This is a genomic window from Acetobacter oryzifermentans (assembly GCF_001628715.1).
Lineage (GTDB): Bacteria > Pseudomonadota > Alphaproteobacteria > Acetobacterales > Acetobacteraceae > Acetobacter > Acetobacter oryzifermentans.
Genome location: NZ_CP011120.1, coordinates 1,084,592 through 1,142,262 on the forward strand (window position 1 = coordinate 1,084,592; position 57,671 = coordinate 1,142,262).

42 protein-coding genes (2 of these 42 running past the window's edge) are annotated in these 57,671 nt (G+C 55.1%); 18 read left to right on the top strand and 24 right to left on the bottom strand.

Annotated features, from left to right (window positions below; all coding sequences use genetic code 11):
• From WG31_RS05330 to WG31_RS05345, 4 genes are all read right to left on the bottom strand, one after another.
• On the bottom strand, positions 1-2,639 hold the 5' portion of the coding sequence (locus WG31_RS05330) for an efflux RND transporter permease subunit (RefSeq protein WP_063353864.1). It extends 670 nt beyond the left edge of the window; the window shows 2,639 of its 3,309 coding nt (coding positions 1-2,639); the start codon lies at positions 2,637-2,639; its stop codon lies beyond the left edge, outside the window.
• Positions 2,636-5,827 (bottom strand): efflux RND transporter permease subunit, encoded by a 3,192-nt coding sequence (locus tag WG31_RS05335; protein ID WP_063353865.1) that lies wholly within the window; start codon positions 5,825-5,827, stop codon positions 2,636-2,638. Before WG31_RS05335 ends, WG31_RS05330 begins: the two co-directional genes overlap by 4 nt.
• Positions 5,824-7,059 carry an efflux RND transporter periplasmic adaptor subunit gene (locus tag WG31_RS05340; RefSeq protein ID WP_063353866.1) on the bottom strand — a complete coding sequence of 412 codons (1,236 nt, stop codon included), beginning with the start codon at positions 7,057-7,059 and terminating at the stop codon, positions 5,824-5,826. Before WG31_RS05340 ends, WG31_RS05335 begins: the two co-directional genes overlap by 4 nt.
• Positions 7,060-7,232: 173 nt before the next feature.
• Positions 7,233-8,627 (bottom strand): MFS transporter, encoded by a 1,395-nt coding sequence (locus WG31_RS05345; protein WP_063353867.1) that lies wholly within the window; start codon positions 8,625-8,627, stop codon positions 7,233-7,235.
• Positions 8,628-8,739: 112 nt separating this feature from the next.
• On the opposite strand from WG31_RS05345, the gene WG31_RS05350 reads away from it, so the two are divergent.
• The 3 genes from WG31_RS05350 (at position 8,740) to WG31_RS05360 (ending at position 10,903) form a co-directional block, all read left to right on the top strand.
• The gene (locus tag WG31_RS05350; protein WP_035351587.1) at positions 8,740-9,045 is read left to right on the top strand and encodes a CsbD family protein; all 306 of its coding nucleotides are present in this window, start codon (positions 8,740-8,742) and stop codon (positions 9,043-9,045) included.
• A 110-nt stretch (positions 9,046-9,155) separates the two neighbouring features.
• Positions 9,156-9,803 carry a ribonuclease HII gene (locus WG31_RS05355; protein WP_006116024.1) on the top strand — a complete coding sequence of 216 codons (648 nt, stop codon included), beginning with the start codon at positions 9,156-9,158 and terminating at the stop codon, positions 9,801-9,803.
• Positions 9,800-10,903 (top strand): site-specific DNA-methyltransferase, encoded by a 1,104-nt coding sequence (locus WG31_RS05360; protein ID WP_063353868.1) that lies wholly within the window; start codon positions 9,800-9,802, stop codon positions 10,901-10,903. The genes WG31_RS05355 and WG31_RS05360 overlap by 4 nt, the downstream gene beginning before the upstream one ends.
• Before the next feature lie 61 nt (positions 10,904-10,964).
• Here WG31_RS05360 and WG31_RS05365 read toward each other — a convergent pair whose 3' ends face one another.
• The 5 genes from WG31_RS05365 to WG31_RS05385 are packed head-to-tail and all read right to left on the bottom strand — an operon-like array spanning position 10,965 to position 18,613.
• The gene (locus WG31_RS05365) at positions 10,965-11,630 is read right to left on the bottom strand and encodes an ankyrin repeat domain-containing protein (RefSeq protein ID WP_063354883.1); all 666 of its coding nucleotides are present in this window, start codon (positions 11,628-11,630) and stop codon (positions 10,965-10,967) included.
• A 23-nt stretch (positions 11,631-11,653) separates the two neighbouring features.
• Entirely contained in the window at positions 11,654-13,798 is a 2,145-nt protein-coding gene (locus tag WG31_RS05370) for a hypothetical protein (RefSeq protein ID WP_063353869.1), read from the bottom strand.
• Entirely contained in the window at positions 13,795-16,590 is a 2,796-nt protein-coding gene (locus WG31_RS05375) for a DUF4159 domain-containing protein (protein WP_063353870.1), read from the bottom strand. Before WG31_RS05375 ends, WG31_RS05370 begins: the two co-directional genes overlap by 4 nt.
• Positions 16,587-17,570 (bottom strand): DUF58 domain-containing protein, encoded by a 984-nt coding sequence (locus WG31_RS05380; protein WP_063353871.1) that lies wholly within the window; start codon positions 17,568-17,570, stop codon positions 16,587-16,589. Before WG31_RS05380 ends, WG31_RS05375 begins: the two co-directional genes overlap by 4 nt.
• A 5-nt stretch (positions 17,571-17,575) precedes the next feature.
• Positions 17,576-18,613: an AAA family ATPase gene (locus WG31_RS05385; protein ID WP_157884500.1), complete on the bottom strand. Its 1,038-nt coding sequence runs from the start codon at positions 18,611-18,613 to the stop codon at positions 17,576-17,578.
• Between the two features lie 82 nt (positions 18,614-18,695).
• Here WG31_RS05385 and WG31_RS05390 point away from each other — a divergent pair, with 82 nt between their 5' ends.
• The 5 genes from WG31_RS05390 (at position 18,696) to WG31_RS05410 (ending at position 25,287) form a co-directional block, all read left to right on the top strand.
• Entirely contained in the window at positions 18,696-19,301 is a 606-nt protein-coding gene (locus WG31_RS05390; RefSeq protein WP_063353873.1) for a DUF1285 domain-containing protein, read from the top strand.
• Positions 19,298-20,491: a CCA tRNA nucleotidyltransferase gene (locus WG31_RS05395; RefSeq protein WP_063353874.1), complete on the top strand. Its 1,194-nt coding sequence runs from the start codon at positions 19,298-19,300 to the stop codon at positions 20,489-20,491. The genes WG31_RS05390 and WG31_RS05395 overlap by 4 nt, the downstream gene beginning before the upstream one ends.
• 56 nt (positions 20,492-20,547) lie before the next feature.
• A complete protein-coding gene (locus tag WG31_RS05400; protein ID WP_063353875.1) occupies positions 20,548-22,341 on the top strand; it encodes an ABC transporter ATP-binding protein in 1,794 nt (597 codons plus the stop codon).
• 172 nt (positions 22,342-22,513) lie between these two features.
• The gene (locus tag WG31_RS05405; RefSeq protein ID WP_063353876.1) at positions 22,514-23,713 is read left to right on the top strand and encodes an HlyD family secretion protein; all 1,200 of its coding nucleotides are present in this window, start codon (positions 22,514-22,516) and stop codon (positions 23,711-23,713) included.
• A complete protein-coding gene (locus WG31_RS05410; RefSeq protein WP_063353877.1) occupies positions 23,710-25,287 on the top strand; it encodes a DHA2 family efflux MFS transporter permease subunit in 1,578 nt (525 codons plus the stop codon). The genes WG31_RS05405 and WG31_RS05410 overlap by 4 nt, the downstream gene beginning before the upstream one ends.
• Positions 25,288-25,365: 78 nt before the next feature.
• Here the strand turns inward: WG31_RS05410 and WG31_RS05415 are convergent, their stop codons facing one another.
• The 9 genes from WG31_RS05415 to carA all read right to left on the bottom strand — a co-directional run bounded on the left by WG31_RS05415 (position 25,366) and on the right by carA (position 38,270).
• Positions 25,366-25,878, bottom strand: coding sequence for an RNA pyrophosphohydrolase (locus WG31_RS05415; RefSeq protein WP_063353878.1), 513 nt, complete (start codon positions 25,876-25,878; stop codon positions 25,366-25,368).
• Positions 25,875-26,966 carry a divergent polysaccharide deacetylase family protein gene (locus WG31_RS05420; protein WP_063353879.1) on the bottom strand — a complete coding sequence of 364 codons (1,092 nt, stop codon included), beginning with the start codon at positions 26,964-26,966 and terminating at the stop codon, positions 25,875-25,877. Before WG31_RS05420 ends, WG31_RS05415 begins: the two co-directional genes overlap by 4 nt.
• 20 nt (positions 26,967-26,986) lie before the next feature.
• On the bottom strand, positions 26,987-28,432 hold the full coding sequence (locus WG31_RS05425) for a S41 family peptidase (protein WP_035351569.1): 1,446 nt from the start codon (positions 28,430-28,432) through the stop codon (positions 26,987-26,989).
• A gap of 178 nt (positions 28,433-28,610) precedes the next feature.
• Positions 28,611-30,077, bottom strand: coding sequence for a murein hydrolase activator EnvC family protein (locus tag WG31_RS05435; RefSeq protein WP_063353880.1), 1,467 nt, complete (start codon positions 30,075-30,077; stop codon positions 28,611-28,613).
• A complete protein-coding gene (gene gpmI, locus WG31_RS05440) occupies positions 30,078-31,616 on the bottom strand; it encodes a 2,3-bisphosphoglycerate-independent phosphoglycerate mutase (RefSeq protein ID WP_063353881.1) in 1,539 nt (512 codons plus the stop codon). It lies immediately after the preceding gene.
• A 159-nt stretch (positions 31,617-31,775) separates the two neighbouring features.
• A complete protein-coding gene (locus WG31_RS05445) occupies positions 31,776-32,972 on the bottom strand; it encodes a threonine ammonia-lyase (RefSeq protein ID WP_035351562.1) in 1,197 nt (398 codons plus the stop codon).
• A gap of 1 nt (position 32,973) precedes the next feature.
• Positions 32,974-33,447 (bottom strand): transcription elongation factor GreA, encoded by a 474-nt coding sequence (gene greA, locus WG31_RS05450; RefSeq protein ID WP_006116008.1) that lies wholly within the window; start codon positions 33,445-33,447, stop codon positions 32,974-32,976.
• A gap of 151 nt (positions 33,448-33,598) precedes the next feature.
• Positions 33,599-36,853: a carbamoyl-phosphate synthase large subunit gene (carB, locus tag WG31_RS05455; RefSeq protein WP_006116007.1), complete on the bottom strand. Its 3,255-nt coding sequence runs from the start codon at positions 36,851-36,853 to the stop codon at positions 33,599-33,601.
• Positions 36,854-36,869: 16 nt separating this feature from the next.
• Positions 36,870-38,270 (bottom strand): glutamine-hydrolyzing carbamoyl-phosphate synthase small subunit, encoded by a 1,401-nt coding sequence (gene carA / locus WG31_RS05460; RefSeq protein WP_063353882.1) that lies wholly within the window; start codon positions 38,268-38,270, stop codon positions 36,870-36,872.
• A gap of 233 nt (positions 38,271-38,503) precedes the next feature.
• Between carA and WG31_RS05465 the strand changes: the two genes are divergently transcribed.
• The 8 genes from WG31_RS05465 (at position 38,504) to WG31_RS05500 (ending at position 46,441) form a co-directional block, all read left to right on the top strand.
• Entirely contained in the window at positions 38,504-38,959 is a 456-nt protein-coding gene (locus tag WG31_RS05465) for a GatB/YqeY domain-containing protein (RefSeq protein WP_063354884.1), read from the top strand.
• A 97-nt stretch (positions 38,960-39,056) separates the two neighbouring features.
• Entirely contained in the window at positions 39,057-40,895 is a 1,839-nt protein-coding gene (gene dnaG / locus WG31_RS05470; protein WP_063353883.1) for a DNA primase, read from the top strand.
• A gap of 145 nt (positions 40,896-41,040) precedes the next feature.
• Positions 41,041-43,032, top strand: coding sequence for an RNA polymerase sigma factor RpoD (rpoD, locus tag WG31_RS05475; protein ID WP_035351559.1), 1,992 nt, complete (start codon positions 41,041-41,043; stop codon positions 43,030-43,032).
• The gene (locus tag WG31_RS05480) at positions 43,022-43,603 is read left to right on the top strand and encodes a GNAT family N-acetyltransferase (RefSeq protein ID WP_063353884.1); all 582 of its coding nucleotides are present in this window, start codon (positions 43,022-43,024) and stop codon (positions 43,601-43,603) included. Before rpoD ends, WG31_RS05480 begins: the two co-directional genes overlap by 11 nt.
• Positions 43,604-43,769: 166 nt before the next feature.
• Entirely contained in the window at positions 43,770-44,231 is a 462-nt protein-coding gene (gene rpsF, locus WG31_RS05485) for a 30S ribosomal protein S6 (protein ID WP_035351555.1), read from the top strand.
• A gap of 6 nt (positions 44,232-44,237) precedes the next feature.
• On the top strand, positions 44,238-44,513 hold the full coding sequence (gene rpsR / locus WG31_RS05490) for a 30S ribosomal protein S18 (RefSeq protein WP_003622836.1): 276 nt from the start codon (positions 44,238-44,240) through the stop codon (positions 44,511-44,513).
• Between the two features lie 11 nt (positions 44,514-44,524).
• The gene (gene rplI, locus WG31_RS05495; protein ID WP_006116000.1) at positions 44,525-45,130 is read left to right on the top strand and encodes a 50S ribosomal protein L9; all 606 of its coding nucleotides are present in this window, start codon (positions 44,525-44,527) and stop codon (positions 45,128-45,130) included.
• A gap of 99 nt (positions 45,131-45,229) precedes the next feature.
• Positions 45,230-46,441 (top strand): SAM-dependent methyltransferase, encoded by a 1,212-nt coding sequence (locus tag WG31_RS05500; RefSeq protein WP_063353885.1) that lies wholly within the window; start codon positions 45,230-45,232, stop codon positions 46,439-46,441.
• Between the two features lie 6 nt (positions 46,442-46,447).
• Here WG31_RS05500 and rsmA read toward each other — a convergent pair whose 3' ends face one another.
• The 6 genes from rsmA to WG31_RS05530 form a co-directional block, all read right to left on the bottom strand.
• Positions 46,448-47,278 (bottom strand): 16S rRNA (adenine(1518)-N(6)/adenine(1519)-N(6))-dimethyltransferase RsmA, encoded by an 831-nt coding sequence (gene rsmA / locus WG31_RS05505; RefSeq protein WP_063353886.1) that lies wholly within the window; start codon positions 47,276-47,278, stop codon positions 46,448-46,450.
• 4 nt (positions 47,279-47,282) lie between these two features.
• The gene (locus WG31_RS05510; RefSeq protein WP_003622844.1) at positions 47,283-48,647 is read right to left on the bottom strand and encodes a peptidylprolyl isomerase; all 1,365 of its coding nucleotides are present in this window, start codon (positions 48,645-48,647) and stop codon (positions 47,283-47,285) included.
• Positions 48,648-48,728: 81 nt separating this feature from the next.
• Entirely contained in the window at positions 48,729-51,056 is a 2,328-nt protein-coding gene (locus WG31_RS05515) for an LPS-assembly protein LptD (protein WP_081461441.1), read from the bottom strand.
• A gap of 6 nt (positions 51,057-51,062) precedes the next feature.
• The gene (gene lptG, locus WG31_RS05520; protein WP_006115995.1) at positions 51,063-52,175 is read right to left on the bottom strand and encodes an LPS export ABC transporter permease LptG; all 1,113 of its coding nucleotides are present in this window, start codon (positions 52,173-52,175) and stop codon (positions 51,063-51,065) included.
• A 16-nt stretch (positions 52,176-52,191) separates the two neighbouring features.
• On the bottom strand, positions 52,192-53,397 hold the full coding sequence (gene lptF, locus WG31_RS05525) for an LPS export ABC transporter permease LptF (protein ID WP_006115994.1): 1,206 nt from the start codon (positions 53,395-53,397) through the stop codon (positions 52,192-52,194).
• Between the two features lie 111 nt (positions 53,398-53,508).
• Entirely contained in the window at positions 53,509-55,167 is a 1,659-nt protein-coding gene (locus WG31_RS05530) for a hypothetical protein (RefSeq protein ID WP_063353887.1), read from the bottom strand.
• A 587-nt stretch (positions 55,168-55,754) separates the two neighbouring features.
• On the opposite strand from WG31_RS05530, the gene WG31_RS05535 reads away from it, so the two are divergent.
• Together WG31_RS05535 and WG31_RS05540 are read left to right on the top strand one after the other, a co-directional pair.
• The gene (locus WG31_RS05535) at positions 55,755-57,605 is read left to right on the top strand and encodes an ABC transporter ATP-binding protein (protein ID WP_063353888.1); all 1,851 of its coding nucleotides are present in this window, start codon (positions 55,755-55,757) and stop codon (positions 57,603-57,605) included.
• Positions 57,605-57,671, top strand: the 5' portion of a protein-coding gene (locus WG31_RS05540) for a GntR family transcriptional regulator (RefSeq protein WP_063353889.1). Its footprint extends 653 nt past the window's final position; the window shows 67 of its 720 coding nt (coding positions 1-67); its start codon is at positions 57,605-57,607; its stop codon lies off the right edge, out of view. The genes WG31_RS05535 and WG31_RS05540 overlap by 1 nt, the downstream gene beginning before the upstream one ends.

Sequence of the window (57,671 nt, forward strand, 5' to 3'; positions counted from 1 at the left end):
TTGGCCAGATTGAAGGAGATAGTGGAAGCCACAGCCATACCCTGATGGTTGACCGAAAGGGGTGTACGTGTCTGCACAATCTGAGAAACCAGCGTAAGCGGCACCATGCTTTCTGACGATGTGCTGACAGCAGACCCGTTGGAAGCCCCGGCGCCTCCCGCCAGTGCGTTGGCAATCTGGTTTTTGAAGGATTCCGAACTTAGGGAAGATGCTGAACTGCTTCCGGCCTCATCCAGCCCGCTGGTGTTGCGCACACGTATGGTGTTGGATTGTGTGCCACCACCCGCTGTGCCACCAGCCACACTGACCCACACCTGCATCAGGCTGTGGGGGTTGGACCACAGCACCGGGTCAGCTTCCATCACCACGCGATACTGATTGAGCCTGTTGTAGATGACAGAGGCCGCGCGTTGCCCGAAGGCATCGTACAGCGTGTTGGAAAGCAACTGCGGCGTGATGCTGACACGTGCAGAGGTATCACGGTCTATATCCACGCTCATGGCGGAACCACCCTGCTGCACGTCGGATGAAAGATCGGTCAACTGTGGGTGGCGGCGTAATTCACTTTGGAGCTTGTCTGTCCATGTATAAAGCTCAGATGCGTTTTCACCTTCCAATGTGTACTGGTAGGAGGCGTTGCTCTGCCGGGCGCCCGCACGTACGGCGCCGGGTTCCATCAGAAAGAAATCAGCCCCCACCAGTTTGCTCAGCCGTGTGCTGATACGGTTGATAAGGTCTGTGGGGGTATCCGAACGCTCGCTTTTGTCCTGCAACTGCAAGAACAGATTGGCTTGGTTGGAAGAGCCGCGACCACCAATAAAGGAGGAAACACTTTTAACTTCTGATTCCGCCAGAATAGCCTTTTGCACATCAGCCAGTTTTTTGCTGAGTGCGCCAAACGAGATAGACTGATCCCCCTGCAAATGTCCCATCAACAGGCCCGTATCTTCTACCGGGAAGAAGCCCTTGGGCATGAGAATAAACAGCGCGACAATCAGCGCCAGCGTAAAGGGCAGGCTCAGCAACACCAGCTTGCTATGCCGCAGCGCAACATCGAGTGAATACGCATATCCAGCCTGAAGTTTATCTAGCGCACGGGTAATACGTGCCGCTACACGGGCAGAAAACGGTGCGTGTTCCTGCGTTTCAAGCGCGGGCGCACGTGGGGCCAACAGGTAAGCAGCCATCATGGGGGTAAGCGTGAGAGATAGCACCATGGAAATAATGATGGTGATGCTGACCGTCATTGCGAATTCATGGAACAACCGGCCCGCAAGGCCACCCATGAGCAAAATGGGCAGAAAAACCGCAATCAGCGAAATGGAAATGGAGAAAACGGTAAAAGCTACCTCGCCGCTACCTTTTATGGCGGCTTCTCGCGGGGGAAAGCCCTGTTCTATGTAGCGGGCAATATTTTCCACCACCACAATGGCATCATCCACCACAAAGCCGGTGGAAACCGTAAGCGCCATAAGGGACATATTGTCCAGCGAATAGCCAAACAGCGCCATCACCCCAAATGTGGCCACAATAGAAGCTGGCACCACAATGGCGGGAATAAGCGTCATTCTAACAGAGTGCAGAAACAGCAGCACCATTAGCACAACCAGCACCACGGAAATAACCAGTGTAAGCTGTGTATCGGCCAGAGAGGCGCGGATGGTAAGGGAACGATCCAGCCCAATATGCAAATCCACCCCGCCGGGCAGAGCGGCCTTGAGCATGGGTAGCTTAGCGTTGATCTGATCCACCGTATGGATCACGTTGGCCCCAGCCTGCGGGAACACGATGGCAATAACCGAGGGCTGGCCATTGTAATATCCGGCGTTGCGCAGGTCTTCCACGCTATCACGCACTTGGGCAATATCCGCCAGCCGCACGGGCCGATTATTGCGCCATGCGATAATCAGATCCCGATAATCCTGCGCTTTGCTTACCTGATCATTCGTATCCAGGGTAAAGCGCATGCCGCCTTGGTCAATAATACCTTTGGGGGTATGGGCATTGGCCGAGGCCAAGGCTGCGCGCACGTCTTCAAAGCTGATGCCGTAGCGGTAAAGCGGCAGAGGGTTTATTTCTGCACGGATAGCTGGCAGCGCACTCCCGCTGATTTCTACCTGACCAACACCTTCTACAGATGAAAGATGCTGCACCAGTACATTGGTGGCGTAATCATAAAGTTGTGGGCGCGTATGGGTGTCTGATGTCAGGGTTAAAATCAGAATAGGCGCGCCGTTAGGGTTGGCTTTGCGGTACGTCGGGTTTTGCCGCAGGGAGGACGGCATATCCGCATGGGCTGCCTGAAGAGCGGCTTCCACATCTCGCGCAGCGCCGTTGATATCGCGTGAGAGCGAGAATTGCAGCATGATGCGCGTGGTGTTCTGCGAGGATTGTGACGTCATTTCCGTCACATCCGCAATCTGCCCCAAATGCCGCTCCAGCGGGGCCGCTACAGAACTGGCAATTTCTTCCGGGCTGCCGCCGGCCTGCGTGGCTTGCACCATAATCACCGGAAAATCCACATTCGGCAGGTCAGATACCGGTAGGGTGCGGTAGCCTAAAATGCCCCCCAGCAACATGGCCACCGTAAGCAGAATGGTGGCCACGGGCCGGTCAATAAACAGCCGGCTTATGCTCATGGTGTGGAATGTCCATCAGCCGGAGGTGGGGCAGAAGGCTGGCTGTGCCGGTGCCGCATGGCGTTGAACTTGTGGGCCAGCGTATCCAGCGCCAGATAAATAACCGGCGTTGTAAACAGCGTAAGCAATTGGGAAAGTGCCAGCCCGCCAATAATGCTCAGCCCCAGAGGGTAACGCAGCTCGGACCCCGTGCCATGAGAGATGACCATGGGCACAGCACCCAACATGGCGGCAAGGGTTGTCATTAAAATAGGGCGAAAACGCAGTGTGGCGGCAGTGCGGATGGATTGAAGGGAGTCCATGCCATGCACGCGTTCGGCTTCCAGTGCGAAGTCGATCATCATGATGGCGTTTTTCTTAACAATGCCAATTAGCAGCACAATGCCGATAATGCCCATAATATCCAGATCCACGCCCGCAATCATCAGCGTTAACAGCGCTCCAATGGCGGCGGAGGGCAGGGTGGAGAGAATGGTAACCGGATGCACAAAGCTTTCGTAAAGAATGCCCAGCACGATGTACACGGCAATCAACGCCGCAGCTACAAGGAACAACTCATTGCTGAGTGAGCCTTCAAACGCGGCTGCCGTGCCTTGGAATGATGTCTGGAAGGTGGAAGGCAGCCCAATTTCTTTTTCCACCTTGCGGATGGCGGCCGTGGCATCCCCCAGCGCATAGCCATCGCTTAGATTAAAGGAAATGGTGGTGGCGGGGAACTGCCCAAAATGTGTGAGAAGCAGGGGCGCTGTTTCCTGCGTAACGGTGGTAACGGCATCTAGCGGCACCATGCCGGAAGTGGGTGAACGCGTAGGGCCAGAAACACTTTCCCCCGAATTGCCGCTGATACCCGGCAGATAAAGTTGGGAAAGTGAGGAAAGGTTGGTCTGGAACTTGGGGTCTGCTTCCAGAATAACGCGATACTGGTTGGACTGCGTATAGATGGTAGAAATCTGCCGCTGACCAAAGCTGTCATACAACACGTTATCAACGGTTTGCGGCGTGATGGAATAACGTGCTCCGGTGGCTCTATCCAGCGTAACCTTTGCCACCAGCCCAGATGCCTGCAAATCCGATGTGACATCAGAAAGCGCAGGTTCCTGCTTCAGGCGGTCCAGCAGCTTTGGCACCCATGTCTCAAAGGCACTGTATTCTGGGTTTTCAAGCAGGAACTGGTATTGCGTAGCCGTAACTGTTGTATCCAGAGAAAGATCCTGAATAGGCTGCATATACAGCTTGATACCGGCTACCTGTGAGGTTTCATCGGCCAGCCGCCGGGCAATTTGCGCCGCTGTGCTTGTGCGGTCATCATGCGGTTTCAGGTTGATAAGAAACCGGCCCTGATTAAGCGTGGCGTTCTGCCCATCCACCCCAATAAAGGAAGAAAGCGAGACCACATCCGGGTCTTTCAGCAGCACTTTGGCAAGTTCTTGCTGATGCTCTTTCATGCTCTCAAACGAGATGGTTTGTGAGGCAACAGAAATACCCTGAATTACCCCCGTATCCTGCGCGGGAAAGAACCCTTTGGGTATAACCCACGCCAGCACACCTGTAAGCAGCAGTGTACCTACGGCCACGCACAAGGTTAGCACGCGGTGGGCCAGCACCACATCCAGTATGCGGTCATATCCGGCAATCAGCTTTTCCGTGTAGTCTTCCATCCGGGCAGACCAGCGCTGGAATGCTGTTGTGGCAGAACCGGCATCATGCACACGTTCAGAAAGAATACGCGCACACATCATCGGCACCAGTGTAAGCGAAACCACAGCAGACAGAATGATGGTAACGGCCAGTGTAAGCGCAAATTCATGGAACAGGCGGCCCACAACATCGCCCATAAACAGCAGTGGAATGAGCACCGCAATCAGCGAGATGGTGAGCGAGATAATGGTAAAGCCAATTTCCCCGGCCCCTTTCAGGGCGGCTGTCATACGGTCTTCTCCCGCTTCCACGTAGCGGGAGATGTTCTCGATCATGACAATGGCATCATCCACCACAAAGCCGGTGGCGATGGTAAGCGCCATAAGCGAAAGGTTATCCAGCGAGAAATCCAGCAGATACATCACTGCCAGCGTGCCGATAATGGAAAGCGGCACAGACAGGCTGGGAATAATGGTGGCAGGGATATTGCGCAGGAATACAAAAATAACCGCCACAACCAGCGCGAGGGATAAAAACAGTTCGCCCTGTACATCGGACACAGAGGCGCGAATGGTGGTGGTGCGGTCTGTTAGCGGGGTAATATCAATACCCGGGGGCAGCGTTTCCCGCAGGGCAGGCAGGGTGGCTTTTACGTTGTCCACCACAGAAATTACGTTGGCGCCGGGCTGGCGCTGCACGTTCATGATCAGTGCGGGCGTAAGGTTGGACCACGCCGCAAGCTGCGTGTTTTCCGCACCGACAACCACCGTTGCGACATCACGCAGGCGGATAGGGCCGTTGTTCTGATAGGCGATAACCTGATTAAGCAGCACATCCGCACTGGTAATCTGCCCATCCACCTGCAACGTGGCGGCCTTTTGCGGGCCATCAAACGTACCGGTAGGGGAGTTTACGTTCACGTTGCCAATGGTGGTGCGCAACGTGTCCAGATCCATACCGTAGGATGTAAGCTTGGGAATGTTAACCCGCACCCGAATGGCTTTGCGGTTGCCACCAGAAAGCGTTACCAGCCCCACGCCGGAAATCTGGCTGATTTTTTGCGCCAGGCGCGTATCCACGTAGTCTTCCACTTCTGGCAGCGGAATGGTGGAAGATGTAATGCCCAGTGTTAGCACAGGTGTATCCGCCGGGTTTACCTTGGCGTAAACCGGAGGGGCTGGCAGATCTGTTGGCAGCAGGGAATTGGCCTGGTTAATGGCAGCCTGAACTTCCTGCTCCGCCACATCTATGGAAGTATCCAGCGCAAAACGCAGGGTAATAACCGATGCCCCACCAGATGAGCGTGATGTCATCTGGTCCAGCCCCGGCATCTGGCCAAACTGGGTTTCCAGCGGGGCAGTTACAGAGGTGGACATGACATCTGGCCCAGCGCCGGGGTAGAATGTTTCAACCGTAATGGTTGGATAATCTACCTGCGGCAGGGCGGAAACGGGCAGAAAATGGTAGCCCAGCAGGCCAGCCATAAAAATGGCCAGCATAAGCAGAGTAGTGGCAACCGGCCTGCGAATAAAAAGGGCTGAGGGGTTCACTTTGCCGCGGAATCCGATGCTGGAGTGGTTTGTGCAGGAATGGTGACTTTAATGCCGGCACGCAGATGGTCTGTGCCATCTGTTACCACTCTGTCACCATCCTTCAGGCCAGAGGGAACAACAATGTTGGTGCCATCTGATGTGCCCGTGGTAACGGGCCGCACTTCAACGGTGTTATCGGCCTTTACAACGTAAACAAATAGGCCATTGGGGCCAGTTTGCACTGCTGTTGTGGGCAGTAGCAGCACATTGTTAAGTGTTTTAACCAACAGGCGGGCATTTACAAACTGGTTGGGAAACAGATGCTCATCCGTGTTGGGGAAGATGGCACGCAGGCGCACGGTGCCAGTGGAGGTATCTATTTCACTATCCAGCGTGCTAACGGTGCCATCCGCAATTTTTTGCGTATTGGAACTGTTCCATGCCTCTACGGAAAGGGATTTTTGGGTGCGTAGCTCTTCCGCCACTTCAGGAAGCTGATCCTGCGGGAGTGTGAAGATAACAGAGATAGGCTGCATCTGCGTTAGAATAGCCAACCCGCCAGATTGACCCGCCGTAACGTAATTGCCCTTATCCACAGCACGTATGCCAATACGGCCATCTACAGGTGCAATAATATGGCAGTAAGTGATCTGGAGCTTCTGGTTATCCACCAAAGCCTGATCGGATTTTACCGTGCCTTCCAGTTGCTGCACGATAAACTGCTGATCCTTGGCCGTTTTAGCATCAATACTGTCCTGTCGGATCAGGCGCTGGTAACGCGCGCTATCTACGCGTGCCTGTGCAAGCTGGGCTTTATCTGCGGCAAGCTGGCCTTCATATTGGGCTAGCAACACCTCATAAGGGCGGGTGTCTATCAGCGCCAGCAGATCACCTTTGTGTACGTGCTGCCCTTCCGTAAACAGCACGTTCATCAGGTAGCCTTCCACGCGGGTTTGCACGGTTACGTTGGTAATGGGGATAACCGTTCCCAGCTCGGTAAACACCACGGGCATGGAGCCACTATGTACCGTTTGTACGGCAACGGGCTGCGCCTGAGATGTATCAGCCGTGTGGTGTTTGCCCTTTTTATGCGTTCCGCTGCTGGTGTCTCCATGCGGGCGCAGGAAGGCAAAGGCCAGCACGCATGCACCTGCCAGAGCTATGCCTGCAAGTAACATCCGTTTTTTACGGGGAGGGCGCGGAGATGGTGAAGACGGAGAAACGGGAGTGGCTGGCTGATGTTCATCCATGTGGCGCGCTGCGTATTACCTAAAAATAAGGAATATTGGTTCAGATAGGAAAATAAAGGCCAGAATAAGGTTTTATAATCCATCTGAGAGAAGTGATGGGAGCTGGAAAGCAGGAAGTTCTGCTTTCACCGTAAAACGTACCACATGGATATGGGAAGGGCTTGTTACGTTTTTTAACGTTTGTTTCCGCTCATGGAGGCCCCGGCAGAAGGTGCAAGGCTTGCCGCAAATGGCACAGCCAGAAGAGATACAGCCCCAGTTGCCAGAAAACCTGCGGAAAAATCGCCCAAAGTGGGTGTTGTGTGGCCATATATTTGCCCCAGCACGGTAAGCGTGCCCGCAGCAATACATATGCCAGCAGAAAGCATGATCTGCTGCATGGTGGAATACAGGCTGGTTGCAGCGCTCATGTTACTTGCTGGCACATCAGCATAGGCAATGGTGTTGTAAGCGGAAAACTGGATAGCTTGCGCAGCTCCGGCACATGCTAAAATAAGCGAAAAAAGCCACAAGGCATGCGGTAGCCGAAAGCTCGCTACCAGTGTAAAAACGACAGCAGCGGAAATGCCATTGAACATCAGCACCTTCCGAAAGCCCCAGCGCCGCAAAATGGCGGGTACAAAGGGCCGCGTTATTAACGCCCCAATGGGGGCTGTAAATGTGACCAGCCCGCTTTGGGCAGCGTTGAGCCCCATGCCGATTTGCAGAAAGGATGGCATGAGAAAGGGCAGCGAGCCCACTGCCACGCGTGAGGCCGCGCCCGCTAAAACAGAAATCCGAAATGTGGGAATGCGCATAAGCCGGAAATCTAGCAATGGCGCGGGAATGCGGAAGGCATGAATGCAGTAAAGGGCCATCAGAAGGCTGCCTGCGCCCAGCATAAGCACGCGCAAAGTTATTGAACCTTCTGCGTGGCTGAACAGTTCTGCAAAAACAGAAAGCAGCGCCAGCCCACCCCCGGCCAGCACCATGCCCTTTAAATCAAACGGCGCAGGTGAGGGCTCGCGAATTTGTGGAATAAAGCGCCATGTAAGCCCTAGCCCGACCAGCCCGATAGGAATGTTGAGGTAAAAATTCCACCGCCATGAAAACCATGTGGTGATAAATCCACCAACCACCGGGCCAAGCAAAGGGCCAAGCGTTGCGGGCAACATCATCCACGTCATGGTGCGCACAAGCTGATCACGCGGTGTGCTGCGGATAATCACAAGCCGCCCTATGGGCACCATAAGGGCGCCGCCAATACCTTGCAGCGTACGCATGCAGGCCAGAAAGGGAAGGGAGTTTGCTTGAGCGCAAAACAGAGAGCTGGTGACAAAAATGCAAATGGCCACCATCAGCACAGACCGGCTGCCCAGCCGGTCTGCCAACGCACCAGAAGCCGGTATGAAAATAGCTAACCCAATAATATAGGATGTGAGTGCAACAGAGGTTGCAACTGTATCAACGTGTAAACTGTTAGCAATAGAAGGCAGAGCTGTTGCCAGAATGGTGCCATCAAGCTGTTCCATAAACATCATGGAGGCAACGATCAGGGCGGTGAACTGCGCTTTGGTCGGGCGTGGCATGCCTAGTCAGAAACGTGTTTTTGCGGTCTGATGCAACCTATGATCCTGCAAGCACTGTTTTGTTACGGCAAGCAGGCGGGTAGGATTGCACTCAAAGTTTAAGGAAAAAGTCATGGCTGAAGATAAAATCAAGAATGTTGAAAGCAAGGTTGAAGGCGCAGCAACAGATGCCAAAGGCCATGTTAAAGATGCCATCGGCGGTTTGACAGGTAATATTGGCATGCAGGCCGAAGGTAAGTTCGATCAGTTTGCTGGCCACATGCAGCAGGATTTTGCAGATCTGTACGAAGAAGGTGAAGGCGTGCTGGAAAAGGCAGCAACCTTTGTGCGGGATAAGCCCCTGCTTTCATTGGGTATTGTATCCGCTATTGGCCTTGTTCTGGGCTGGCTGATCTTCCCCCGTCGCAAGCGTTCTTGAAAAATTAGTTTACCGGGACTCTTGCGCTCCTAGGTAAAAAAATGCTTCTCCTTCCCTGCGGAGTCGCAGTTGATGCGACTCGGTTAATTTAGCCGAGTCGCATCAAATGGATGGAAAGAGAAGCAATGCCGGACTTTACGCGGGAACAGCAGCTGGGTGGCCGAGTGGCCGGGGTGGATGAAGTGGGCCGTGGTCCGCTGGCAGGCCCCGTGGTTGCTGCCGCCGTGGTGTTTGGGGCTGGTGTACCTGCTGATCTTGCCGCCGTTATTGATGATTCCAAAAAATTAAAACCAGCTGTGCGCGAAGCCATAGCGGAACGCCTGCCGCAAGTGCCGGGTATTGAAATCGGCATTGGGGCAGCTTCCACTGCGGAAATCGATAAGCTGAACATTCACCATGCAGCCCATCTGGCCATGCAAAGGGCGGTAGGCCGCCTGCCGCGCCTGCCAGACCACGTGCTGGTGGATGGCAACAAGCTGCCGGATTTTGGCTGCGCTGCACAGGCTATTGTGGGCGGAGACAGGGTAAGCCTGTCTATTGCTGCGGCATCTATTGTGGCCAAAGTGGTGCGAGACCGCGCTATGGCTCGGCTGGATGCGCGCTGGCCTGATTACGGCTGGGAGAAAAACGCGGGCTACGGCACGGCTGTTCATCGCAAGGCGCTGATCAGCGTGGGCATTACACCGCACCATAGAAAGACGTTCGGCACAGTGCGCCGGCAGCTAGAAGAACATTATTCGGCGGAGAAGCAGGTATGAGCGGCGCAAAATCAGCATCCATGGAACTCCCTATTGATCAGATCCTCCGTGGTGAATGCGTGGAAACCATGCGTTCCCTGCCTTCTCGTTCTGTGGATTGTGTGTTTGCAGATCCGCCATACAACCTCCAGTTGCGTGGAGAACTGCGCCGCCCAGATGATACGCTGGTGGATGGCGTGGATGATGACTGGGACAAATTCTCTGATCTGGAAGAATATGACCGTTTCACCCGTGCATGGTTGGCAGAGGCCCGCCGTGTGCTGCATAAGGATGGCACAATTTGGGTGATTGGCTCCTATCATAACATCTATCGCATTGGCGCCATTTTGCAGGATCTGGGCTTCTGGATTCTCAATGACATTGTGTGGCGTAAATCCAACCCCATGCCCAATTTCCGTGGTCGGCGTTTTACCAATGCACATGAAACCCTTATCTGGGCCGCACGTGGGCAGGATAGCCGGTACCGTTTTAACTACCAGGCCATGAAGGCGCTGAATGATGATGTGCAGATGCGCTCAGACTGGTATCTGCCCCTGTGCACAGGCAATGAGCGCCTGCGGAATGAACACGGGTTGAAGCTACATCCGACCCAAAAACCAGAAAGCCTGCTGCATCGCGTGCTGCTGGCTTCCACCACGGTAAATGATGTTATTCTAGACCCATTCTCCGGCACAGGCACCACGGCTGCTATGGCGCGCCGTTTGCGGCGGCATTTTATCGGTATTGAACGCCACCCGGATTATGTAGAAGCTGCCATGGCGCGTGTGGCCGCTGAAACGCCGCTGGAAGCCGATGCCGTGCAGACCACGCAGGATAAGCGTGAAGCCCCGCGTATTCCTTTCGGCTCATTGGTGGAGCAAGGGGTTATTGCTGCTGGTACGGTAGTGTGTGACAAAAAACGCCGTGTACATGCGACTGTTTCGCCTGATGGCACGTTGGTAAATGGCACCAAGCGCGGTTCTATCCACAAGTTGGGTGCGCAGCTTACAAATGCTCCTTCCTGCAATGGCTGGACATTCTGGTATTTTGAACGGGCAGGGGAATTGTTGCAGCTTGATGTGCTGCGGCAGGAAACACTGCATAAAACAGCGCAGGCATAACTGCGCTGTTTTATATGGCGTAAGAAAATACTTTAAAAACAGAATATAAAAAGGCAGCGTTTTAGCTGCCGCCAAAGCCCAAAAAGCCCACAGAAGGTTGTGCGGTGCCGCCTGTGCTATCGTACCGCCGTTCTTGTATTTGCTTCTGTTCGTCCTGCTCATAACGGGCATTATTGATACCGCCAGAAACAACAGGTTCCGAACCACCATCCATGCTGCCACCGTAAGAATGCGGGTTATCAGCCGGAGTGCGGAGGGAAAGCAGAAGGAAGGTAATGGGGTTACGGTTAAGGTCGATAGACATATCCAGAGGTGTCTGACCCAGAATATTATGCCCGTTCAGATCCGCCCCACGGTTAATGGCATCTTTTGCAGCAGAAATGCTGCCACGGTTAATGGCATCAAACAGGGCGGCTGTGGGTTCCACATCCTTATTGGATTTATCCCCGTCATCTTCATCCAAGCCTGATGCACCGGGAATATTGGTGGGCGGGGCAGCCTGTTTGGCAGCCTGCGCGGCTTCCGCCTTTTTGGCGTCTTCAGCAGCAGCAGCTTCATCGCCCCCTTGTGCCTGCGCCCAGACGGGAGTGGTGGCAAAGCAGGCAAAACTGCCCATAAGCACGGCAGAAGAAGCAAGGCGGCAGAAACGGGTCATTGTCTGTCCATCATTACACGTATGCGTCATGCTATCACACCGCATAATGGTGTGAAAGTGGAGAGACCGCACACCCCACTCTTTCCCTGTTGTTATCAATTCCGGCCTTCACGCCACCATCCTGCAAAAAGGAAGGCGAGAGATACCAGCAGCATGCTCCATGTTGGCAATAAGGGTTCTGCACTTTTGCCCGTTACAATATGCGCGCCACGTTGCGGGAAGGCCAGCCAATTTGCGCCGTGCAGGGTGGAGGATTCTGCCATCCGAATGGTGGGTATGGCCAAATGTCCGGGCGTACCCAGCCAGAACACACCACCGCCAGACTGCTGCACAATAGGCGCCAGCTTGGTGGCTGTGGCCCGTAAATCCGTCATTTCACGGATATCGCTTTGCACTGGAGCTGCGTAGGCGGTGTGGGTGCCATCTGTTACCTGCCAGATTCCTGCTTCATTGGCGGGCATGGTTGCTGTCTGGCTGCCATCCTGTGGGGCAGCATGCAGGTGCGGGGATGTTTGCGTGCCCGAAGGCGCCGTGATGGTGACACCGGGCAGAGTGGCTTCGGTGCTGATACTGTGGCGCGTTACGGTTAACACGTTGTCTGTAATGCTGGCAGCCAGTTGTTCTTCTTCCAGCTCTGGCTCTTTCATCAGCCAATGGGAAATCCGGCGCAGTAATTCCGCCTGCGGTCCGCCACCACCTTCACCGCGAGACCAAAGCCAGATCTGGTCAGAAAGCAGGAGGGCCACACGGCCCTGATCCACTCGGTCTAGAACCAGCAGAGGGGCGGCATCTGGTCCGCTCATCAGCACTTCACCATGTGTGCTGTCTGGTTTGAGAGCGCGGTACCAAGGCCCCCATGCGCCAGCAACGGTTGTGGTGCTATCTGGCACGTTGGCATCGGGCGTACCAGAAAGAGCAGCCGTAACAGGGTGTTGGCGGCCTTGCGCAGTTAACCGAGGGCGGAACTGGCGCTCAACCATGCCTGTTTCTGGCGGCACATGCGCGGGCAGCACATCGCCTACAGGGGTTTCCTGTAATGATCCGGGGCCTACAAATTCCGGCCCAGCGGTTAGCAACAACCCACCACCACGGCGCACAAAGTTGGCAATGTTTTCCAGATAGCTGTGGGGCAGAATGCTGCGGTTTTCAAAACCATCCAGAATGATCAGGTCAAACTGGTTGATCTTGTCCTGAAATAGTTCCTTTACGGGAAAAGCAATGAGCGCCAGATCAGATAGCGGCGTGCCATCATCTTTTTCTGGTGGACGCAGAATGGTGAAGTGGATCAGATCCACTGCCGGGTCTGCTTTCAGCAACCGGCGCCAGACACGCTCCCCTTGGTTGGGGGTGCCGGAAATCAGCAAAACCCGCAGCCTGTCCCGAATACCCATAATATGGGTGATGTTTTGATTATTCAGTTGTGAGATTTCCCCCGACAGAGGGGAAACCGAAAGGCTGATAAGCATCTGCCCCGGCCGTGCAACAGGGATGCTGATATCTTGCGGCGTGCCTGTAACAACAGGGATGACCACAGGCTCTTCCCCATTCACGCGTAAGGTAAGTTCCGCTGGTGTGCCAGTATGCGTGCCGGGGCCGGAATCTTCGGCCAATACGCGTAAATGTGCGGGTTGTCCGGCAATGGCGTAGGGCGGTGCTTCTAGTATCTGGAGCTTGCGGTCTATTTCCTCACCTTTGGCGGTCAGCAACACATGCAGGGGTAGGGGAGTTTGTTCTCTCGCAGCAGTGTGCGGGCGCAGGCGATCTGGCAGGCTGGCCGGAATATCAGCAACCTGACCATCTGTAACCATCATGGCGCCAGCAAGCTGATCGGGTGGAATATCTGCTGCAGCCTGATCCAGGGCTTCAAACAGGCGGGTGCCGTCATGCCCGTTCTGGCGCACTGTAACGGTACGAATATTCAGCCCTTCCACCTGCATGTGGGCCAATGCATCTGCCGCCTGCCGGGCAATAGCTGCCCGTTGTCCGATAGACATGGAAGGAGATTGATCTACCAGCATAAGGGCGGTTTGGGGCAGGCTATGCCAGCTTTCACGCAGATGCTGCGGGCCCGCCAGCCAGAACAGAAGCGAGGCAAGAGCAGCCAAGCGCAGCAAGGCCCCGCGCGCGCCGTTATACAGGCTCCACGCACAAAGTATCAGGCCCCCAATGCCTAGTAGAGCCAGCAGCCATAAAGGCAGAAGTGGCGCAAAACCAATGGATTGCATTAGATTGTTTATCATGGCCGGTCTTCCAGCCGTTTCAGCAGCATGGGCACATGCACTTGGTCTGCCTTATAACTGCCGGTAAGCGCGTAAATGACAATATTTAGTCCAAAGCGATAAGCCAGTAACCGCTGCTCTGCGCCACCAGGAATAACCGCAAAGGGCGTATTGCCAGATGGATCAACCGCCCAAGCGTGTGCCCAGTCTGCCGAGCCGATAATAATGGGGCTGACTTCATCATTTCCGGCATCGCCTTCCCGCGCCACCCAGATGGGCTGGCCAGCGTAACGGCCCGGAAAGTCATGCAGCAGGTAAAAAGTATGCGCCAGTAGGTGGTGGTCATTCATGGTTACGAGGGGCGGCACTGTTAGCCCTGTTGTAGCACGGCGCAGGGCGGCACGCGTGCCCGGAGCATCTCCGGCAAAGCTGGCATCATCTGTGGTGCCGTCTGGCGTGTCCTGTCCTTGGGTATCAATGAGCAAAATGCCACCATGCGCCATAAAACGGTTGAGTGCGGCTATCATGGCGGGAGAGGTATGAGCATCTGGCGTAATCGGCCAGTATAGCAATGGATAGTAGGCTAGATCATCCGTTTCGGGGTGCACGCCATCAGGGTGGCCCAGCACGGCAGATGTGCGGGCATTCGTAAAATCCGCCAAACCCTGAAGCCCTTGGCGCGAGGCTTCATCTACATCTTCATGCCCGGTCAACACGTAGGCCAGACGTGTTTCAAGTGCTGCTCCGGGCACGGAGGGTAAGGTTTGTTGTGCAGGAACCGGCGGTTGTGTATCTGCTGCATGGGCCGGAGCGGCCATGCCGAACAGCAGCCCGCCTATAACCAATGCAGCCGTATGAGCGCGGTTGGTAACCAAAAGCCCTTTGCGCATCAGCAGAACCACAGCGCCATCAAGCAACAGCAGAACAATGGCTGCCAGAAGGCAGAAGCGCCCCAGAGGCACATCCGGCTGTTGTCCTGCCGGATCTGTAATAAGACCCACGGCGCTTTCAGGATGCAGCGTGGCAACGTGGTCCGCGGCATTTAAGGCGCGGCGGCCAGAACCGGGGCCATACAGGCCCGGAGGGTGCGCGGGGGAAACATCCGTGCTGGCAAAGGCGGAAGCTTTTAGGCCGCGCGCATAAGGTGGCGGAGGGCCAGCAATACCTGCACCATCCAGCGTAAGGGCTGGTTGCAATATGGCATCATCCGCTGGCACACTTACGCCGTTTGCGTGGTCTGTCAGCCTTTGCAGCATGGAGACAAACAACCCGGAAAGCGGCAGGTTAGACCAATCTGTCGTGCTGCTGACATGGAACAGCACAATTTCACCTTTGCCCAGCGCGGCATGTGTAACCAGAGGCGTGCCATCTGCCAGCCGTGCCCATGTATGCTCAGTAAGTGTGGCGGAGGGGCGTGCCAGAACCTGCCGAGAGACTGTGACATCATGAGGAGGCACTAAACCAGCGAATGGGGAGGTGGCATCAAACTTGGCAAGTTTTTGCGGGGTGCCCCATGTCATGGAGCCGCCGAGTTGGCGTGCACCATCCAGCAAAGCGACGGGAAGCAGATCTTGCATGGTCTGCTGGGTATTGTCGTTCTCGGTGGTTTCAGTCGCATCATCATGCTGGGCACCGGCAAGGGCTGGTCCTGCAAAGCGGATGAGTGTGCCGCCATTTTTAACCCATTCACGCACTTTTTCTCGTGTTTCCGGGTCTGCCAATGTGCCATCAGGCGCAATTAAAACAGAAAGCGGGCGGCTTAAAAGCGCCAATGGCGTGCCTTCATGCAATTCGGCAGAAGGGGCAAGAGCGCGGCGCAAATAGAACAAAGACCCCACTAAAGGTGTATCCGCTCCGCCGGAAGCCAGAAGCCCTACCGGATGCAGGCGGCTGCTTTCATCCATTAGCACTGTGGTGGCAGCGCTAGCTGTGCCTGCAAGCGTAAGCGTATCTATGCGGTTGCGCACGGCGGCAGGCAAGTTCACAGCAATATTGGCGTGACCAGATTGTGCGGGCAGGGTTACGGGTACAACGGCCAGTGTGCCCCCATCTTGCGTATGCGCAATAACATTAAAACTGCGTGGAGCCGCAGCAGGCATCGCCACCAGCCGTGCCATGACGTTATTGCCTTTATCGACCACCGGAGCCAGAGCCACAGCGTTTTGATGCGGAAAGCGCACTTCCCGCACGCGCCCTAAACGTTGCAGGGTGTGCGTAAACGCGCCATCGCTGGGGGTGGCAACACCATCCGCCAGATACAGAATACTGCCAAATGTTTGTGCCGCTAGATGTTCCAGTGTGTGGGCGGCAGCTAAGCGATCTACTTGCCAAGGTTCTGGGCGCAACGCGTTTAGATGCTGCCGCACTTGAGCAACTGGCAAGGGGGCGAGGCTTTCTGCCACAGATGTTTCGGCTTCCGGCGCGGTGGTAAGCAACAGCACGGGACGTTTGGCGCGTTCGGCATCATCCAGAAAATTCTGGGCAGCGGCTAAACGTTCGTTCCAGTCTGCGGCGCTGAACATGCCGTTATCTATAATAAGCAACACCGGGCCAGATCCTTGCTGGGCGGCATTGTGCCCCGGTAGCACTGGCCGGGCCAAGCCAAGAACCAACAAAGTAACAGCGAGCAGCCGGAGGAGCAGCAACCACAGCGGAGAGCGTGCAGCCTCGGTATGGCGTGGTTTCAGGCTGGCCAACAGTTTTACAGGCGGAAACACTTGTTGGCGTGGGCGCGGGGGTATTGCACGCACAAGCCACCACACCAACGGCAGCGTAAGCAGGCCCAGTAGGGCAAGGGGAGCCAGAAAAATCATACCCGGCGGCCCATCAAATTATGCAGGGCCAGCAAGGTGGGCGTGGCTGGAGTATCGGTAACATGGCAAATATAATCATGCCCAAGGCTTGTAGCCATTTGCTCAATCTGGCTGCTACGTGCAGATGCCAGATGGGTGTAATCTGCACGCAATGTTTGCACATGGGGCAGCTCAATGGGCGGTTCCTGCTCCAGCCCCGTAAACTCAACGCGCCCTTCATAGGGCAGGGAAAGCTCTGCCGGATCTGCGATATGGAGAATATGTGCACGCACGCCCTGCGCTGCACATTGATGCAGCAGACCGCGCAGGGCCTCTGTTTCACACAGCAGATCACTGGTCAGCAGTAAATGTGCATGGCGCGGCAGCGCGACAGCGGCAGGCAGCGTATTTTTTTGCGGCGAGGAAGCCTGAAACACCAAAGCCAATGCCAGACGCTCCAGAAGGCTGCCTCCAGAGGGTAGATGCACCATACCGGATGAAGAAAGCAGCCGAATGCGTTCTCCCCCACGAGCAAGAGCAGCGGCCATTGCCAGCGTGAGTAGAATGGCGCTTTCCAGCTTGGTGGGCATGTTGGTGCGGGAGTGCCAGTTCATGGAGCCAGAAAGATCACACCACAACAGAATGGTTTGCGCGCTTTCGGCTTCTGTTTCGCGCACATAAGCATGGGTGCTGCGGGCGGACTGTCGCCAGTCTATATGCGCAGCAGGCTCTCCCGGCTGGGCTGGGCGATATTGCCAGAAGGTATCTCCCCACCCCGCGCGATGTTGCGGGTGCTGCCCGGCCGCCAGTGTGGCGGCGGTGCGATTGGCCTGCACAATTAAATCGGGCATGCGTGCCGCCAAGGCCTGTGCTTGTTGAGTAAGCGTGGCAGGTTGCCCGATGGCAGCAGAACTATCTGCCAGCGCGGCAAAATGCGGAGCCTGTGTGGTGCCAGCCTTATTGCGGCGGAATGCGGCGGTAAGAAAGGAGGGGCCGCGCAATGGCTTTAACCCAGTTGTTGCAGAAGGCGAGAGATTACATCCTGAATTTGCACACCTTCAGCGCGGGCGGCAAAAGTAAGCGCCATACGGTGGGCCAGAACAGGCTGGGCCAGTGCCGCAACATCATCCATGCTGGGGGAAAGTCTGCCATCCAGCAAGGCGCATGCGCGGGTGGCCAGCATAAGCGTTTGTGCGGCACGCGGGCCGGGGCCCCAAGCAATTTGTTCACGCAAGGTGGCATCTTGCGTGGTTTCTGGCCGGGCGTTGCGCACCAGGTTGAGAATGGCATCCAGCACTTTTTCACCTACCGGAATACGGCGCACCAGTGCCTGTGCTTCCAGCAGGCTTGCGGCATCCATAAGGGTTTGGGGCTGTTCTGTTTGTGCGCCGGTGGTGGCCAGCAGCATCTGCCGTTCCGCAGCTTCATCAGGGAAGGAGAGCGGAATTTGCAGCATAAAGCGGTCAAGCTGCGCTTCTGGCAGCGGGTAGGTGCCTTCCTGCTCCATAGGGTTCTGGGTGGCCAGAACATGAAAAGGGCGTGGCAAAGGGTATTCTGTTCCGGCTACGCTTACGCGGTGTTCCTGCATGGCTTGCAGCAGCGCAGACTGTGTACGGGGGCTGGCGCGGTTGATTTCATCCGCCATCAGCAACTGGCAGAATACCGGGCCGGGCACAAAGCGGAAGCTTCGGTGGCCAGAGGCATCTTCATCCAGAATTTCACTGCCCGTAATATCGGAGGGCATAAGGTCTGGCGTAAACTGCACGCGGCGCGAATCAAGCCCCAGCACTGTTCCCAAAGTTGTGACCAGCAATGTTTTGCCTAAACCGGGCGCCCCCACCAAAAGCGCGTGGCCACCAGCAAGAATGGTGGCAAGCGTTTGGCGGATAACCTGTTTTTGGCCAAAAACAATGCGAGAGGTTTCCTGCTGCACGGCTTGCAGCCGTTCGCAGATACGGTCTGCCTCCCGCACTTCGGGAGGAGATGAGGGCTGTTGCGCGGGCTGCGATGCGTCTGATGCGGTCATGGTTCCAGTGTGAAGCACATACGGGGCTTACATCAAGCGGGGTATCATCCCTATATCATCAGGATGACGGTATGGACACGTATTACAGGATGATAGGCCAGTGAAAGGCGAACACGCAGTGAGTGGCGACAGTCTTGCCTGTTCGGGGCATCAGGAAAGCCCGGAAAGAAAAAGGCATGACTTGGGATACCTGCCTTTTCTGGTGCGGCGCGATGGCGTGTGGCTTTATAGGGGCACGCCCATAAAACGTAAGGCCATGCTGTGCATGTTTGGCTCCATGCTCACGCGGGATGAAAAAGGGGCATACCTGCTACGCTCTCCTTTTGAGACCGGGTATATTGAAGTGGAAGACGTGCCTTTTCTGGCGGTAGAGCTGGATTGGACAGGCTGCGGCAGAATGCAGCGTCTGTGTTTTCGCACCAATATGGATGAAGTGGTGGTGGCTGGGCCAGAGCACCCGATTCGGACAGATTGGAACATGCCGCCAGAAGCGTGCCCGGAGAGTTGCCCACCCTATATCCGCTTGCGAGAGGGGGATGATAGGCGCTTTCCGTTAGAAGCGCGTCTGTCTCGCCCAGTGTGGTACGAGCTGGCCGCTTTGGCAGAACCAGGCGTGTGCCAAGGGGTTCCCTGCATGGGCGTGTGGAGTTGCGGGTGCTTTTTTCCGCTTTCCAGGCAATCATCCGGCACAGATTGCGACGCATGACTCGCACTTTATTGCACCGGCTGGCTCCTGCACGTTTGCATGCGCTGGAGCAGATATGGGCCGTGCTGCCTGAAGCACGGCTTGTTGGCGGTGTGGTGCGTGATTTGATGGTGGGGCGCGCTATTGCAGATGTTGATCTGGCAGTGCCGCAACCGCCCGAAGAGGTTATGCAAGGCCTGAAGGCGCAGGGCATTACAGTTGTGCCTACCGGGTTGGCGCATGGCACAGTGACAGCGGTTATCGATTCCGCGCCCTATGAAATTACCACCCTACGGCGCGATGTGGAAACAGATGGACGGCACGCCGTGGTGTGCTGGACAGACAACTGGCAGGAAGATGCCGCGCGCCGAGATTTTACAATCAACGCCATGTCCTGTGACAGCACAGGTGCTGTGCATGATTATTTTGGCGGCCAGCAAGATCTGGCAGAAGGAACTGTGCGTTTTGTAGGCGATGTCACGCTGCGGATACAGGAAGATGCGCTGCGTATTCTGCGGTTTTTTCGCTTTTGGGGGCGCTATGGGCAGGGGCGGGCAGATGCACAGGCCATGCAGGCCATTACTGCGCAGGCGGCGTTGCTGAACGGCCTGTCTGTTGAGCGGGTATGGTCTGAACTTAAACGTATTCTGGCTGGGCCGAAGGCGCAGGATGTTGTGTATTTGATGCAGCAGGCCGGTATTCTGCCTGTTCTGTTGCCAGAAGGTGCAAATGTGCCTTTGTTTGCACGGTTGATGGCGTTTAATCCGCCAGCAGATGCACTGCTGCGGCTTGCTGCTTTGGTGCCGAATAAAAGCGCAGATATGGCACGCCGCCTCAAATTTTCTCGCGCTGAAGCCGCACGCCTCAAAGCCATGCAGGCTGAACCCGTACCTTTGCCCAAGATGTCCGATGCGCAATTACGCCATTTATTGGCAGATACTCCGCCAGATATTCTGGCTGCACGCAGTTGGCTGCATCAGGCGCGGTATTCTGATGTTTTGGGCGAAGAACTGCGGCAACGTTTAGCGCAGCTTGAAATCCCTGTGTTTCCGATAGCAGGGCGAGATTTGCTAGAGGCAGGCTGCCAGCCGGGGCCGCACGTTGGGCAGGTGCTGAAAGATGTGCGTAACTGGTGGCAACAGGGTGGTTGCAGCGCAGATAAACAGGCTTGTCTGGCCTATGCGTTAGAGCTGGTGAAAGCGTTGCCATAATAAAACCATGCGTCAGCCTCTTACGCGAAAGGGGGGGAGGCTGTTAGAGAAGACGCATGACGTCACAAGCATCTGCTTCCTCTACCCGTTCGTCCCGTTCTTCCCGCGATTTATTGCCGGATGATACCCGCGTGCTTCTGAGGCGGTTATGGCGGCAGCAGGTGCGCCATTTTCCCGGTAACCTTACGGCTGTTGTGCTGCTTACGGTATTAACAGCCGGGCTTACTGCATTGTACCCGCTGGTTATTCAGCGTGCGCTGGATATGTTTTCCAGCCATGATTCCCGCATTCTGTATCAGGTGCCGCTGTTGGTGGTGCTGATTACGGTTGCCAAATCCATTTCTCAATACGCGCAAACGCTGGCGTCTCAGGGGTTGGTGCTCAAGGTTATTCGTGGTTTGCAAAGCGAGATGTTTGCGCATCTGATGCAGGCGGATATTACCGATGTAGAGCGTGAAGCTCCGGCCAAACTGGCAGCACGTTTTACCACGGATGCCGTTTCTATCCGTGAAGCCATGATCCGCGCAGTAAACTCGCTGGGTGATGTTGTGACCGTGGTGGGGCTGATTGCCTCCATGTTTTACATGGATTGGGAACTCAGCCTGATAGCCGGTCTGCTTTACCCCATTGCCGCAGTGCCTATTCAAAAGCTGGGCAAACGCGTGCGGCGCGCTTCTGGTGGCATGCAGGAACGGATTGGGGAAACCGCTGCTTTTCTAACAGAAAGCTTTAGCCAGGCTCGTACTGTGCGCGTGTATCGGCTTGAACAGCGCGAGGAAGAACGCGCGGCCATTTCCTTCGATCATCTGCATCAGGCCATGCTGCGTATTACGCGCGGTCGTGCACGTGTTGACCCCTTGTTAGAAGCGCTGGGTGGTTCTGCCGTGGCTGCGGTATTAGGTTTTGCAGGGTGGCGGGCCGCTATGGGCGGGGCCACATTGGGGGATTTTTCCGGCTTTGTGGCGGCTTTGTTGCTGGCAGCACGCCCCTTACGTGCATTAGGGGCCTTGAACGCCGCTTTGCAGGAAGGGTTGGCCGGGCTTGTGCGTATTTTTGAAATTATTGATGAAAAACCCGCCGTGGCAGATAGCCCCAATGCTGTGCTTCTTGGTGCCGGGCAGGGTGATCTGGTTTTTAAAGATGTCGGCTTTGTTTACCCAGATGGTCGCGTTGGTCTTTCCGGCCTTAATTTTGAGGCCAAGCCGGGCTTTACCGTAGCGCTGGTGGGGCCATCTGGTGCAGGTAAGTCCACTGCGCTTTCCCTTGTGCCGCGGCTGCATGATGTCACATCGGGCTGCATTTTACTGGATGGGCAAGATCTGCGGGATATCACACTGGCCAGCTTGCGAGATGCCATCGCTTATGTCAGCCAAGATCCGCTGCTGTTTGACCTTTCTGTGCGCGACAACATTCTGATAGGCCGCCCCACCGCCACGGAAGAAGAGGTTCAGGCAGCGGCCAAAGCAGCCGCAGCCGAAAAGTTTATTCTGGCCTTGCCCGCAGGGTATGAAACCATAGTGGGGCCGGGTGGGCAGCGCCTTTCTGGCGGGCAGAGGCAGCGTGTGGCCTTGGCGCGCGCTCTACTGCGCAACCCACGCCTTCTGCTGCTGGACGAAGCGACAAGCGCACTGGATAGTGAGAACGAAGCCGCAGTGCAGGACGCTTTGGTGACCCTGCGTAAAGGGCGTACAACGCTTGTGGTGGCGCATCGTCTTTCCACCGTACGGTCAGCAGATCTGGTGGTGGTCATGCAGGAAGGCCATGCTGTGGAATGCGGAAACCATGATGAACTCATGGCGCAAAACGGTCTATATGCGCGGCTGGTTAGAACACAGGGGTTGGAACGTTAAGGCCAGCGCAGCAGATTGGGCGAGGCAAACTGCGTCTTTTTTACAGCAAAACATTAAAAACCCAGGTTGCATGTGTGCTGAATGCCATGTGCGACTTGATGCCTGCTTGTGAACATGCCACAAAACTGACCGACCAGTTCGGTCAGAGATGAATTGACCGAAAAAGCAGGGTATGCGCCGTGCGTTTGAGATGGCAGGGAACAGTATGACAGACGACCACAACGACCAGTCTTCCGCAAATACCGGCGCACCAGCCAAGCCAGAAGAAAAGAAAAAAGAGAATCCTCGCCGCAAGATTATTCTCACTGGTGTTATTGCCGTGCTGGCTGTGGGGGCCGGTGTTTACTGGTTTATGACTCGCAATGAAGTTGAAACCGATGATGCTTTTACCGCCGGGCGCGCCATTACCATTGCGCCGCATGTTAGCGGGTATGTGACAGAACTGCTGGTGAACGATAACCAGTTTGTACGCAAAGGGCAGCTTCTGGCGCGTATAGACCCGCGAGACTGGAAAGCCGCGCGAGATCAGGCTGCTGCACAGGTTGAAAGCGCGCAGGCCTCCAAGAACGCCAGTGACATGATGCACATGGTGGCTATGCTGGAGTTTCCCGGTAAGCTGTTGCAGGCAAAAGGCCAGCTAGAAGCCGCCAAGGCTCAGGAATTTAAGGCGCAAACAGATTTCCGCCGCCAGCATGTGGTGGAACGTGCAGCAACTTCGCAGCAGGATATAGATTCCGCTCGTGCTGCGTTGGATGCCGCCAAAGCCCGCGTGATAGCCGCACAGGGTGCCGTGCAGATGGCCATGCCTGTGCAACCCAATATTCAGAACACCGCTATCCAGATCACTCAGGAAGAGGCCGCAGTTAAAACCGCACAGGCCCGGCTGGAAACGGCAAACCTGAATCTGGAATGGACAGAAATTCGTGCCCCGCATGATGGCTGGATTTCCCAACGTAATCTGGAACAGGGCAACTATGTGCAGCAGGGGCAGAATATACTGTCCATTGTGGAGCCGGAAGTATGGGTAGTGGCCAACTACAAGGAAACCCAGATTACCCGTATGAAGCCCGGCCAGAAGGTGGATATCAAGGTAGATGCCTATCCATCCCTTAAGGTGCATGGGCATATTGATTCACTGCAAAAAGGCACGGGCGCGCAGTTCAGTGCCTTTCCGCCAGAAAACGCAACCGGCAACTACGTAAAAATTGTGCAGCGCGTGCCAGTTAAAATCCTGATCGATGATGGGCTGGACCCCAACCAGCCGTTGGCACTTGGTATGTCCGTGGTGCCCACTGTGCATGTTGATACAGAAGGGCACTCTGATTCGCCGCCGCGTGATGGGGCAGAACCAGCAACCCCGGCTGCGCAATGAGCACACAGGCCGAAGTAGCCCCCGGCGGGTGGAAGCCGAAGCATAATCCGTGGACAGTCGCCTTTGTTGTGACCATGGCGGCGTTCATGGAAATTCTGGATACAACCATTGTGAACGTCTCCCTGCCACATATCGCAGGGAGCCTGTCCAGCACGTATGATGACGCTACATGGACATTGACCGCCTATCTGGTGGCCAACGGGATTGTGCTGACAATTTCCGGTTGGCTGGGTAAGGTTTTTGGCCGTAAAAACTACTTTCTTATCTGCATTGTTATGTTCACCGTATCGTCGTTTTTGTGCGGTACGGCCACCAGCCTTGCAGAACTGGTTGTTTTTCGTCTGTTACAGGGCTTTTTTGGCGGAGGGCTTCAGCCCAACCAGCAGTCCATTATTTTGGATAGTTTTCCGCCCGAAAAACGTGCCGCAGCGTTTGGCCTTACCGCCATTGCAGCCGTTGTGGGGCCGGTTATTGGGCCAACGCTGGGTGGGTGGATTACCGATAACTTCTCTTGGCGCTGGATTTTCTTCATCAACGTGCCATTCGGGTTTTTAACAACCGTTGGCGTTATGGCGTTGGTGGAAGATCCACCATGGGCGCGCAAACAAAAAGCCCCAGTGGATGCCATTGGTATCAGCCTGATTACCATTGGGTTTGCCAGCCTTGAAGTGATGGTGGACCGTGGTGAGGATGCAGACTGGTTTGGCTCCACCTTCATTCGCATTATGGGTGTGCTGGCGTTTTTGGGCATTGGTGGCGCTGTTTTGTGGCTGTTGCACGCCAAAAACCCGGCAGTGGATTTGCGTGTGTTCAAGGATCGTAACTTTGCGGTGGGCACAGCACTTATGGGGGCAATGGGGGCGCTGCTTTATGCATCCGCTATTATTGTTCCGCAGTTTGCCCAGCAGGTTATGGGGTACACGGCCACTATTTCCGGTTTGCTGCTTTCTCCGGGGGGAATTGCCGTTATCTTCCTGATCCCCATAGTGGGTAAGCTTATGACGCTCATGCCTGTGCGGAATGTGATTGCGCTTGGTTTTGGGCTTATGGGCATTGCTCTGTTTTGGTCAGCCCATTTGTTGCCATTGCTGGACTTCCATCATCTCATGCTGTTCCGCATGAGCCAGACGGCCTGTTTGGCTTTTCTGTTTGTGCCGCTTTCCACTATTGCGTATTCCACCATTCCGGAAAAACTGAATGCAGATGCTTCGGCATTATTCAGTATGGCGCGTAACGTGTTGGGGTCTTTGGCTATTTCTGGTGCCACGGCACTGCTTACAGAGCGGCGGCAGGCGCATCAGTCCTACATGGTGCAGTGGATGACGCCGTACCATCAGCCGTATAATGATTATCTGGCGCAGGCCAAGGGTGTTGCCACAGCCCACGGATACGCCCCCGGCGCGGCACAGGCCATTGCACAGCACACCCTGTTTCAGGAATTCACCCGGCAGGTGGCTATGTTGTCTTACAATGAAGTGTTCATGATCTTGGGTATAGGTTCGTTTCTTTGTGTGCCGTTCTGCTTCCTGTTTTCTGCCATTACAGGCAGTGGCAAGACGACTGGCGCACACTAAAAAGCGCAGCAAAAAGCCAATATAAAAAAGCTCCCTGATTATAGGCGGTCAGGGAGCTTTTTTATCGCGCGTTATTTTTTATGAGCGCGGTTTTGTAAACTGTGCGAAATCCTGCACCAAGCGATCATAAATTGGTTTTTTAAACCCCACATTCTGCTGGGGTAGGGTGGCAAGATCTATCCATTGCCATGCGTCAAATTCCGCAGGGGTTTGGGCATCTAGCCGGATATCGACATCTGTGCCTTCAAAAGCCAGAGCAAACCATTTTTGGGTCTGCCCCCGATACTTGCCTCCCAATGCACGACCTATAAGCTGCTGTGGCAGATCATACGTAATCCATTCGGGATGTTCGGCCAAAATACGCACTTTGTCTGTGCCAATTTCTTCTGCCACTTCGCGCAGCACAGCTTTTTCTGGTGCTTCTCCGGTATCAATACCACCTTGAGGGCATTGCCATGTGCCTTCATTCAAGGGGCCGCCAGCGCCGGGCATATCCGTACGCCGAGCAATAAAAATGCGCCCATCAGCATGAAAAATCATGGCCCCAACATTAGGGCGATACGGAAGGGGCGTGGCGCTTGCATCTCTCATTGTTGCGGTTGGCCTTGCTGCTGCACCCGTGGGTTGGAGAGGTTGACATGCATGCTGCCATCTGCGGCGGCAGGGCCATAGGCGGACATATCCGGCGGTAGAACAATCTGGCTAACTGGCACCAAGGCAATGCCCATATCTTTCAGGTGTGGTAACCATGCGCGCAGGCAGGCCATGGCCACTGGCCGTAATGGCCCCAGAATGCCAATGGCGCGCCCATTCTGCCGTGCCATTTGCTGAAGTTTCAACAACTGGATATCAATATTTACAATATCGGTATCCGTATTCACCACAACATCCGCGGTAGCAGCGCTACTGGCGCCTTCGGTTTGTGTGCCCGGTGTAGCATCCAGATAAAGCAGGCCGCGCTGATCTATGGCTTTTACCAAAGATTTAAAGCTTTCAGATTGCGGGAAGCTACCGCCATTTTGCCCTGCAAAGGCATTGGTAACCCCCACATATCCCGCCAGATGAGAAAGCGCCCAGTTCAGATTATCCATGTTCTGTTGGGGGGAAAGTAGCAGCCCAAGCGCTTTGGGCCCGGCATCTGTATTCTTGCTGGCGTTATCCTGAATGGGGAGAGAAAGCAGCGTTTCATGCCGATGTTGGCGTGCTGCGTTCATCAGTTCTTCAGGGTTGGCGGCATAGGGTGAAATACCCAGAGAAACCGAACCGGGCAGGGAGTTTATGGCTTCTGTTGTCAGATCATCTGTCTGATCTATGCCATCAATCAGCAAAGCCACCATGGGGGTGCCGGGCGGCACATCCACAGCAGGTGCGGCATAAACCTTTTTAGGTGTGCGATCATGTGCACCCACTTTGGGAAGCGGAAAGCCCCCCGGGCCATTCTTGCTTTCCAGTAGATCGGCTTGCGGGCCGGGAATGGTGGTGCGCTGGATGGGGGAGGATTGTTTGGCAGCGGAATCTGCCGAAACATCAATATCCTGCCCCTCAATGGAAAGGCCGGGCGGCCCCATAACCTCCAACCCTATGGCCAGCGCCACGGCGGCTGTAGCGCACCCGCCCCAAAAGCGAATAAAGGTGCGCCCGTTAGAGGGCAGTTGCTGCCAGAGCGATGGAGTGTGCATGGCCTTTCCCTTTCGCGCCCTTAGTGGTGCGTTGCACTATCCGTTTTAGCGGGTTGCTTGGCAGGCGGCAGAGATGCAGCCGGATCTGGAGAAGGCAGGCCAGCCATAAAGCGCACAATACGCAGGCCTTCCTGAAGCTGGAAGTCTGTTGCAGGCTTATCGTATTCAAACTCCGGCCAGTTTGCCGGTGGTTCGTTTGGAATATCCTTGGCAATGGCTGGCAGATCCGTGCGCGGCTGTGCCTTGGTCTGGTTGCCGCCCTGATTTTTCAGAATATGCTCCAGATCAGCTTCGCGCAGGCTGAAGGCCGGATCTTCCCGCGTTTCCTTCACCACAATATCCGGTGTGATGCCCAGTGCCTGAATAGAACGGCCAGAAGGCGTATAGTAACGCGCAGTGGTTAGGCGTACGGCACCATTACCCGGAATGGGGATAATAGACTGCACAGAGCCCTTACCAAAGGAGCGCGTGCCAATCAGCACCGCACGGTGATGATCCTGCAATGCGCCAGAAACAATTTCGGAAGCCGAGGCGGAGCCACCGTTAATCAGCACGACCAGAGGCAGGCCATCTGTAATGTCGGTGCCGTGCGCATCCCAACGCTGGCTGTCTTTGGGGTTGCGCGAGCGGGTGGAAACAATCTCACCCGAACGGATGAAGTTGGAAGAAACATCCACAGCCTGATCCAGCAGGCCACCCGGATCGTTCCGCAGATCCAGCACTAGCCCGGCCAGCTTACCGCCAGCCTGCTGCTTGAGGCTGTTATAAGCTTTCAGCAGCTCTTTTTCCGTGGTTTCGTTAAACTGTGCTACGCGGATGTAACCTACCCGATCATACAGTGCAGATTTCACAACATCGATGTGAATCACTTCACGCGTTAGCGTTACCACAATGGGTTTAGGTGTTTTTTCGCGCACCAGTGTCAGGGTAATTTTAGTGTTGGCCTTGCCGCGCATTTTCTTCACGGCTTCATCTAGCGGGGTGCCGTCAATCGGGTGGCCATCTACGGCAATAATGTAATCACCCGGCTTGATGCCAGCCCTAAAGCCCGGCGTGCCATCAATAGGGGAAACAACGCGGATATGCCCATCCTGCTGCTGAAGTTCCAGACCAAGGCCGCCAAATTCGCCCTTCATCTGTACCATCATGTCATCATACTGTTTTTGCGTCATGTAGGAGCTGTGCGGGTCTAGCCCGCTCAGCATACCGTTTAGCGCATTGGTAATCAGATCACGGTCTGAAACAGGTTCCACATACTGTTGGCGGATCATGTCCATAACCGTGCCAAACAGCGTTAGCAGTCGGTATGTTTCAGCGTGGTTTGTGGTGGGCGTGGCATCTGGCGCCGTGGCAGCCTGCGCAGGGGCTGCAACAAGGGCGGAGCCAGAAAAATGGCCCGGATGAAAAGCCAGGGCAAGGCCGGTTAAGGCAGTGGCGCCGAACATCAGACCTGTGCGGAACTTCATGCGATCGTCTCTCCTGTCGCAGGGCTGTATGTGGCCCGTGCGTGTTCTTCCTGTCTTTTCAGCCAGCACAATAGGGGTGCGGCCAAGGTTTTACGCGCATAACCAGATGTTCTGGCGCTGGTTGGGCAGAGTAACCTTTGTGATCCTGCTTGGCAAAGAGCCAGCGTGTTTTCTGCCATTACAGAAAAGGCGCGGGATTGATGGTTTTCTGCCCATGGCGCAACTGAATGAACAGCGTGCCAGAGCCTCCGGAACTGCTCATCTGTCCTATAGGTGCGCCCTTTGTCAAACTCTGGCCCATATCTACGGCCAGTCCGCTTAGGCCCGCCATGATAAAGCGGTAATGGCGGCCGCAATTCAGAATAAGCATTTGCCCATAAGTGCGGAAAGGGGCTGCAAAATCTACCGTGCCAGCACAGGGGGCACGCACACTGGCACCGGGGGGCGTGCGGTATGTCATGCCCGTAGCCGGGCCAGATTCGGTAGCAGAGCCCCAGGTAGAAATAAGTGTGCCTGCAACGGGTCGCAGGCCAGATCCAGCAGAAGGATGCTCTGTAAGCCCCGGCCCTTGTGTTTTTACCATAGCGGCCATTTTACGGCGTGCAGCTTCAGCCCGCGCGGCCTCATGCGCGCGTTCTGCGGCAGCTATTTCTTTTTGCAGGGCAGATTCGGCCTGTGCCTGTAGGGCATCCAGTTTAGAAACAGCATCCTGCAAACTGGCAGCCCGCTGTGTTGCAGTTTGCAGTTGATGGTTGGTGTTTATGGCAGTGGCAGACGCCTGCTTCTGGGCTTCTCGCGCAAGGGCGGCCTGTTGGCGCACGGTATCGCGCTGGTGGCTTTGGGCTTGTTCAAGCTGGTTCAGTTCAGCCAGCTTGTTTGTTAGCGTGGTGTTGAGTGCCGTCAGCCGGGTTTGACGGGCGCGCATGCCTTTGGCTTCCTGCTCCATTTGGCGGGAAAGCCCGCGCAAAACCAAAAAGCCGGTAATGGCATCACCCTGCGGCATGGGCGCAGCCAGTAAAGTATCAGACGGATAAAGAGAAAGACGTTCTGCCAAGGGAAGGATAGGGGCAAGCGCGTGGGCATCTTGCACTAAGGCGGCTTGAAGCGAAGCCTGCTCTTTTTTTACATCCGAGATCTGATCTTGCAGATCAGAAAGCTGCTGTTCTGTGCTTTGAAGTTGCGATGTGGCGCTAACTGTTGCAGCAGAAAGCGCAAGTGCGCGGTTTTTGGCTTCTGCCGCTGCAGCCTGCGCAGCCTCATTCTGGCTACGGGATTGTGCAACAGCAGCGGCTTGCCGGGCTTTTTCCTGCTCCATGGCCTCGTGCTGCGCATGGGCTGCGTTGACGGCAGCCTGAGCTTCTCGCACAGAACGATCCGACATTACGGAAGGTTCTGCGGCCTTTTTGCTTTTGCGCGTATGTGTGCTGCGGGGCTTGCTTTCCCGCACAGAGGTTTTGGCTGCAGTTTGCGTGGAATGATGTGCTGTTGCTATTTTTTTATGATGTGTGGTTGCAGCCTGCAAAGGCATTGCCGGATAGCCCACCAGCAAAGCAGGCGCTGCAACCAGAACCGCCGTATATCCGGCCAGTTTCCCCCAATGGAAAGACGGGCAGATAGAAGAAGAAAAAGGCCGGATACGTTTCATTCAGCGTTCAAGCAGGGAAGAGCCTGTCATTTCCGCAGGTTTGGGTAAGTTGAGGAGAGCCAGTAGCGTGGGGGCAATATCTGCCAGCCTGCCACCATCACGCAGGGCGGATGCGCCCGAGCCATAGGCAATAAAGGGTACAAGGTTGAGTGTGTGCGATGTGTGCGGCCCGCCGGTTTTGGGGTCTTTCATGGTTTCGCAGTTACCATGATCTGCCGTTACCAGCAGCGCACCATGTTGTTCTGCTATAGCCTGTGCAATACGGCCCAAGCCGGTATCTACGGCTTCTACCGCTTTTACGGCAGCATCCAGCTTGCCCGTGTGGCCGACCATGTCCGGGTTGGCAAAGTTGAGAACAAGCAAATCATATTCACCACTTTTAATGGCGGCTACGGCTTTGTCTGTTAATTCCGGGGCGGACATTTCGGGTTGAAGATCATAGGTGGCTACTTTGGGGGATGGCACCAGAATACGATCTTCCCCTTCAAACAGTGTTTCGCGTCCACCGTTCATGAAGTAGGTGACATGCGGATATTTTTCCGTTTCCGCCATGCGCATCTGTTTAAGGCCAGCGCGGGAGACAACCTCGCCCAACAGGTTTGTCAGTTCCTCTGGCGGGAACAGAATGGACATGCGTTTGGAAAGCGTATCGCTGTAATGTGTCATGGCCACAGCGGCAGCAAACTGCACAACCTTGCCACGTGCAAAGCCGTTGAAATCAGGCTCCAGCAAGGCATCCATCAGTTGGCGGATACGGTCTGCACGGAAGTTGAAGGAGAGAATGCCATCTCCATCCTTCATGCCAGTGTAGCCTTCCAGCACGGTGGGGACAATAAATTCATCTGAAATATCGGCCTGATAGGCGTTGTTCACCGTCTCTTCTGGTGTTGCAGCCGTTGGGCCTTCTGCGCTTACAATAGCGTTGTAGGCTTTTTCCACCCGGTCCCACCGTTTGTCACGATCCATGGCGTAGTAGCGACCAGAAATAGTGGCGAGCGTTGTGGAAGAAGGCAGATCAGCCCGTAGTTTTTTCAAAAACTCCAGCGCAGAGCGCGGGGCGGTATCGCGCCCATCGGTAAACAGGTGGAACGCCACCGGCACGCCGGCTTGCGTAACAATGTGTGCAAGAGCTGCGGCATGATCCTGATGAGAATGTACGCCACCGGGAGAAACAAGGCCCATTAGGTGGCAGGTGCCACCGGTTTTTTTTAGCGTGGCAATAAAGTTTTCTATCACCGGGTTGCGGGCAAGGCTACCATCCCGAATGGCGGTGAAAATGCGCGGCAGTTCCTGCATGACCACACGGCCAGCCCCAATATTTAAATGACCAACTTCGGAGTTGCCCATTTGCCCTTCAGGCAAGCCCACATCTTCGCCACTGGTGCGTACAAAGTTGTGCGGGTTGTTCTGCCACAGCTTGTCAAAATTGGGGGTGCGGGCAATTTGTACAGCGTTGTCTGATTGATCCTCTCGCCATCCAAACCCATCAAGGATGACAAGCATAACTGGTCTCTTTTGTGGCTGGGATGTCGAGGTCATAGGTTTAAACCTTTTTATGTTTTTGTTTATGCGTGAATAATGCCACCAAATTGCATGAAGACAAAGAGGGCAAGTGCAGCAGGTGCCCGCATGCCCAAACACAAAGGGCAGCCCCCATACAGAAGCTGCCCTTGTAAAAGCCTTAACGCCTAAAAGTTTTCAGGCGCGGCGCACAATGTAAGATTTACCCAGTTCCTGCGTGATAAGGGCAGCGTGTTCCGGGTCTCGCGCTTCTATCATCACTTCCAACTGAGCAGCCTGCACGGAAGGGGCAGCAAACAGGCGCTGGTGCGAAACTTCGATAATATTGCCGCCAGCTTCCCCAATGCTTTTGGAAATATCGGCCAGAACGCCCGGGCGGTCTGGAATTTCCATAATCAGGCGCAAAATGCGGCCATCACGCAGCATGGCGCGCAGCAGGGTGTTGGCCAGAATACGGCTATCAATGTTTCCGCCAGAAATAGGCAGGGCAACTTTTTTACCGCGGAACATATCCGGGTAAGTCAGCAGGGCGGCAAGCCCGGCAGCGCCTGCGCCTTCACTTACCTGTTTGGCGCCCTCAGCCAGCAGGGTAATGGCGTTTTCAATAGCAGATTCAGAAACAACCAGAACCTGATCAACCAGCTTGCGGATGACCTCATCCGTTTGGCGGCCAATTTGCAGAACGGCAATACCTTCTGCAATGGTGGCGCCACCATTAGGGCGCGTGGCCGGGCCGGGGAAAGCACACAGAGAATCATACTTTTCCACCTGCACGCCAATCAGCTTAATATCCGGGCGCATGGCGCGGGCTGCCACGGCACAGCCAGAAAGCAAGCCACCACCACCAATTGGCACTACCAGCGCATCCAGCGGCCCTGCGTCCTGAAAAAGCTCCAGCGCACAGGTGCCTTGGCCCGCCATAACTGCGGGATCATCATACGGATGGATAAAGGTGCGGCCTTCACGCGCTTGCAGGTCTTCTGCAAACATCAGGGCTTCTGCAAAGCTTTCGCCTTCCAGAATAACACGCGCCCCCCAATTGCGGGTGCGCACCACTTTGCCTGCCGGTGTAAACTTGGGCATGACAATAACGGCATCAATACCCAGCAGGCTGGCATGGCGCGCCACGCCCTGCGCATGGTTGCCAGCAGATACGGCAATGACACCACGGCTGCGTTCTTCGGGGGAAAGCAGTGCCAGCTTGTTGGCGGCACCACGTTCCTTGAACGACCCAACAGCCTGAAGGTTTTCAAGCTTAAGGGTAATATCAGCCCCAGTTGCTTTGGAAAGCGCGTGGGAAGCAATGGTGGGCGTACGGATCACATTGCCGCGGATACGATCTGCCGCGACTGTGACATCCTGAAACGTGATCATATTAGATGAATTTGACGGAAAGGATTTCGTAAGTCCGATCTCCACCCGGTGCGGGCACAGAAACGGTATCGCCTTCTTCCTTGCCAATCAGCGCCTTGGCAAGTGGGGAGGAAATGGAAATGCGGTGCTGTTTGATGTCTGCTTCGTGCAGGCCAACAATCTGGTACGTAATTTCCTTGTCCGTATCTTCGTCCACAAGGCACACAGTGGCCCCGAACTTGACCTGCTTGCCGGAAAGAGAGGTGGGCTCAATAACTTCTGCGGTGGAAATAAGTTCTTCCAGCTCCAGAATACGGCCTTCAATAAAGGACTGTCGTTCTCGTGCTGCGTGATATTCCGCATTTTCAGAAAGATCGCCGTGGCTACGGGCTTCCGCAATGGCGCGGATAACTGCCGGACGTTCTTCTGCTTTCAGCTTGCGCAGCTCATCTTCTAGCTGCAGCAGGCCCTTGCCCGTCATTGGAGTTTTCTGCAAGACGCATCCCCAGACTTAAAAAAGCAGCCGGAACCAGCGGGTTCCGGCGCAAAAGTTAAACAGTTACACGGGCAAGGCATAACCCGCAAAAGCAGGCTGCCACCCGAACATGGCTAAGGGGGTGCAGGCAGGTTATGCCTGCACCTTTAGCTTAGAATGTTCCACTAAAGTATGACTGAAGTGGCGCAACATCAAGCGGTCCTTCACGCATTGCCGCAATTGCATGAATTGCAGCCCGCGCGCCAGCCATGGTGGTGTAGTGCGGAATACCCAGCACAAGGGCAGAGCGGCGGATATCAAAACTGTCCGCTACAGACTGCGCACCCTGCGCCGTGTTGATAACCATCTGCACCTCACCAGAGCGAATGGCATCCACACAATGTGGGCGTCCTTCCAGCACCTTGTTTACAAGGTTTACTTCAATGCCGGAATCGCGCAGCTTTTTGGCTGTGCCACGGGTGGCCATAATACGGAAACCCATGGAAGCCAGCAGGCGGCCTAGCGGTGGCAGTTGGGGCTTGTCACTTTCACGCACGGAAAGAAACACCGTGCCGGAGGTTGGCAGCTTAACACCTGCCCCAAGCTGGGATTTGGCAAAAGCGCGCTCGAAGGATGTATCCAGCCCCATAACTTCACCCGTGGAGCGCATTTCTGGCCCCAGAATGGTGTCTACTTCCGCAAAGCGGTTGAAGGGGAATACGGCTTCCTTTACCGCAACATGCGGCACCACGGCCCGATCATCCAGATTAAAGCCCGAAAGCTTGGCGCCAGCCATAACGCGTGCACCAATTTTAGCTACCGGCACGCCTGTGGCCTTGGCTACAAACGGCACGGTGCGGGATGCGCGTGGGTTTACCTCAAGAACAAAGATTTCCTGATCCTTGATGGCGTACTGCACGTTCATCAGGCCCACAATGCCCAGTTCTCGCGCCATGGCTTCTGTCTGGGCTTTTAGCTCAGTTACAATGGCAGGGGAGAGGGTATAGGGCGGCAGAGCGCAGGCGCTATCACCAGAGTGGATGCCTGCTTCTTCAATGTGTTCCATCACGCCAGCCACATACACATCTGTGCCGTCTGCAATGCAGTCCACATCAGCTTCAATGGCTTCGTTCAGGTAACGATCAAGCAGGATCGGGCCGGAAGAAATATCGTGCCCGGCCATTGTCAGCACATCGCGCATGTAGCGCTGTAGGCCGTTACGGTCGTACACAATTTCCATGGCGCGGCCACCCAGCACGTAGGAAGGGCGCACCACAACCGGATAGCCAACCTTTTCGGCCACGGCTTCGGCTTCTTCCGGCGTACGGGCAATGCCGTTTTCTGGCTGACGCAGGCCAAGTTTGTGCAACATGGTCTGGAAGCGTTCACGGTCTTCTGCCCGGTCAATGGCATCAGCCGGAGTGCCTAGCAGCGGAATGCCTGCGGCTTCCAGAGCGCGGGAAAGTTTAAGAGGTGTTTGCCCGCCATACTGCACAATGCAGCCCTTAACCGTGCCTTTTTGCTGTTCGCAACGGATAAGGGAAATGACATCCTCAGCCGTGAGCGGTTCAAAATACAAACGGTCGGAAGTGTCATAGTCGGTAGAAACCGTTTCCGGGTTGCAGTTGACCATGATGGTTTCATAACCGGCTTCACGCAGGGCGTAAGCGGCATGAACGCAGCAGTAATCGAACTCAATACCCTGCCCGATACGGTTGGGGCCACCACCCAGAATAACAATCTTTTCCCGGTCTGTTGGGTTGGATTCACAGGTTGGCGGGGCAAACTGCCCTTCGTAGGTGGAATACATATACGGGGTGGAGGATGCGAACTCACCCGCGCAGGTATCAATACGCTTGTAAACCGGTGTTACACCAGCTTCTGCCCGCAATTTGGCCACTTCTTCAGGCTGCGTGCCGGACAGGCGAGAAAGCTGTACATCTGAAAAGCCAAGGGCTTTCAGGCGGCGCAGGCTTTGGGCATCCTTGGGCAGGCCGTGGTTTTCCACTTCCCGTTCTGCGTGAATGATTTTTTCCATTTCACGCAGGAACCAAGGCTCAAACTTGCAGGCTTCGTGAATGTCTTCCACCGAAAGACCAGCCCGCAGCGCCTGCGCGGCCATAAGGATACGTTCCGGCTTGGGCTGGGAAAGAGCAGCACGAAAGGCATCTTCTCCACCATCGCCGGGCTGTTCTACAGGGTCCAGCCCATGCAGGCCGGTTTCCATAGAGCGCAGGCCCTTTTGCAGCGCTTCGGGGAAGGAGCGGCCAATGGCCATGGCTTCCCCAACAGATTTCATGGAGGTGGACAACAGAGCCGGTGCGCCGGGGAATTTTTCAAACGTAAAGCGCGGGATCTTCACCACCACGTAGTCAATGGTGGGTTCGAAGGAAGCCGGAGTGGTGCGCGTGATGTCGTTTTTCAGCTCATCCAGCGTATAACCAACGGCCAGTTTGGCAGCCACTTTGGCAATGGGGAAGCCCGTTGCCTTAGAGGCCAGCGCAGAAGAGCGGGACACGCGGGGGTTCATTTCAATAACCACCATGCGGCCATCTTTGGGGTTGATCCCAAACTGCACGTTGGACCCACCGGTTTCCACGCCAATGGCCCGCAGGCAGGCAATGGAGGCATCACGCATGCGCTGATATTCTTTGTCTGTCAGCGTTAATGCGGGGGCAACGGTGATGGAATCACCCGTATGCACACCCATTGGATCAATGTTTTCAATGGAGCAGATGATAATGCAGTTGTCCGCCTTATCGCGCACAACTTCCATTTCATATTCTTTCCAGCCCAGAACAGATTCTTCTACCAGCACTTCCGTAGTGGGGGAGGCATCCAGCCCGGAAAGCACGATCTGGTCGAATTCTTCACGGTTATAGGCAATGCCACCGCCGGAACCGCCCATAGTGAAGGAGGGGCGGATAATGGATGGAAAGCCAATCTGCTTAAGCGCATCGTGCGCTTCTGCCAGCGTGTGGGCAATAAAGCTACGGGGGCTTTCAATGCCAATGGCATCCATGGTTTCACGGAACTTCTGGCGGTCTTCGGCCCGGTCAATCACCTCGGCGTCTGCACCAATCAGTTCCACATTATGCTTGGTCAAAAAGCCTGATGCATGCAGCGCCATAGCGGTGTTCAGCGCTGTCTGGCCGCCCATGGTGGGCAGCACGGCATCTGGCTTTTCCTTAAGAATAATGCGTTCCACCACTTCCGGCGTAATGGGTTCCACATAAGTGGCGTCCGCAAGGCCGGGGTCTGTCATGATGGTGGCCGGGTTGGAGTTTACCAGAATAACCCGGTAGCCTTCTTCCCGCAGGGCCTTACAGGCCTGTGCGCCAGAGTAATCGAACTCGCACGCCTGCCCGATAACAATAGGGCCAGCGCCGATGATGAGGATGGAGCGGATGTCTGTCCGTTTGGGCATGATACGTTCGTTCCCGTTATTTCTTGGCGCTGTTAAGGTCGATCAGGGTGACAAAGCGTTTGAACAGATAGAAGCTGTCAGACGGGCCGGGGCTGGCTTCGGGATGATACTGGACGGAAAACGCCGGATACTTGTCTGATGCCAAGCCTTCGTTTGATTCATCAAACAAGCTGATATGTGTGACGTGCGCATCGGCGGGCAGGGTATCAGCATCCACAGCAAAGCCGTGGTTCTGGCTGGTAATTTCCACGCGCTTGGTGGCCAAATCCTGCACCGGCTGGTTGGCCCCGCGGTGGCCGCGTTCCATTTTATAGGTTTTGGCGCCCAGCGCACGGGCCAGAAGCTGATGCCCAAGGCAGATGCCAAACAACGGTACGCCAGCATCCAGCACAGCTTTAATAGCGGGCACAGCATATGTGGCCGTAGCTGCCGGATCACCGGGGCCATTGGAAAGAAACACGCCTTCTGGTTTAAGGGCCAGAATTTCTTCACCCGTGGTGGTGGCGGGCACAACGGTTACGTCACACCCGGCAGCAACAAGGCAGCGCAAGATGTTGCGTTTTGCGCCATAATCTACAGCAACAACCTTGCGCCGGTTTGTGGGGGCTTCCTTGCTGCCATTGGGCCATTCCCACACGCTTTTTGTCCATGCGTAAGGGGCGGCGCATGTCACTTCCTTGGCAAGATCCATGCCTTCAAGGCCCGGCCATGCTTTGGCTTCTGTCAAAATGGCATCCAGATCAAACTTGCCATCCTGCGGGAAAACCAGCGCAGCCGTTTGGGCACCCTTGTCTCGGATTTTTAAGGTGAGGGAGCGGGTATCCACGCCGGAAATACCGGACACACCGCGTTCTTTCAGCCACGCATCAAAGCTTTCCGTTGCGCGCCAGTTGGCTGGTGCTGTGGGGTCTTCCTTCACCACAAGGCCGCGGGCAAACACTTTTGTAGCTTCATCATCTTCTGCATTCGCGCCCACATTGCCGATATGGGGGAAGGTGAAGGTAATAATCTGCCCGGCAAAAGATGGATCAGTAAGTGTTTCCTGATACCCGGTCATACCGGTTGAAAAGCAAATTTCGCCAATGGAGGGTTTGGAGGTGAAAGCGCCAAAGCCTTTCCCCCACAATACGGTTCCATCTGCGAGAACAAGCGCGGCGGTGGCGCCATCGGGGCGGGCGTCGGGCATGGATGATCCTGTCTTGCTGTCTCCCGCATGGGGGGAGGGTCGGTCTGTCGGAATGGGTTGGAGGTCTTCCAGGGAAAGGCCTGTGGCCTGCGCAATAACGGGCCAGTGGCGGGGCGGAATGGCCTGCGCCTGCCGCCATTTGCGGATGGCTTCCGTGCCAACGCCTGTCAGCTTGGCTGTGGCGTCTGGGCCGCCAATCCGGGCGATAATGGTATCTATGGACAAGGGCATGTGCGTGCTTGTGCCTCCCGAAGCCGTCTTCTAGCACTCGATTTCCAAGGTGGGAAGAAATTTCCCACCTGCAAGATGCTGTGTTGTAAGTGGGTGGGAAGTTTTTTCCCGCAGTGTTGCATGCGTGCCGCGCAGGGGTGGGGAGGTTCTTTATTTGCCGTGTGATGTTTTTTTGTGAATCTGGGTGATATGGTGCGCCCGATTGCAGCACAGAAAGAGTGGAGCATATGGAAATGACATTACGTGAACGCCTGATGGAAGACCTGAAAACAGCCATGAAAGCAGGAGAAAGCGCCCGCGTGGCCACAATTCGGATGATTACGGCTAAGCTGAAAGACGTGGAAATTGCAGGCCGCGCCAAAGGGCAGGAAGGGTTGAATGAAAATGAAGCCATTGCGGCCCTGCGTGGGATGGTAAAGTCCCGCACGGAATCTGCTGGCATGTACAGAGAAGGCGGCCGCCCCGAGTTGGCGGAAAAGGAAGAAGCAGAAATCGAAGTGATCCGTGGCTATCTGCCGCCAGAAATGGATGAAGCTTCCTTGAAAGCTGCTGTGGATGAAGCTGTTGCCACCGTAAAGGCAGAAAGCCTGAAGGACATGGGCAAGGTGATGGCTGAATTGAAAAACAAGTTTGGCGTGGCGCTGGATATGGGCAAGGCCAGTGCTGCTGTAAAAGCGCGTCTGGGCTAAGTGTTTTTTAAACATTATATTTGCTGAAATAAGTATCAGCCCGATCTGAGGTGGTTTTATGCCGCCTAATCGGGCTGCTTGATGAAACGGACAGTCAATGGCGATTGATTCAGCTTTTCTGGATGAATTGCGGGCCCGCACGCCCATTGCGTCCGTTGTCGGGCGCAGGGTCAAACTGGCCCGCTCCGGGCGGAACTGGAAAGGGTGTTGCCCTTTCCATGGTGAAAAAACGCCTTCCTTTTATGTGTATGATGATCACTTCCACTGCTTTGGCTGCGGTGTGCATGGAGATGTCATCTCCTTTGTCATGCAGATGGAAGGCAAAAACTTCCCCGAAGCTGTAGAGGAGTTAGCCTCCAGCGTAGGCATGGAAGTGCCAAAGGATACGCGCCGCACGCAGGAAGAAGTGGCGCATGTGCGCTCGCTGGAAGATGTGCTGGCGGCGACGCAGGAAATCTGGTCTCACGCCTTATACAAGCCAGAAGGGCGCGCTGGACTGGATTATCTGCTGGGGCGCGGCCTCACGCGGGAAACGCTGGAAACGTTCGGTTTAGGCTGGGCAAGTGAGAAGCGGGGGGATCTGGTTTCTGCCCTCGCACCCAAAGGCATTACACCCGACATGATGGCCGAAGCAGGCCTGATGCGGGTGGATGAGCAAGGCCACCCCAAGGGTGAGTTGTTCTGGGGGCGTGTCACTTTTCCCATCCGGGATCGCAAAGGGCGTCTGGTTTCCTTTGGTGGGCGTATTCTGGGGGATGGGCAGCCGAAATACCTCAATGGCCCGGAAACCCCAGTTTTTTCCAAACGGCGGCTTTTGTTTGGGTTGGATCGTGCCCGCGCTGCTGTGCGTGCACCACGCCCCAAAGGTGTGGTGGCGCCGGATCTGGTGGTGGTGGAAGGGTATATGGATGTTATTGCCCTGCATCAGGCCGGTTTTACAGGGGCAGTTGCCCCACTGGGCACGGCGCTCACGCCTGAGCAGTTAGAGGCGTTGTGGCAGGTCGATCGTGCGCCCATTCTGTGTTTTGATGGTGACGCAGCAGGGCGGAGGGCAGCGGTTAAAGCGGCGGAAACGGGTCTGCCGTTGCTCAAGCAGGATTATTCCCTGCGTATCTGTTTGCTGCCTGATGGAGAAGACCCAGACAGCTTGGTGCGCACACGAGGGCGGCAGGCTGTAGCGGAAATGTTTGCCGCAGCGCAGCCTTTATCCGAAGTGCTGTTTGATTTGCTCAGCGCTGGCGCCAATAATCCGGGGCCAGAAGAACGTGCAGCCTTGCGGCGTAGGCTGACGGAAGTTGCAGGCCTTATCCCAGATAAAACGCTGGCGTCTGAATATCGCTCCACGTTGCTGGATCGGTTTTTTACGACATTCCGGCGCGGTGGCGGCAAATGGAACGGGCCGCAGGGCCGTAAGGCCAACGCGCCTGCCTCTGTGCCCGGTGCTGTGCCAGTAAATATGGATCAAACGCGCGAACGCCAGCGCCTGATGCTGGAGTTGCTGCTGTTGCATCCTGTTTTGGTGTCGGAGGTGGAAGAGGCGTTATGTCGGCTTGATTTGCCAGAAGAATTTGCCGAGGTGCGCGCCCTTTTGCTTGATCTTTCTGCCGAGGGTGAGTTGCCAGATAATGCTGCGGCATTATATGCATGGTTGCAGGCACAAGGGGCGGAGGAAACCATTCGCGCTGTTGTGCGTGAAAGCTACTCTGCGATGGCGGAAAGTGATGCAGAAGACCCGGCACACACTGTTGCATCAAGAACACAGTGGTGGCATTTTTATGGTTTGCTCTACGGGCCGCAATTTATTCAGGAAGTAAATCGTGAGATTGCGCGTTTTGTTGAAAAAGGCGGAGATTCCGCTGAATGGCAACGGTTACAGGCGCGGCTAGAGGCAATGGAGCGCCTGAAACGCGGCGGTGTGGACGACACCGAGCTATAAGACAACGAATGTGTTCAGGGCGTGTTCCCCTTGACTTCACGCGCAGGATATCCCACGTCCTGCCCGCCCTGAAAAGAGAGCAGTACATAGTAAACTGGTCGTTCTGCATTCTGTTCGGATGCGGGCGGGGAGGAGCAGGTCTGGCATGGCGACAAAAACGGCATCAACCAACGCAGCGCAGGAACAGGATGGGGATACCACCCTGCTTGATACGCGGTCTTCTGCAGTCAAAAAACTGATTGCCAAAGGGCGTGAGCGCGGGTGCATTACGTTTGATGAGCTGAATGCCGTTCTCCCGCAGGACAAGATGTCTTCTGAACAGATTGAAGACATTATGGCTGTGTTGTCTGAAATGGGTATTCAGGTTGTCGAAAACGAAGATAACGACAACGAAGAAGCTGAACCCAAAAAAGCCGCCGCTGAAAGCGAAGATGCAGATGCGGAGGAAGAGGCTGAAACCGAAGCTGAAGCCGAAAGCCCAACCGGCAACGTAAATGCTGAAAGCGTAGGCCGCACGGATGACCCGGTGCGGATGTATCTGCGCGAAATGGGCACGGTGGAACTGCTCTCCCGCGAGGGCGAAATTGCTATTGCCAAGCGGATTGAGGCTGGCCGCGATGAAATGATTGGCGGCTTGTGTGAAAGCCCGCTGACATTCCGCGCCATCATCTCCTGGCATGAGATGATCCGTAACAATGAAATGCTGCTGCGTGACATTGTGGATCTGGAAGCCATGCAAAGCGGAGGCAACCCGCTAGAAGAAGGCGGAGACGGCACGTTTAACGAAGCCGAATCCGATTCGGACTCGGAAGAGGCAGAAGAGCCAGAAACCGAGGGCGAGGGCGATATTGAAAGCGAAGGCAGCGGCCTTTCCCTTTCTGCGCTGGAAGAAAAGCTTAAGCCGGAAATTCTGGCGCATTTTGATGAGATCGAACCGCTTTATGCAGCTCTGCGTAAGTTGCAGGTTCAACGGATTGAAGCCCTGACATCTGGTGAAGATGTTGATGGGAATTTTGAAGAAAACTACGTTGCCCTGCGTGAAAAACTGGTGGGCAAGGTAGAGCAGGTACACCTGCACAATAACCGGATTGAAGATCTGGTTGCCCAGCTTAAACAGATGTTCCAGAAGCTAAACATGCTGGAAGGGCGCATGCTGCGTCTGGCAGAAAGCTGCCGTGTCTCGCGTGAAGATTTCTTGCTGAAATACCGTGGGCGTGAGCTTGATCCGGGCTGGATGGACATGGTTTCCGCCCTGTCTGGCCGTTCATGGAAAAACTTTGTGGCCAAGCACGCCAACACAGTGGTTGACCTGCGTGATCAGGTTGCGCAACTGGCGCAGGAAACGGGTTTGCCGATTGGTGAATTCCGCCGTGTGTATGCAACGGTTGCACGTGGTGAGCGTGATTCTGCCCGCGCTAAAAAGGAAATGATCGAAGCTAACCTGCGGCTGGTTATTTCCATTGCCAAAAAATACACCAACCGCGGCCTTCAGTTCCTTGATCTGATTCAGGAAGGCAATATCGGCTTGATGAAGGCGGTGGATAAGTTTGAATACCGCCGTGGCTACAAGTTCTCCACTTATGCAACGTGGTGGATCAGGCAGGCTATTACGCGCTCCATTGCGGATCAGGCGCGTACCATCCGTATTCCTGTGCATATGATCGAAACGATCAACAAACTGGTGCGCACATCCCGCCAGATGCTGCATGAAATCGGGCGTGAACCTGCTCCGGAAGAACTGGCTGAAAAGCTGGGTATGCCGCTGGAAAAAGTGCGCAAGGTGCTAAAAATTGCCAAGGAGCCCATCTCCCTCGAAACCCCGATTGGGGATGAGGAAGATAGCCATCTTGGTGATTTTATCGAGGATAAAACGGCTATTATTCCGCTGGATGCCGCTATCCAGACCAACCTGCGTGAGGCCACAACCCGCGTTCTGGCCTCTCTCACCCCGCGTGAAGAACGCGTGCTGCGTATGCGCTTTGGTATCGGCATGAACACCGATCACACGCTGGAAGAAGTTGGCCAGCAGTTTAACGTGACGCGTGAACGTATCCGCCAGATTGAAGCCAAGGCCCTGCGTAAGCTTAAACATCCAAGCCGTAGCCGTAAGCTGCGTTCCTTCTTGGATGATAACTGATCTAAACTTTAACGCCGAATCCACAACGCGCATGAAGGTGGTTGTTACCTTCATGCGCATGTTTTCTCCGCCGCAACACGCATCTTTGGCTTTGCCTGAAGGATGGCACGTGCAGGAGCGTATTCAGCCCGATGTGGCTGGGTATCGGCTTTTGCAGGATCGGGTGGGGCGGGAATATTGTTGGTGGATGCGGCAGGCGGCATCAGATGCCACTCTGGCCCGTTTTTTAGAAACTGCACCCGTAAACATTGGCCTTCTACGGCAAGAACAGCAGATCCGTGGTTTTTTTGAGCTGGATCTGGCAGATCCGCAATCTGTAAACCTTTCTTATTTCGGGTTGTTTCCCGAGGCGATTGGCCAAGGGGTCGGGCGCGCTTTTCTGGATAACGTGCTGCGTTTGGCGTGGCGTGGCAGGCCGCATTCTGTGCGCGTAAACACCTGCACAGCAGATCATCCACGTGCATTGGCTTTGTATCAGCAGGCAGGCTTCAAGGTTATGCGGCGTGTAGAAGAGGTATGGGATGTGCCAGATCGGCTTGGTATTCCCGTTCCACAGCATCTGCGCGTGTGAATCTTTCTTGCTTTTGCCGCGTAAATATGATTGAGACTGCTCTTTCCCTGCCGGGTTCATGGCATTGGCCCGGCTATACCCGCAGCTTCAGATTTTAAAACTCTGTAGCACCGTAGGCCGGAAGGGTTCGGCACGGGTGGGTTGATTGTATCCGAAGGGAGTCAACATGCCACTTTATGAAACCGTGCTGATTGCGCGGAATGATATTTCCCAGCAGCAGGTGGATGCCATTCTTGATGGTATTGCCGCCCAGATTGAAGCCGATGGCGGTGCCGTGCGCAAGCGCGAGTACTGGGGCCTGCGTAGCCTTGCCTATCGTATCAAAAAGAACCGCAAGGGCCACTACGCTCTTCTGGGTCTGGAAGCACGTTCTGAACTGGTGAAAGAAATTGAACGCCAGCTCGCTCTGAACGAAGACGTTCTGCGTCTGCTGACACTGCGCGTTGAAGAAATCGACGAAGCTCCGTCTCCGGTTCTGTCCCGCAAGGGCGATGACCGTGGTGACCGTGGCGGCTTCCGTGGCCCCAAGCAGGCCGGTGGTCGTTTTGAAAGTGGCCGTGGCCGTCGCAGCGGTGGTGAAGACCGCAGCAACGCCGAACAGCCAGCTGACAACGCAGCAGCGGAGTAATCCAGAATGTCTGATACAATGGAAGTAAACCCCGCCGCCCGTCGCCCGGCTGTGGGTGCGCGTCGTCCGTTCTACCGTCGTCGCAAGTCTTGCCCGTTCTCCGGCCCTAACGCGCCGAAGATCGATTATAAAGACGTGCGTCTGCTCAGCCGCTTCCTGTCCGAACGTGGCAAGATCGTGCCGAGCCGCATCACGGCGGTTTCCGCAAAGAAGCAGCGTGAACTGGCACAGGCTATCAAGCGTGCCCGCTTCCTGGCTCTGCTTCCCTACGTTGTAAGCTGAGGGAGCGATCAATGGCTGCTACAGAAGTAATCCTGCTTCAGCGCGTCGAACATCTGGGTCAGATGGGCGATGTGGTGAAGGTACGTCCGGGTTTTGCCCGTAACTATCTGCTGCCACAGGGCAAGGCTATTCGTGCAAACGATGATAACCGTGCCCGTTTTGAGCGTGAACGCGCTCAGTTGGAAGCACAGAACATCAAGCGTCGTGAAGAAGCTGAACGTCTGTCCGAACGGATGGAAGGTCTGGCTGTCATCCTGATCCGTCAGGCTGGTGATAGCGGCAGCCTGTATGGTTCCGTCAGCACGCGCGATGTTGCGCAGGCTGTTACGGAAGCAGGCTTTACCATTTCCCGTCAGCAGGTTTTCCTTGCGCACCCCATTAAGTCTTTGGGGCTGTATGAAGTGAAAATTGCGCTGCACCCGGAAGTGGTTGTGCCGGTCATCATCAACGTGGCGCGTTCTGAAGAAGAAGCAGAACGTCAGGCACGTGGTGAAGCTGCTTCTCTTGAAGAAGAAGCTGAAATTGCTGGTGATGATGCCGTTGTTGAAGGCGAACTCATTACCGACCCAGCAGAAATTGCTGAAGCAGAAGCTGCACCGGCAGAAGCTAACGCTTAATTGCTGTTTGCATTTTCATGCGGAAGAAGCCCGGAAAATTCTTTTCCGGGCTTTTTTTTTGCGCGTATGCTGCAATCAATTTTCTGAAGGAGACGCGGGATGAAGCAAGTTCTTGATCGCATTCTGCAACACTTTATCGCAGATGGTCAGTTGCAGGTGCGCTGGCCAGATGGAAGCACAAGCCTTTATAAAGGCCGCAATCCCGGCCCTTCAGCTGGCGTAGTACTGCATAATCAGGCTGCCGTGCGGGCTATGGTGATAAACCCGGGGCTTGGTTTTGGTGAAGCTTATATGGAGTCTCACCTCGATCCGTTGGATTGCACGCTTTACAATCTGCTGGATGTGCTCATGCTTAACGCCATGCGTCCGGGTGGCCATGTGGCGGAACGTCTGGCATCGGCTCTGCGGTATGTGCGCCGGGGGTGGATACAGTTTAACCCAATCAAGCGTGCACAGCAGAATGTGGCGCATCATTATGATTTGGATAACCGCCTGTATTCTTTGTTTTTAGATAAAGATTGGCAATATTCCTGCGCTTATTTCCGGCATGGCACAGAAACGCTGGATGAGGCACAGGCCGCCAAAAAACACCATATTGCTGCCAAGCTGCTGTTAGATCGGCCGGATTTGGAAGTGCTGGATATTGGGTGCGGTTGGGGGGGTATGGCCCTTACACTGGCCAAGGATTACGGCGCTATTGTTACCGGCATTACTCTTTCTCAGGAGCAGTTGGCTTTTGCACGCCAGCGCGCCAAGGATGAAGGGCTGGAAGGACGTGTGCGGTTTGAGTTGCTGGATTACCGCAACCTACATCGGCGGTTTGACCGCATTGTCTCAGTTGGCATGTTCGAGCATGTCGGTGTAGGGCATTACCGGCAGTTTTTTGATGTCATCAAAAACGCACTGGTGGATGATGGTGTGGCACTTGTGCATTCTATTGGCCGGAGTGATGGGCCGGGCACAACAAACCCGTGGGTTAACAAATACATTTTCCCCGGTGGGTATTCTCCGGCGTTAAGCGAGGTTTTTGCCGCTGTTGAGCCTACAGGCTTGTGGGTGACTGATTGTGAAATCTTGCGTCTGCATTACGCAAAAACAATTGCCATCTGGCGTGAGCGTTTTGCGGCCAAACGGGCAGAAGCGGTTGCGTTGTATGATGAACGCTTTGCCCGGATGTTTGAGTTTTATCTCAACGCCGCAGAACTGGCTTTCCGTGTGCAGGGGCACATGAACTTTCAGCTCCAGCTTTCTCGTTCTATTTCTGCCGTGCCGTTTACGCGGGATTACATTGCCGCAGCAGAAAAAGAATAAGGCGCTTTATTGAGCCGATAGCGCAAAATGCGCACGTGCCAAGCGGTCAAACTCTGCAATATCCAGAGTTTCCGCGCGGCGCGTGCCATCTATTTCTGCTGCTGCCAAAAGCTTATCACCGTTCAGGCCTTTTAAGGCTCCGCGTAGCATTTTGCGCCGCTGCCCAAAGGCTGCTGCCGTTACGCGTTCCATTGCTTTAAAAAGAGCAGGCGCCGGTTGTTGGGCATGAGGCGTAATGCTGGCAACCGCAGACCATACGGCTGGGGGTGGTGAAAACGCACCCGGTGGCAGCTTCATAACAATCGCACACTCTGCACACCATTGGGCCAGTACAGCCAAGCGTCCGTAATGTTGGCTGTTGGGCGCGGCGCAAATACGTTCAGCCACTTCCCACTGGAACATGAGTGTCAGCCGTTCCCACGCGTTGCCTTGTCGTAGCCAGCCAATAAGCAAAGGTGTGGCCACATTATAGGGCAGATTGGCAATAATCTGCCGTGGTGCGGCGCAAAGCTCTGTAAGGTCACACTTTAGCGCATCGGCTTCCACCACCTTGAGGCGGTTGGGGTAAAAACCTGCCAGTTCCTGAATAACCAGCACGGCGCGGCTATCCAGTTCTACTGCGGTTACAGATTCCGCAGGGCCATTCAGTAAAGCGCGTGTTAAACCACCGGGGCCGGGGCCAACTTCCACAACGTGGCGGCCTTTTAAGTTACCTGCCAGTGTTGCAATGCGTTCTGTAACTCCCGGATCAAGCAGAAAGTGCTGGCCGAGGGCTTTGCGTGCATCCAGCCCATGCCGATGGATAACATCGCGCAGGCTTTCCAGATGGGCAGACAGGGCCTTATACCCCCTTTAGCTTAATGTGCTTGTCAATAATAGCGCGGCGGTGCAGGTCACTATCCAACTGGCGGGCGGCCTGTTCCACGCGTTCATTCATCAACTGGTCAGCAATTTCGCTGGGTGAGCGGTTGGAAAAGTTCTTTTCCTTTTTGGTGCAAACCATCAGCAGATCAATCCCATCGCGCGAGACCAGAGGGCGGGAGACCTTGCCTTCGGGCAAATCAGCCAGCAGAGATTGCATTTGTGGGTTCAGGCGTTCCAGCGGCATTTCACCCGGATCTGTGGGGCGCTTTTCGCCTTCGGCCTTGTTCAGGGCCTCCATTTCCGTGCAGCTATGAGTGTTTTGGATAACCTGCATGGCTTTTTGCAGGGTAGATTCCTGCTGCGGTGTAATGTGCTGCGGGTCTAGCGGTGTATCAAAGGAAAGGAATACCTGCCGAATGGTAATCAGGTGGCCCATTTCGTGCCCAATAACACGCTTGCCATTAAGGGTGATGATAACATACCCACCCGGCACTTTGATGGGGTTAGAAATAGCTCCAACGCCCACAGGCATCTGCCGCACCACCTGAACCACTGCGGGGTCAAGCTCATCTTCCTGCACCCAGCCCATGGAACCACCATCCAGCGCTGTCTGACTTTGGGAAAACTGAGCTGCCACAATGGGGAAGGGCGCACCCTTACGCAGTTCCTGAATAACGGTGTTGGTAAAGTCCAGCTCTTCCTGATCGTGCCGGGGATCTTCCACTTTTACAAAAATTTCGGCCAGTTCGTATTCTGTGCGGCCTTCTTCGCGCTTGAGCGCGGCCTGACGTTGGGCAATATCCTGTGCAGATACGCGTGAGCGCGCACCAAGCTCCTGCCGTAGCACCTGAATCCAGCCAATTTGCACCCGGATCTGGTCGATCAATGTGGTAAGAGACACGCCATCTTGTGCCAGATGCTCGCGCAGGGTGCCTTCGGGCATGCCGTTGCGCCGCTCAATATTGGTAATGGCGCCTGCAATCTGTTCGGGCGGCACATTGATATGGCGGCTAAGAATTTCCTGCGTGCGCAGGCGTTCATCAATAAGTTGGCGGATAATTTGGGGCCGCAGCCGCGCCATCAGATCTGGCGTAAGGGGCAGGCCGGTAGAAAGGGCAAACAGTTTGCCGCGGTTATCAACATCGCGCTTGGTAAGCGGAATACTGTTGATAACAGCAAGAATCATATCATCTGGTTCAGGCTGGGCAGGCGTTGCTGTTTGCTGCGTTGCCGCGCTGGAGGTGTGCCGTGTTGCTGCCTGCGCATACGGTGCGCCAGCAATGGCCGGAACGGTAAGCGCGGCAAGGGAGCAACAGGCCAGTGCAAGGGAACGCAGGCGCATACGGAACAGTCTTTCAGCTTTCTGCCAGATCGGGAACTCTGTTCCCTGATACCGGAGCGCGAGGCATTTTTGAAGCAGTTCTTACTTAAGGCCGAAAGACCCAAGCGTTTTCAGGCTAAGGGTGAACAGGAAGGTAGAGTTACGCTGCTGCCCACCAATGGTGGTGTACTGCTTGAGATACATGAAATCGAGGCCGAAGCAGTCATTCGTATATCCAATATCTCCACCCAGAGAGACAAATTCACGGCGGGAGAGGCTGCGGCGCGCAAACCCGGAAAGATGCCAGTTATCCCAGTCGGAGGAGAAGCCGCCGCTGATTTCGTTTGTGCGTACAGTGTAAAGCTGGTTCGGGCTATAGGAGCGATAGTTGGTGGCAAAGTAGTAATAGGGGGTAACGGGTTCATACACATACCCGCCACGGATACGGAAATGCGGCACCCCGGCGCTGAACAGGGCATCACCAAAGTTGAATTTGCCGGTATAGGGATCAAGCCGCATACGGGCGTTGAAATCAAAATACTCGTTTGGTGCTACACGGGCACGCGCCACAATGTCTGAGGCATGATGGTCTAGCCCAGAATAGGGCAGGCGGTCATGTTCGATATGTTCCTGGAAGCTTTCACCGGCCAGAAGATCCACTTCGTGACCATCCCATGTCCAGTTGGCATGCACCCCGATATTGCCGCGCAGGCCGCCATCCAGCCTGTCTGTGCCCTGATAGCGGTTAAGAGAAAACAGCGTTGAATCCGTAAATTCATAGGACATGCTATCTTCGTTCGGAATCATGTCCGTTGCGCCCATGCCAGTATTGGGGGCGTAAATGGCTTGCACAATGGGTTCAATCAACTGCGTGCCGCGGCCATGTTCAAAGCTGCGGACAAACGGCCAGTTGGTTTTTAACGCAATGGTAGGCAGAACCTGCCCGCTTACAACTGTACGGGCTGTTTTGTAGTAGTTGGGCTGCTGGTACAGCTTGCGGGCGCGGTAGACCATGGAATCAAGCCGCAATGTCAGCAGAAATTGCTGTCCTTGGCGGGAACGCCACAGCCTATCCCAGTTTAATTGCAATTCACCGCGCTGATCGGCAGACCCGTTTTCACGATATACGTAAAAATCGGTGGTGTTTACGCTGGTGCGGCCGCCCAACGCATCTGGCTGGCCAACAAAGCTATACGTATAACGCGGCAGCGCCCACGGTAGATCGGTGTTGTGAATGACACCTTTGTTCAGGCCCTGATAGTACTGCCCATCAATACGGGAGTAAGAGCCTGTGCCAAAGCCTTCAATATAGGCGTTGGAGTTTAGGGTATCAGACCCATAACCCTGCACACGGTAATCGCGCATATAGTCAGCAGAAGTGGCCAGATTGATGTTGGCTCCGGCGCGCCAGTGCTTGTTTATGGAGAACTGGCCACGGGCAAACAGATAGCCCTGCACACCATGGTTGCCGCCACGGCCTACATCATCACCAAAGCCGTTGGTGTAGCTGTTACTGCGATGCGTATCGTAAGCCAGACCGCCCTGAATGTTGATCTTGCCGAAGTTAAAGAAGTTTCGGTACTGCGCGCTGATCTGTGGCCCTGTTTTGGTGGAGAACAGGCCCTGCACGGTCATGTCGGACTGATCATCAATCACCCAGTAATACGGGATAGTGAAATACGTGCCCAGATAACGGTCATGCGGTGTAATGCCGGGCATAAGGAACCCGCTGTGCCGCTTGGCTGAAGGATCCGTCATGGAGAAGTAGGGCAGGTAGATGACCGGAATACCCAGAATATCCAGATACGCATCACGGAAGTCGATTTTCTGGTGTTCCAGATCCTGCGTGGCGTCATAAGCGCGGAACTGCCAGAAAGGTGCGCGGGTTTTATCTTTTTCGCAGATTTCACAGGCCGTATAAACGGCGCGGCTCATGACGTTAATCTTGCCTGCTGTACGCCGCAGGCCGTTGGCTGCCAGCTTGGCGTTGTCCTGCATGGTGGCATTTACGTGCATCATGATACCATCCTTCATGCCGCCCGAAAGCTCGGCATAATGGGTGTACAGCACGGAACCATCTGGCTGAATGGTGGCTACATTTCCGCGTGCGGCTATAACGCCGGTATCGCGGTCATACACAATGCGGTCTGCTCGCAGCACATGGTCGCCCTGCCAGACCTGGACATTGCCAGTCCAGGTAACGGTGTGCTCAACATCGTTGTAGTCAACCTTATCGGCCTGAAAGGTTGCCGGTTCATCGGGAGATGTCGGGCGGCCGGTATCAAGGTGCATCACCTGCGGGCGGAACTGCGCGTGGGCATGTTTGGGCAGGTTGAAAAGAAGGCACGCGGCCATGCTCCCCAATGCGGTGGCCGCACTGAGGGTGGAACGACGGCGCAACAAAGGGTTGCGGAAAGGCCGGCGAGCCACGGTCAATCAGCCATCCTCCAAATGAAGCAGCAACGAAACAGCCAGACATAACCCGGCCAGCGTAGGGGCCCATGCAGCTAGCATCGGCGGAAGTGCCCCCGAATTCCCGAACTGCTCTGCAACCTTGGATACGGTGAAAAGCAGAAAACCCGCCGCAACGCCAGACCCGATCATGCGGGCAACGCCCCCGCGCCGAGATGGACGCATGGAAAACCCCGCCGCAACCAGCGCCATCGTGCCCGCCAGCATGGGCAATGCCAGCAGGGACTGAAAATGAATACGATGGCGAATAGATGAGAAACCTGAGCGATCAAGCAAGGAAATAAAGCCCGGCAGCGCCCAGACAGAAAGCGTTTCGGGGGAAGAAAAACTTTCCTGCACGCGGTTAACAGTTAAATCTGTAGGCAGATCGATCTGGCCAACGTGGTGCAACAAATCATTGGGCCGCACCACAGAGGCATCACTTAAAATCCATTTCAATGTTCCCAGATAGCCTTCGGGAGCTTCGATTCGCATCATCAGCTTGTCCTGATGATCAAGACGGAACACGCTCACATTACGGATACGGAGCAAGCCATCCTTAAGCTGCACGCCACGCGCATGTAGCATGGCAACGCCGTGCGGATCGTACTGACTATCTGATTGCCGGAGCCATAAAGACCCGCTGGACAGGCTGAGCGGCCCACCACCAGTACGCAGATATTGCTGATCCAGCTCTTCCGCCCGGCGATACATGGATGAAGACACCGGAGAAATCAGGGTGGTGAAAAGAGCACCAATCAGCATGGCGCAGGCTACCGGAGCGGTAAGAAACTGCCATGCGGAAATACCAGCAGCGCGCGCCACAATCAGTTCGGAAGAACGCGTAAGCCGCCAGAAGCAGACAATCCCGCCCAACAGCATGCCAAAAGGTAGGATTTCCGTGGCAAAATAAGGCACATGAAGCGCTGCAATTTCTGTTACCACATTGGTGGAAACATCTGGCTTGGTGGCGACACGGCGCAACAGGTCAATAAAATCAAACAGGCAGACAATGCCGGTTAGGGAGGCAATCATCGCCACAACGGAAAACACAAACTGCCGCGCAATATAGCGGGAGAGGGTAACGGCAACAATCATCAGGCCGGAAGCCCCTTCAGTTCTGTGTCAGGCGGGCAGAGGCGCGGTCTGCCAGCATTTCCGGAATGAATAGTATGCCTGCGCATATCAGCCCCGGCAGTAATGCCACAAGCGGAATAAGCGGGATAAGGGCCATGTTTCGGCTGGCCAGGTTTTGCAGCAACAGGTTAATGGCCAACAGCCCCACAACAGTTAGCACCGCAGCAAGGGGCCGCTTGATATTGCCGTAGCGCGAAAAAGCTCCACGCAGCACGGCAACCAGCCCCACCATGGCAAAGGAAAAGCAGGTAAGAGGGGATGTAAGGCGGCGCCAGCCTTCTACCTTGAACTTGCCTGTATCGCGCACAGAAACCTGTTGTGGATCTGGGTGCAGCAGTTCCCCCAAAGACATTTCAGCAGCATCCCGAAAGCGGGCGTCTTCCTGATGTGCGGAAGACAAATCCATGGAATCCTGCTTGAAAACCAGCATGTTCAGGCGGCCTGTCTTATGGTCGATCACCTGTCTGGAACCATCGTACAGGATCACGCGGGGGGTATCATTCACGATCATCATGGACCCATGATTGGCCAGAATTGTGGCCTGATTCCCCGGTTGCCGATCATCCTCCACCATAATGCCATGCAGCGTGCCATCGTGGCTGCGCGAACGGATATAGACCGTCATGGCATCCGAAACCTTGGTGAACACGCCTTCTTGCAGCATGAAGGCCGCCATCTTGTTGCGGATATCAAATTCGTATTGCCGGAAGGCGTGGTAGGATGTGGGCACAATCCACAGGTTCAGCAAAAAGCCCATTATGGTGGCCATAAGCGCACAGCCCAGCCCGGCCTTTGCCAGCGCAAACTGTGAAAGCCCCGCCGCCTGCATAACCGTAAGTTCGCGGTCTCCCGCCAGCCGTTGATACACAAACAGGCTGACCACAAAAGTGGTAATGGGTAGCACCACCGCCACAAAGGAAGGGATGAGCAGGCTTGTGAGTTCAATAAACACACGCAGGGAAAGCCCTCTGTCCACCACCAGAGAGACAAAGCGCAAAGACTGCATAAGCCAGATGAGCGCGGCCAACCCCCCGGTGGTTGCCAGCAGTGCCACCAGAAGCTGGTGGAACACATACCTGTCCAGCGTGAGGAAACGCGATTTCAGCCAAGACTGAAGTGAACGGACGGTCATACGTCTGTTATCTACTTCACCTGTGCGGGAGGCAACAGCCTTATCATGCATAAAGCAGGTGCAAGCATGTTGCTCCGGTGTGGTTTTTCTTGAAAACTGACAGTTTTATTGGCGCAAACTCTCAAAATTCCGCAATTTCTTTTTTCGCTTTTCGCGGAATTTCTAGAATAGAAGAATCACACCACCAGCAGCCGTGTTGTCGCTTTCCTTGTAAGGGCCGTGGGCGGCAGACGATGTATGTGTGTATTCACCCACCAGATTCAGCCAATCTGTCAGCTTGTAAAAAACAGCCCCAACTTCAGACTGGTTGCGCCGCACAAGGGTAGGGCTGTTTTCTCCCGGAGCCTGATACAGGTTGCTTACGCCGTAACTGCCCACCAGCTTGAGCCTTTTGGTAACGTGGTAGGCCCCCTGCACGTAATACCCTTCGGATGCACGTTTGCGGCCATTTTGCCCCACGCCATCAAAGAACAGCCCGGTTGTACCCAAGCCGCTGCCGCGATAGTAGTAGGCGACACCTTCAAGCGGACCATAGGTAACTTTGGTGCCAATATCGCCCGCTTCTGCCATTGCCCCCTTGCGGCTGTCTGTATTCAGCAAAGTGCTTTGCAGGCCCTGCTGATGCTGAATCAGGAAGCTGGCCCAGATGCGTGTCTGCACCTCGCCAACCTTGAAATCATACGTAACCTTGCCCTGCACCATGGGGGAGGAATGATGCTCGGATGAGGCAGACAGATCGCCCCCGGCAAAATTAAATTCATCCAGCGGTTGAAAGATACCGACAGTGCCTTGAAAACCGTGGATTGTGGGAGAGGCGTAGGAAATCTGCGGAATCCAGTCTGCGTACACATAACCCACACCAATGCGGCCCAGAGATGTGTTGCCCGGAGCTGCGTTGTTGCCGGAAGCACCGACGCTGAGCAGCGTGGCATCGTTCAGAATAGCGTCGGAGCCAAACAGCGCCAGATCACGCCCGACCTTGAATGTGCCGATATTCTTGTTGCCAAACGTAACGTAAACCTGACGCAGATCGATACCGGCAGTGCCAAGCCCAACGGGGCTGCCGCCTGTGTTGGCGTTAAAGGCCCCGTTTTTGGCGTTATCAATACCCGGATACATGCCCAGAACGGCAGAAATATCCATACCGCGCTGCACGGTGCTAAGCTTGAGCACAAAGCCAGCAGGGAGCAGACCGTTACGCACAGCAGAAGAATCAAACCCGCTGGAACCGGTGGAAACACCCCCAGCCACGGCTTGCCCGCCAGCGGGGCTGTTGTAGGTGTAAAAGCCGTTCACAAAGCCAGAAAGGTTGATGTTGATGGGGCCCGCCATAAAGGTAAGCCCTTTGCCGGGCACGTATTTTGCCACCCGCACCACATCGTCGCCTTTAAGGGATTTGGCAGCTTCTTCGGCAGAACGGGCGCTGGCTTCTGCGCGTTCTGCGGCACTTTCGGCCCGCATGCCGGAATCTTCTGCACCGGGGTCAAACTTGATGCCGGGTTCGTATTCATCACCGCCAGCCCCATGCCCGGCATGGGCCACCATGCGGTGCCGTGTGCCCGAAGCCGCTGCCGTGCGGCCAGAGCCTGAACCACCTCTGCCGCCTGAAGATGCACGCTCGGTTTGTGCTGGAGCGGCGTGGCGCACGTGTTTGGCGAGCAGCGTATCGTATTCATGCTTGGTTAGGCTGCCTTTGGCGCGCAGCACATCCAGCAGATCGCTATAATCATCAGCCAGAGCAGCTTTGGGCAGCATGGCAGGCGAACCAGCAACCGATGCGGCCATAACCGTGGCAACCAGCGCCTTTTTTCCCGATGCCATAAAACCGTGCTCCCCTAAAAACCTGCTCTCTCTTACTGTGGATCAGATTTCCTGCCGTCAATACGGCGTAAAAAGGCAGCAGCTTTGTGAGCCAAGAGGGCAACGATGCAGCAAAACCGAACGCATTGGTAGAAAAATCCCCATTCTACACTGCTGCGTAAACAGCAAAACGTATTGGTTTTACAATGGAATGGGATAAATATAATTCTTTAATATCAAGGAAATAGACGATTATTTTTTGCGTTGGAAGCAGAATGGAAAACAGTATGAATTAAAAATGACGTAAGCAGTTTTGACGATAAAATGCTATATACACAGCACAAAAAGTGAAGAAAAGTGTGCTTACAAAAGTTCCACTCATCACGGAATTTTTATTGTTATAACAAGAATTTACGTCATTTCTTGAGGCTGTTTTTGATTGGCGACGTAAAAGGGTGCGAAAATTTCCCCGTAATTGCAGTACTTTGCATCATAATTTGCCATTATGCCGCCGTGTTCGCGCCGCACAGCACATTTTGGTGTCTTGAATTTAAACTTAGCCGGGCAGGGCAAGTGGTTCTGCCAAATCAGTAACGAAAGCAAACACAGTGTCGGCGGAAAAAGAAAAACACAATCAGGCTTGGCCACACAGCGCTCAGCAGCAAGCTTTTTCTGCTGAGCCCATTATAACGGTGCCGGATGAGGAACTGCCACACTATGCCGGGCGGCCCGTGGCGTTTTTAGTGCGTTACATGCGGCATAGGCCTGTGGGGCATGCGTTGGTATTTGGCTCTGTTGGGTTGGCTATTGGCTGCATTGTGCTTTCATCTAACGGTATCCGCCGTCTGGTGGACCTCATGACAGGCACATCCCCTACGGGGGATGTTATGGCCGTATGGTCTGCCGTTGGGGTGCTGATTGGCCTGATTGTGGCAGACAATATCTCGTGGCGTATTGCCGGTTGGTTTGCTGCCCGCACTTTTGTAGCGGTTACGGGGGATATCCGGCAGGATCTGTTCCGTTTTCTAACAGGCCATTCTCCCGCCTATTTTGCAGACCGTATGCCCACATCGCTTGCTGCACGTATCGCTACCGCTGGCAATGTGAGCTTCACCATAGAAAACTTGCTGGCATGGAGCGTATTGCCCCCTAGTCTGAATGTTCTGCTTTCTGTTGTGCTGATGTTGTCTGTCAGCACCATTATGGGCAGCGTGACAGTAGTGCTGGCCATTGGGCTATGTTTGCTGATGTTCCGTCTGGCTGTAAGGGGCCGCACTCTGCACGGAGATTACGCAGCCGCCGCCGCCGGGCTGGAAGGTGAAACGCTGGATGTTATGGGCAACATTGCGCTGGTGCGGGCCTTTGGCATGCGCAACCGTGAGCGCGAGCGTTTTAATGCCCTCACGCAACGGGAAATGGGCGAACGCCTGAAGTCTCTGCGTTACATGGAAAAGTTGCGCATGATCCATGCGTTGCTGACTGCGGTGCTCACTACGGGTTTGCTCATTTGGGCGGTGTTGCTGTGGCAATGGCAGCAGGCAACCGTTGGGCAGGTGGTCATGATTATTACGTTGGGCTTTGCCATTCTGCACGGCACGCGGGATCTGGCTTTGTCTATGGTGGAAACCATCCAGCATAACGCACGGTTGTCCGAAGTGCTTTCCTCGCTACTTGTGCCGCATGATATGCCAGATGCTGAAAATGCCGTGCCGATGAAAGGCCCAGTGTTGGGCGATGTGCAGTTTCAGGATGTGGTGTTTGCGTATCCTGGTGGCGCCGCAGTGCTGGACCACTTCAATCTGCATATTCAGGCAGGCACCCGCGTAGGGTTGGTGGGGCGTTCGGGCTCAGGCAAAAGCACGGTGCTGGCCCTGTTGCAGCGCATGCGCTGTGTGCAGTCTGGTAGTGTGTTGATAGACGGGCAGGATATTCGCGATCTTACAGAAGATGCATTGCGGGCATGCCTTTCCATTGTGCCGCAGGATGTCTCCTTGTTGCATCGCTCTGTTATGGAAAATATTCGCTACGGCAGGCCAGATGCCACAGATGCAGAAGTGCGTGCCGCAGCAGCCGCTGCCGGGTGTGCCGCATTTATCGACGAATTGTCTGAAGGGTTTGCTACCATTGTAGGAGATAGGGGCGTAAAACTGTCTGGCGGGCAGCGCCAGCGTATTGCCATTGCACGCGCCTTTTTACGCAATGCCCCTATTCTTATTTTAGATGAAGCCACAAGCGCGCTGGACACGGAAAGCGAACAACACGTACAGCAAGCACTAGACAGGCTGATGGTTGGGCGCACAGTTATTGCTGTAGCGCACAGGCTTTCCACCTTACAAAACTTTGACAGAATCGTTGTGATGCAGGAAGGCAGGATTATCGAGGATGGTTCTCCTGCGCAGCTTGAACAGCAGGATGGCCCGTATAGGCAGTTTCTTAACAGGCAGATGACACACGCATAATGACAACCATACAAACACCACAGGCGTGGAAAAACCTGCGACCCGAAGGGCGGGGCGAAGCACGAG

Excerpts from the sequence above, each read along its gene's own strand:
- rpsR (WP_003622836.1), top strand. The coding sequence starts at position 44,238 with ATGTCTGATACAATGGAAGTAAACCCCGCCGCCCGTCGCCCGGCTGTG.
- WG31_RS05375 (WP_063353870.1), bottom strand. The coding sequence starts at position 16,590 with ATGATTTTTCTGGCTCCCCTTGCCCTACTGGGCCTGCTTACGCTGCCG.
- WG31_RS05395 (WP_063353874.1), top strand. The coding sequence starts at position 19,298 with ATGACTCGCACTTTATTGCACCGGCTGGCTCCTGCACGTTTGCATGCG.
- WG31_RS05360 (WP_063353868.1), top strand. The coding sequence starts at position 9,800 with ATGAGCGGCGCAAAATCAGCATCCATGGAACTCCCTATTGATCAGATC.
- WG31_RS05350 (WP_035351587.1), top strand. The coding sequence starts at position 8,740 with ATGGCTGAAGATAAAATCAAGAATGTTGAAAGCAAGGTTGAAGGCGCA.
- carB (WP_006116007.1), bottom strand. The coding sequence starts at position 36,853 with ATGCCCAAACGGACAGACATCCGCTCCATCCTCATCATCGGCGCTGGC.
- rpsF (WP_035351555.1), top strand. The coding sequence starts at position 43,770 with ATGCCACTTTATGAAACCGTGCTGATTGCGCGGAATGATATTTCCCAG.
- WG31_RS05510 (WP_003622844.1), bottom strand. The coding sequence starts at position 48,647 with ATGCGCCTGCGTTCCCTTGCACTGGCCTGTTGCTCCCTTGCCGCGCTT.
- WG31_RS05345 (WP_063353867.1), bottom strand. The coding sequence starts at position 8,627 with ATGCCACGCCCGACCAAAGCGCAGTTCACCGCCCTGATCGTTGCCTCC.
- lptG (WP_006115995.1), bottom strand. The coding sequence starts at position 52,175 with ATGATTGTTGCCGTTACCCTCTCCCGCTATATTGCGCGGCAGTTTGTG.
- WG31_RS05405 (WP_063353876.1), top strand. The coding sequence starts at position 22,514 with ATGCGCCGTGCGTTTGAGATGGCAGGGAACAGTATGACAGACGACCAC.
- WG31_RS05445 (WP_035351562.1), bottom strand. The coding sequence starts at position 32,972 with ATGATCACGTTTCAGGATGTCACAGTCGCGGCAGATCGTATCCGCGGC.
- dnaG (WP_063353883.1), top strand. The coding sequence starts at position 39,057 with ATGGCGATTGATTCAGCTTTTCTGGATGAATTGCGGGCCCGCACGCCC.
- WG31_RS05340 (WP_063353866.1), bottom strand. The coding sequence starts at position 7,059 with ATGGATGAACATCAGCCAGCCACTCCCGTTTCTCCGTCTTCACCATCT.
- rpoD (WP_035351559.1), top strand. The coding sequence starts at position 41,041 with ATGGCGACAAAAACGGCATCAACCAACGCAGCGCAGGAACAGGATGGG.
- lptF (WP_006115994.1), bottom strand. The coding sequence starts at position 53,397 with ATGCATGATAAGGCTGTTGCCTCCCGCACAGGTGAAGTAGATAACAGA.
- gpmI (WP_063353881.1), bottom strand. The coding sequence starts at position 31,616 with ATGACCTCGACATCCCAGCCACAAAAGAGACCAGTTATGCTTGTCATC.
- rplI (WP_006116000.1), top strand. The coding sequence starts at position 44,525 with ATGGCTGCTACAGAAGTAATCCTGCTTCAGCGCGTCGAACATCTGGGT.
- WG31_RS05530 (WP_063353887.1), bottom strand. The coding sequence starts at position 55,167 with ATGGCATCGGGAAAAAAGGCGCTGGTTGCCACGGTTATGGCCGCATCG.
- WG31_RS05415 (WP_063353878.1), bottom strand. The coding sequence starts at position 25,878 with ATGAGAGATGCAAGCGCCACGCCCCTTCCGTATCGCCCTAATGTTGGG.
- WG31_RS05435 (WP_063353880.1), bottom strand. The coding sequence starts at position 30,077 with ATGAAACGTATCCGGCCTTTTTCTTCTTCTATCTGCCCGTCTTTCCAT.
- WG31_RS05400 (WP_063353875.1), top strand. The coding sequence starts at position 20,548 with ATGACGTCACAAGCATCTGCTTCCTCTACCCGTTCGTCCCGTTCTTCC.
- carA (WP_063353882.1), bottom strand. The coding sequence starts at position 38,270 with ATGCCCTTGTCCATAGATACCATTATCGCCCGGATTGGCGGCCCAGAC.
- WG31_RS05355 (WP_006116024.1), top strand. The coding sequence starts at position 9,156 with ATGGAAAGAGAAGCAATGCCGGACTTTACGCGGGAACAGCAGCTGGGT.
- WG31_RS05420 (WP_063353879.1), bottom strand. The coding sequence starts at position 26,966 with ATGCACACTCCATCGCTCTGGCAGCAACTGCCCTCTAACGGGCGCACC.
- WG31_RS05425 (WP_035351569.1), bottom strand. The coding sequence starts at position 28,432 with ATGAAGTTCCGCACAGGTCTGATGTTCGGCGCCACTGCCTTAACCGGC.
- WG31_RS05370 (WP_063353869.1), bottom strand. The coding sequence starts at position 13,798 with ATGATAAACAATCTAATGCAATCCATTGGTTTTGCGCCACTTCTGCCT.
- WG31_RS05480 (WP_063353884.1), top strand. The coding sequence starts at position 43,022 with ATGATAACTGATCTAAACTTTAACGCCGAATCCACAACGCGCATGAAG.
- WG31_RS05465 (WP_063354884.1), top strand. The coding sequence starts at position 38,504 with ATGACATTACGTGAACGCCTGATGGAAGACCTGAAAACAGCCATGAAA.
- WG31_RS05410 (WP_063353877.1), top strand. The coding sequence starts at position 23,710 with ATGAGCACACAGGCCGAAGTAGCCCCCGGCGGGTGGAAGCCGAAGCAT.
- WG31_RS05500 (WP_063353885.1), top strand. The coding sequence starts at position 45,230 with ATGAAGCAAGTTCTTGATCGCATTCTGCAACACTTTATCGCAGATGGT.